43 protein-coding genes are annotated in these 53,467 nt (G+C 64.5%); 25 read left to right on the top strand and 18 right to left on the bottom strand.

The annotated features are described in order from the left end of the window. Positions 1-566 precede the first annotated feature (566 nt). The 6 genes from AAHM38_RS19045 to AAHM38_RS19020 all read left to right on the top strand — a co-directional run bounded on the left by AAHM38_RS19045 (position 567) and on the right by AAHM38_RS19020 (position 9,023). Positions 567-2,678 (top strand): glycosyl transferase family protein, encoded by a 2,112-nt coding sequence (locus tag AAHM38_RS19045; protein ID WP_116576940.1) that lies wholly within the window; start codon positions 567-569, stop codon positions 2,676-2,678. Continuing rightward, complete coding sequence (locus AAHM38_RS19040; protein ID WP_009239929.1) at positions 2,675-4,408, top strand: bacteriophage N4 adsorption protein A; 1,734 nt, start codon at positions 2,675-2,677, stop codon at positions 4,406-4,408. The genes AAHM38_RS19045 and AAHM38_RS19040 overlap by 4 nt, the downstream gene beginning before the upstream one ends. Positions 4,409-4,669: 261 nt before the next feature. Further along, complete coding sequence (wecB, locus tag AAHM38_RS19035; RefSeq protein ID WP_103518804.1) at positions 4,670-5,929, top strand: non-hydrolyzing UDP-N-acetylglucosamine 2-epimerase; 1,260 nt, start codon at positions 4,670-4,672, stop codon at positions 5,927-5,929. Positions 5,930-5,938: 9 nt separating this feature from the next. Continuing rightward, positions 5,939-6,391, top strand: a complete 453-nt coding sequence (locus AAHM38_RS19030; protein ID WP_116576941.1) for a hypothetical protein — start codon at positions 5,939-5,941, stop codon at positions 6,389-6,391. A gap of 23 nt (positions 6,392-6,414) precedes the next feature. Beyond that, complete coding sequence (locus AAHM38_RS19025) at positions 6,415-8,133, top strand: DUF2334 domain-containing protein (RefSeq protein WP_009239926.1); 1,719 nt, start codon at positions 6,415-6,417, stop codon at positions 8,131-8,133. Between the two features lie 44 nt (positions 8,134-8,177). Continuing rightward, entirely contained in the window at positions 8,178-9,023 is an 846-nt protein-coding gene (locus tag AAHM38_RS19020; protein WP_259394736.1) for a hypothetical protein, read from the top strand. Here the strand turns inward: AAHM38_RS19020 and AAHM38_RS19015 are convergent. The 3 genes from AAHM38_RS19015 to AAHM38_RS19005 form a co-directional block, all read right to left on the bottom strand. Then, on the bottom strand, positions 9,013-10,143 hold the full coding sequence (locus AAHM38_RS19015) for a mechanosensitive ion channel family protein (protein ID WP_116576943.1): 1,131 nt from the start codon (positions 10,141-10,143) through the stop codon (positions 9,013-9,015). The genes AAHM38_RS19020 and AAHM38_RS19015 overlap by 11 nt on opposite strands. Before the next feature lie 52 nt (positions 10,144-10,195). Next, entirely contained in the window at positions 10,196-11,296 is a 1,101-nt protein-coding gene (locus tag AAHM38_RS19010; RefSeq protein ID WP_179817637.1) for a GGDEF domain-containing protein, read from the bottom strand. Between the two features lie 142 nt (positions 11,297-11,438). Then, complete coding sequence (locus AAHM38_RS19005) at positions 11,439-12,758, bottom strand: Nramp family divalent metal transporter (RefSeq protein WP_116576944.1); 1,320 nt, start codon at positions 12,756-12,758, stop codon at positions 11,439-11,441. Between the two features lie 233 nt (positions 12,759-12,991). Between AAHM38_RS19005 and AAHM38_RS19000 the strand changes: the two genes are divergently transcribed. Continuing rightward, a complete protein-coding gene (locus AAHM38_RS19000; protein WP_027679979.1) occupies positions 12,992-13,669 on the top strand; it encodes a response regulator in 678 nt (225 codons plus the stop codon). After that, complete coding sequence (locus tag AAHM38_RS18995; protein ID WP_116576945.1) at positions 13,666-15,153, top strand: ATP-binding protein; 1,488 nt, start codon at positions 13,666-13,668, stop codon at positions 15,151-15,153. The genes AAHM38_RS19000 and AAHM38_RS18995 overlap by 4 nt, the downstream gene beginning before the upstream one ends. A 35-nt stretch (positions 15,154-15,188) precedes the next feature. Here AAHM38_RS18995 and AAHM38_RS18990 read toward each other — a convergent pair whose 3' ends face one another. The 4 genes from AAHM38_RS18990 to AAHM38_RS18975 form a co-directional block, all read right to left on the bottom strand. Beyond that, complete coding sequence (locus AAHM38_RS18990) at positions 15,189-15,800, bottom strand: NAD(P)-dependent oxidoreductase (protein WP_116576946.1); 612 nt, start codon at positions 15,798-15,800, stop codon at positions 15,189-15,191. 97 nt (positions 15,801-15,897) lie between these two features. Then, positions 15,898-16,335, bottom strand: a complete 438-nt coding sequence (locus AAHM38_RS18985) for an Rrf2 family transcriptional regulator (RefSeq protein ID WP_102065315.1) — start codon at positions 16,333-16,335, stop codon at positions 15,898-15,900. A 74-nt stretch (positions 16,336-16,409) separates the two neighbouring features. Beyond that, complete coding sequence (locus AAHM38_RS18980; RefSeq protein WP_116576947.1) at positions 16,410-17,054, bottom strand: FMN-dependent NADH-azoreductase; 645 nt, start codon at positions 17,052-17,054, stop codon at positions 16,410-16,412. 19 nt (positions 17,055-17,073) lie between these two features. Further along, complete coding sequence (locus AAHM38_RS18975) at positions 17,074-17,403, bottom strand: DMT family transporter (protein ID WP_024541774.1); 330 nt, start codon at positions 17,401-17,403, stop codon at positions 17,074-17,076. Between the two features lie 283 nt (positions 17,404-17,686). On the opposite strand from AAHM38_RS18975, the gene AAHM38_RS18970 reads away from it, so the two are divergent. From AAHM38_RS18970 to AAHM38_RS18940, 7 genes are all read left to right on the top strand, one after another. Further along, positions 17,687-18,775, top strand: coding sequence for a tartrate dehydrogenase (locus tag AAHM38_RS18970; protein ID WP_116576948.1), 1,089 nt, complete (start codon positions 17,687-17,689; stop codon positions 18,773-18,775). Between the two features lie 167 nt (positions 18,776-18,942). Further along, the gene (locus tag AAHM38_RS18965; protein ID WP_116576949.1) at positions 18,943-19,344 is read left to right on the top strand and encodes a winged helix-turn-helix transcriptional regulator; all 402 of its coding nucleotides are present in this window, start codon (positions 18,943-18,945) and stop codon (positions 19,342-19,344) included. Positions 19,345-19,408: 64 nt separating this feature from the next. Further along, the gene (locus AAHM38_RS18960; RefSeq protein WP_116576950.1) at positions 19,409-19,936 is read left to right on the top strand and encodes a hypothetical protein; all 528 of its coding nucleotides are present in this window, start codon (positions 19,409-19,411) and stop codon (positions 19,934-19,936) included. 113 nt (positions 19,937-20,049) lie between these two features. Next, positions 20,050-21,396, top strand: a complete 1,347-nt coding sequence (locus AAHM38_RS18955; protein ID WP_116576951.1) for a TolC family protein — start codon at positions 20,050-20,052, stop codon at positions 21,394-21,396. Beyond that, entirely contained in the window at positions 21,393-22,613 is a 1,221-nt protein-coding gene (locus AAHM38_RS18950) for an efflux RND transporter periplasmic adaptor subunit (protein WP_116576952.1), read from the top strand. Before AAHM38_RS18955 ends, AAHM38_RS18950 begins: the two co-directional genes overlap by 4 nt. Continuing rightward, positions 22,610-25,759: an efflux RND transporter permease subunit gene (locus AAHM38_RS18945; RefSeq protein WP_116576953.1), complete on the top strand. Its 3,150-nt coding sequence runs from the start codon at positions 22,610-22,612 to the stop codon at positions 25,757-25,759. Before AAHM38_RS18950 ends, AAHM38_RS18945 begins: the two co-directional genes overlap by 4 nt. Next, on the top strand, positions 25,756-26,079 hold the full coding sequence (locus tag AAHM38_RS18940) for a P-II family nitrogen regulator (RefSeq protein ID WP_116576954.1): 324 nt from the start codon (positions 25,756-25,758) through the stop codon (positions 26,077-26,079). Before AAHM38_RS18945 ends, AAHM38_RS18940 begins: the two co-directional genes overlap by 4 nt. A 107-nt stretch (positions 26,080-26,186) precedes the next feature. On the opposite strand, the gene AAHM38_RS18935 is transcribed toward AAHM38_RS18940, so the two are convergent. Together AAHM38_RS18935 and AAHM38_RS18930 are read right to left on the bottom strand one after the other, a co-directional pair. Then, positions 26,187-28,427 (bottom strand): M1 family metallopeptidase, encoded by a 2,241-nt coding sequence (locus tag AAHM38_RS18935; protein WP_116576955.1) that lies wholly within the window; start codon positions 28,425-28,427, stop codon positions 26,187-26,189. A 176-nt stretch (positions 28,428-28,603) separates the two neighbouring features. Next, the gene (locus AAHM38_RS18930; RefSeq protein WP_165835812.1) at positions 28,604-28,741 is read right to left on the bottom strand and encodes a hypothetical protein; all 138 of its coding nucleotides are present in this window, start codon (positions 28,739-28,741) and stop codon (positions 28,604-28,606) included. A gap of 252 nt (positions 28,742-28,993) precedes the next feature. On the opposite strand from AAHM38_RS18930, the gene AAHM38_RS18925 reads away from it, so the two are divergent. After that, positions 28,994-30,466 (top strand): sensor domain-containing diguanylate cyclase, encoded by a 1,473-nt coding sequence (locus AAHM38_RS18925; protein ID WP_116576956.1) that lies wholly within the window; start codon positions 28,994-28,996, stop codon positions 30,464-30,466. Between the two features lie 44 nt (positions 30,467-30,510). Here AAHM38_RS18925 and AAHM38_RS18920 read toward each other — a convergent pair whose 3' ends face one another. Beyond that, on the bottom strand, positions 30,511-31,353 hold the full coding sequence (locus tag AAHM38_RS18920) for a class I SAM-dependent methyltransferase (protein ID WP_116576957.1): 843 nt from the start codon (positions 31,351-31,353) through the stop codon (positions 30,511-30,513). Positions 31,354-31,572: 219 nt separating this feature from the next. On the opposite strand from AAHM38_RS18920, the gene AAHM38_RS18915 reads away from it, so the two are divergent. Then, entirely contained in the window at positions 31,573-32,835 is a 1,263-nt protein-coding gene (locus AAHM38_RS18915) for a TIGR03862 family flavoprotein (RefSeq protein WP_103518819.1), read from the top strand. Between the two features lie 9 nt (positions 32,836-32,844). On the opposite strand, the gene AAHM38_RS18910 is transcribed toward AAHM38_RS18915, so the two are convergent. Then, positions 32,845-33,999: a methyltransferase gene (locus AAHM38_RS18910; RefSeq protein ID WP_103518820.1), complete on the bottom strand. Its 1,155-nt coding sequence runs from the start codon at positions 33,997-33,999 to the stop codon at positions 32,845-32,847. 299 nt (positions 34,000-34,298) lie between these two features. Here AAHM38_RS18910 and AAHM38_RS18905 point away from each other — a divergent pair, with 299 nt between their 5' ends. The 4 genes from AAHM38_RS18905 to AAHM38_RS18890 are packed head-to-tail and all read left to right on the top strand — an operon-like array spanning position 34,299 to position 38,627. Further along, complete coding sequence (locus AAHM38_RS18905; RefSeq protein WP_103518821.1) at positions 34,299-35,033, top strand: DUF3348 domain-containing protein; 735 nt, start codon at positions 34,299-34,301, stop codon at positions 35,031-35,033. A gap of 18 nt (positions 35,034-35,051) precedes the next feature. After that, a complete protein-coding gene (locus AAHM38_RS18900; protein WP_103518822.1) occupies positions 35,052-37,358 on the top strand; it encodes a DUF802 domain-containing protein in 2,307 nt (768 codons plus the stop codon). Continuing rightward, positions 37,355-38,008, top strand: coding sequence for an OmpA family protein (locus AAHM38_RS18895; RefSeq protein WP_009239900.1), 654 nt, complete (start codon positions 37,355-37,357; stop codon positions 38,006-38,008). The genes AAHM38_RS18900 and AAHM38_RS18895 overlap by 4 nt, the downstream gene beginning before the upstream one ends. Next, complete coding sequence (locus AAHM38_RS18890) at positions 37,986-38,627, top strand: DUF2894 domain-containing protein (RefSeq protein ID WP_405127773.1); 642 nt, start codon at positions 37,986-37,988, stop codon at positions 38,625-38,627. The genes AAHM38_RS18895 and AAHM38_RS18890 overlap by 23 nt, the downstream gene beginning before the upstream one ends. Positions 38,628-38,741: 114 nt before the next feature. Here the strand turns inward: AAHM38_RS18890 and AAHM38_RS18885 are convergent, their stop codons facing one another. After that, positions 38,742-39,167, bottom strand: a complete 426-nt coding sequence (locus AAHM38_RS18885; protein WP_065855658.1) for an HU family DNA-binding protein — start codon at positions 39,165-39,167, stop codon at positions 38,742-38,744. A gap of 192 nt (positions 39,168-39,359) precedes the next feature. Here AAHM38_RS18885 and AAHM38_RS18880 point away from each other — a divergent pair, with 192 nt between their 5' ends. Then, positions 39,360-40,562 carry a DUF2252 family protein gene (locus AAHM38_RS18880; RefSeq protein ID WP_116576958.1) on the top strand — a complete coding sequence of 401 codons (1,203 nt, stop codon included), beginning with the start codon at positions 39,360-39,362 and terminating at the stop codon, positions 40,560-40,562. 306 nt (positions 40,563-40,868) lie between these two features. Here AAHM38_RS18880 and AAHM38_RS18875 read toward each other — a convergent pair whose 3' ends face one another. Further along, positions 40,869-42,164, bottom strand: coding sequence for an Nramp family divalent metal transporter (locus AAHM38_RS18875; protein ID WP_116576959.1), 1,296 nt, complete (start codon positions 42,162-42,164; stop codon positions 40,869-40,871). 148 nt (positions 42,165-42,312) lie between these two features. Here AAHM38_RS18875 and AAHM38_RS18870 point away from each other — a divergent pair, with 148 nt between their 5' ends. Beyond that, positions 42,313-43,182 carry a manganese catalase family protein gene (locus tag AAHM38_RS18870; protein WP_116576960.1) on the top strand — a complete coding sequence of 290 codons (870 nt, stop codon included), beginning with the start codon at positions 42,313-42,315 and terminating at the stop codon, positions 43,180-43,182. Positions 43,183-43,447: 265 nt separating this feature from the next. Here AAHM38_RS18870 and pdeM read toward each other — a convergent pair whose 3' ends face one another. Genes pdeM through AAHM38_RS18850 form a run of 4 tightly spaced genes read right to left on the bottom strand, consistent with a single transcriptional unit; the run spans position 43,448 to position 49,423 of the window. Next, on the bottom strand, positions 43,448-44,107 hold the full coding sequence (pdeM, locus tag AAHM38_RS18865) for a ligase-associated DNA damage response endonuclease PdeM (protein ID WP_116576961.1): 660 nt from the start codon (positions 44,105-44,107) through the stop codon (positions 43,448-43,450). Beyond that, complete coding sequence (locus AAHM38_RS18860) at positions 44,104-46,719, bottom strand: ligase-associated DNA damage response DEXH box helicase (protein WP_116576962.1); 2,616 nt, start codon at positions 46,717-46,719, stop codon at positions 44,104-44,106. The genes pdeM and AAHM38_RS18860 overlap by 4 nt, the downstream gene beginning before the upstream one ends. Further along, entirely contained in the window at positions 46,716-48,362 is a 1,647-nt protein-coding gene (locus tag AAHM38_RS18855) for an ATP-dependent DNA ligase (RefSeq protein ID WP_103518827.1), read from the bottom strand. Before AAHM38_RS18855 ends, AAHM38_RS18860 begins: the two co-directional genes overlap by 4 nt. Next, a complete protein-coding gene (locus tag AAHM38_RS18850) occupies positions 48,359-49,423 on the bottom strand; it encodes a ligase-associated DNA damage response exonuclease (RefSeq protein WP_103518828.1) in 1,065 nt (354 codons plus the stop codon). Before AAHM38_RS18850 ends, AAHM38_RS18855 begins: the two co-directional genes overlap by 4 nt. A 711-nt stretch (positions 49,424-50,134) precedes the next feature. On the opposite strand from AAHM38_RS18850, the gene AAHM38_RS18845 reads away from it, so the two are divergent. Together AAHM38_RS18845 and AAHM38_RS18840 are read left to right on the top strand one after the other, a co-directional pair. Continuing rightward, positions 50,135-50,587, top strand: coding sequence for a hypothetical protein (locus AAHM38_RS18845; RefSeq protein ID WP_009239887.1), 453 nt, complete (start codon positions 50,135-50,137; stop codon positions 50,585-50,587). 156 nt (positions 50,588-50,743) lie between these two features. Then, complete coding sequence (locus AAHM38_RS18840; RefSeq protein WP_009239886.1) at positions 50,744-51,130, top strand: hypothetical protein; 387 nt, start codon at positions 50,744-50,746, stop codon at positions 51,128-51,130. A gap of 480 nt (positions 51,131-51,610) precedes the next feature. On the opposite strand, the gene AAHM38_RS18835 is transcribed toward AAHM38_RS18840, so the two are convergent. Next, the gene (locus AAHM38_RS18835) at positions 51,611-52,864 is read right to left on the bottom strand and encodes a GGDEF domain-containing protein (protein WP_310735642.1); all 1,254 of its coding nucleotides are present in this window, start codon (positions 52,862-52,864) and stop codon (positions 51,611-51,613) included. Between the last annotated feature and the right edge of the window lie 603 nt (positions 52,865-53,467).

Raw genomic sequence — 53,467 nt, 5'->3', positions numbered from 1 at the left:
CGCGATTCATCGGGCAGAGCCTTTGCGCATAAGACTTTGCAACCTGCGCCCAGTTGCGCGCATTAGTTCATTCGGTAACACGCGCCCACGCCGGTCAGGGGTGCTCCCCGCTCGCCTAAGCCAAACCGCCTGCATTTGATCGGTCAGCGCCTCCGTCGTTTGTAGGGAGGCCTTGTTGGCTGACGGTCGAATGTCCCCCCATATCAGATGGCGTTGTATGCCGTGGCGTTGATCCCGCTACCGCCACCGCCCGTTTCTTGCGTTCACGCATGCAACAACCCGGGCTATCCGGCACGTGTCTGAAGGCGCATTTGATGTGCTGCACCGCATAACTGTGCGCCTCGGCGGGCGTTGGTATGGTCCTCGCGTTCCCCTTCTCGAGAAGCAGGCCAGAGGGCGACGCGTCAACCCGATCGGCGGTGGCAGATTGGGTCGGATGCCATGGCGCAAAGCGGTTGCGTCGCACGTCGAAAAGACCTTGGGGGAAGCATGAGCGCCACTGCGCAAGGCGGGGGGTACGCCGGACACTCGCAACGCGCCCGCAAGGCCGGGGCAGGGGAGCAGCCGTGAGCGATTTGCCATGGGAGCTTTACCTGGCGTTGCTCAACACCTTGACGGTAGCGACCACGCTCGTCATCTTCATCAGCACCGCCGACGACTTCTTCCTGGACGCCTTCTACTGGGTGCGGGAGCTGTGGCTCTGGCCGCAGCGTGGCCGCACGCCGGTCACGATTTCGGCGCAATCGTTGCGCGAGCGCGAAGAGCAGTGGCTCGCCATCATGGTGCCGGCCTGGAAGGAGTACGACGTCATCGCCAAGATGGTTGAGAACACCCTAGCGACGATGGAGTACACGCGCTTCATCATCTTTGCCGGCGCGTACCGCAACGATGCGGAAACCACCACCGAAGTCGAACGCATGGTGCGCCGCTACCCGGGCCGCGTGGTGCGCGCAGCGGTCACGCACGATGGCCCGACATGCAAGGCCGACTGCCTGAACACCATCATCCAGACCATCATCCGGCACGAGGCTGGGCACGGTATCCGCTTTGCGGGCGTGATCATGCACGACTGTGAAGACGTGATCCACCCGCTGGAGCTGAAGTACTTCAACTACTTCATCCTTGATCAGGATCTGGTGCAACTTCCGGTGCTATCGCTTGAGCGCAAGTGGTATGAGTGGGTGGCCGGCACGTACATGGATGATTTTTCCGAGACGCACCAGAAAGACCTGGTGGCGCGCCAGGCGCTGACCGGCACGGTGCCCGGTGCTGGCGTCGCGCTCTGTTACAGCCGCCGTGCCATCGAAGCTGTGATGAAGGTGCGCGGCGATTCGCCCTTCAACACCAGCACGCTCACGGAAGACTATGACTTCAGTTTTCGCCTGCGCGAACTGGGCATGCGCGAAGCGTTCGTGCATTTCCCGATCTGCGAGAACGCAGAACCAACCGCGGATGCCGAGGGCAAGACGCGCACACGCTGGCGCTTTGGGCGGCGCAAGGGAACCCGCCCGCAACTGCTGGCCACGCGTGAGTACTTTCCGAGCACCTTCCGCACGGCCTACCGCCAGCGTGCGCGCTGGGTGCTCGGCATCGCGTTCCAGGGCTGGTTGCAGATGGGCTGGAGGGGCAACCTCATCACGCGCTACATGTTCTTCCGGGACCGCAAGGGCGTGCTCACGGCGCTGTTCTCGATCCTGGCCTACGTACTGTCGCTGAACTATCTGGCGCTGGGCGCGCTGATGTTCAAAGGCGTGATCACGATCCCCGATGGCACGTTCGTGGTCGGCAGCATCTGGATGCAGGATCTGCTTGCCGTCAACGCAGCGTTGCTCTTCAACCGGCTGGCGCAGCGCGTGTACTTCGTCGGACGGCTCAACGGCCCGTTGCAGGGCGTGTTGTGCCTGCCCAGGCTGGTGGTGAACAACTTCATCAACTTCTTCTCGGTGTGCCGGGCGTGGAAGATCTTCCTGATCTACTGCCTGACAGGTAAGCCCATCGCCTGGGACAAGACGCAGCACACCTATCTGTCGAACGACGCGCTGGGCCGTACGCGCTGCAAGCTTGGCGAGACGCTCGTCAAGTGGGAAGTGCTCACGCAGGCGCAGTTGGATGCAGCACTCGCCATTCAGAGCCAGACCGGGCGCCGGCTTGGGCAAGTGCTGGTCGAGCAGGGGCTGGTCACGCCCGACACGCTGGCCGATGCGCTGGCCGAGCAGGTCGACCTGCCGCGCGTGAGCCTGACCAACGTCGTGCTTGGCGCGCTGGCGGATTGCCTGCCGCGTGACCTGGCTGTGCGGCATCACGTGGTGCCGTTCTCGATTGGCGAAGACGGGTCGCTCAACATCGCCGTGTCGGAGTTGCCCGAGGGCGAAGTGCTGGAAGAGCTGGCCCGCGCTGCGGGCCGCAAGGTCGCCTGCTTCATGGCGTGCGACCACGAGATGTCGGCCGAGCTGGCGCAGATGGCCGACCCTAACCGCCGTGCCACGGTCGTATTCGGACCGTCGGCGCATTCGGCCATGTTGGCCGTCGAATCCATGACGGGCGCCGGCCCAGGCATTGCAGCCGGCACGGCACCCGCATCCGAGGCTTCCACCATCCCCCCGATTCCTGTGCCGCCGGATCTGCCCCCCGGATCAGAGCCGCGGCCCAACCCATCTGTTGCGGGAGGTGTGGCATGACACACGAGAGAGCCATCCGTCTAACCCTGCGCCGTTTGCGCTGGCCGATTGCCGCGGCAGTGTGGGCGCTCTGTCATGGCGTATCTCTGGCAGAGCCGCCCGCGCCGTTGCAGCCTGACGCCTATTTTCGCGCCGACCGCGCCTATCGCGCCATCGACGCCAACAAGCTCGACGATGCGGAAGCCGCCACGCGTGCGGCACTGGCCGCGCAGCCAGACAGCCTGCAACTGAACCTGCTGCTGCTCGATGTGCTGACGCGCAAGGGCCAGTTGGATGCGGCGCGCGCGCAGGCCGATGCGCTGCTGCGGAAGTATCCCGACGAGCCCCGTGTCTTTGCACAGCACGGGTTCCTCGCGCAGAAAGCGAACGATCCTGCCGTGGCCGAACAGGACTTTGCACACGCCGTGCAAGGCACCGACTGGACGCCGCAGGAGCAGCGCAATCTGCATCTGGCCTGGTCGGACAGCGCATATTCCGCCAAGCATCCGCAGGCTGCCATCGATGCGCTGAGCGGCATGAAGGACGAACCCGATGCCGACGTGCAACTGCGTCTCGCGCAATCTCGCCTGCAATTGGGCGACCGTGATGGTGCGTCTCAGGCTGCCACGCTGGCAGCCGAACACGCGACGGACCCGGCGCGCCAGCGCTACGCCAAGGCGCTGCTTGCCCAGGCGATGGCACCTGAAGCGCAGGGCGAAACCACGTCCGCCAATGACCCGCGCGTGGTCGGCCAGCGTGAGTTGAACGATGCCTACAGTCACCTGCGCGCGCGTGACGATCGTGCCGCGCTGGCAGCGTTCCAGCGCGGCTTTGCCACGGGCCAAGGCAAGTGGACGCACTACGCCGATGCCGCCTACGCGGCCAAGCGCCTGGGCGACAACCCGACCGCCATCAAGCTCTTCCGGCAAAGCCTTGACCATGCCGATGCCGATGCCAAGAGCGACAGCGGCGGCAATGGCGACGACCGCCTTCCAGCAGACCGTCGCTTCGGCTACCGGCGCGAAGTCGAGCAGATGCAGCGTAACTTCGGCATGGTCGTCTCGGGCGCATATCAAACCTCGGCGTTCGGTTTGCCCAACACCGTGAGCGTGGGCCAAGCGGGCGCGGAGGTGTACTGGCAGCCGCCCGGCGTCGGGTATCGGGACGGCAGCGTCTTCCAGCTCTTTGCGCGCGGCTATGACAACGTGTACGACCGCAATGGCCACACAGGCCTCCCGACCGCGCAGGGCTCGGTGGGCGCGCGCTACAAGCCGATCAAGGACATCAACCTGGTGTTCACCGCCGAGCGCCTTTTCCGCATTGGGCAACTGACCACCAACGACACGCTGCTGCGCATCGGGTTCTCGACCGACCAGGGGCTCGACCTGCAGGTCACCAAGCCGCGCTGGCAGACCTGGCAGGTGTATGGCGAGGGCGCCTATTTCCTCAACCAGGGCCGGATGATCATCAGCACGGAAATGCGCTACGGACACACGTGGCTACTGAACTCCATCAGCGATCGGCTTACGGTCTACCCGCACATCGTGCTGGCGGGCGATCACGACAACAAGGCGATCGACCACCAGCTTGCGCTGGGTGTCGGCCCAGGCATCAACTTCCGCTATTGGTTTCGCGAGTCGCACTACGCGGCGCCGGCCAGTTGGCTGGACTTGACCGTGCAATACCGCTTGCCGTTGACGCACGCGGATCGAGCAAAGGGGGTGGTCGCGCGAGCCATTCTTTGGTTCTAAGGCAACCCTGGATGCAAGCAGACCCCCAGTCAGGGGTGTCGCAGATGAAACGTTTTTGACCGCCGAGGGAAACGGGTAACAAAGAGACGCGGCAGCGGCGTCCACAGGATGGCGTCGCAACGCCATGGTGGGTCAAAGCAGGATGCATGGCACGGCCTTCGCTCAGTAGCGAGGTCTGCCCGGCGTCAGAAGCGACACGCGCGTCTTCGCGCCCGTCGTGCTTTGCAGGCGCGCCGGAGCAGACGACAGGGGAGTGCAGTGATGATGGGGAAGATCTTGACCGTGTTCGGCACGCGCCCAGAGGCCATCAAGATGGCGCCGCTGGTGCAGGCATTGCAGGCCGAGGCAGGCTTTGCGTCGGCAGTGTGCGTGAGCGCGCAGCACCGGCAGATGCTGGATCAAGTGCTGGAGCTCTTCGGCATCGTGCCGGAGTTTGACCTCAACCTGATGCGGCCTGGGCAGACGCTGTCCGATATCACATCCAACGTATTGAGCGGCATCGACGGCGTGCTAGACGCCTACAAGCCCGATGCCGTGCTGGTCCACGGCGATACGACGACCACGCTGGCGGCGAGCCTCGCAGCGTTCTACCGGCGCATTCCGGTCGGGCATGTGGAAGCGGGTTTGCGTACCGGCAACATCTGGTCGCCATGGCCGGAAGAGTTGAACCGGCGCGTGACCGATTCCGTGACCACCTGGCACTTCGCGCCCACGGCCGAATCACGTCAGAACCTGCTGGACGAGGGCATCGACCCCGAGCAGGTCACGCTGACCGGCAACACCGTCATCGATGCGTTGCTGGCCGTGAAGCAACGGCTGGACAGCGATGCCGCGCTGTCAGCGCAGTTGGCGGCGCGCTATCCGTTCCTGGCGGCTGGGCGTCGGATGATCCTGGTGACAGGCCATCGCCGCGAGAACTTCGGCGAGCCGTTCGAGAACTTCTGCGTGGCGCTGCGCCTGCTGGCGGCGCGGCATCCGGATGTGCAGGTTGTGTATCCGGTGCACCTGAACCCGAACGTGCAGCAGCCGGTCAGCGCCATCCTTTCCGGCCACGGCAACGTTCATCTGATTGCGCCGCAGGACTACCTGCCATTCGTCTACCTGATGGACCGCGCCTACCTGATCGTCACCGATTCCGGTGGCATTCAGGAAGAGGCGCCCGCTCTTGGCAAACCGGTACTGGTAACGCGCGACACGACCGAGCGACCAGAGGCTGTGGCATCGGGCACCGCACGGCTGGTCGGCACCGATACGCAACGCATCGTCGACGAGGCAGAAACGCTGCTTAACAACGCCGCCGAATACGAGCGAATGGCGCAGGCCCACAACCCTTATGGCGACGGCCAGGCCTGCCGGCGCATTGTCGATGCGTTGAAGCAGGCCTTCACCACGCAGCCGCAGAAGGTGGCGCGCGGCCCGCAACTCATTCGCAAACCGGCCACCGAGGCCGAAATCTTCGATCTGGAAGCGGCGCGTGCCACCGCGCAAGGGTCGTCAACACAGCACCGCCTGAACGGTTAGGAGGCTTTGATGAAAGCAAAACGAATCGGTGGCGGCGTGTTGGTTGCCTCCGCACTTGTTGCCGGGTGGCTGATCGTCGCGCCGCCGTGGGCTGGCGATGGGGGCGTACCCGCCATCGTGACCGGCGCGACGAACCCGGGCAGCCCCGGTGCCGATACACGCAAGAAAGGCCCACCGCCCGCGTTTTCCAAGGCGGCAGCCACGGCTGCGCAACCCGTGCAGCCCACCGTCGTGGCCGCAGCAACACCCAGGCCTGTGACGGGAGGCGCGCGCGCCTACGGCTACGGCGTCATGGATGAGAACGGACAGGTCGTCCCGCCGCCACGTCCGGCGGTCATGACCGAAGTCCGCCCCGGCATGCCGGAAAACGAGACGACAGGTACCGAACGTGGCCACGATCGTGGCCCCAACTTCAACCTCGGGCTCTACCGCCAAGCGGATGGCTCGATTTATCGCCCATGATCGCCATGAGTCGGAGAGTCATCATGAAGACATTGCTACGAAAGTTTCTGTGCGCGCTCGTCTTTGCGGGCGGCATGCTCGGGGTCTCGCTGACAGCGCCAGTGCAGGCCGCCACCTGCACAATTGGGCTCGGGCCCATCTGCGTGACCATTGGTGGATCTGCATCGGCCCAGACCGCGCCGGCCCCGATGCTCGTGCTGTACGACGCCCCGCCAAACGACCAGTACACCAACCTCGGCAAGGCGTACGCGATCATGCTGTACAACCTGCTCGCGCACTTCAACGCCACCATCACGCTGCTGCCCGTGCAGAACTACACGGCCGGCATGACCGAGCAGTACACTGCCACGTTCTACATGGGGAGTTATTACAACAACCCCATACCGGCGGCGTTCCTGTCGGATGTGACCACCACACAGAAGACCGTGGTCTGGTTCAAGTACAACCTGTGGGAACTTGCCTGGAATACGGCCTATCCGTTCACGACGCGATACGGCATTACGTTCTCCAGCCTGGCGGGCATGAATGCGGCACCGTCAGCCAGCGCGCCGAATCCTGGTTTCTTTGACACGATTACGTACAAGAACCAGACGATGACGAAGTACTACGCCTTCAATGCCACGACCGGTGCGATTTCCGCAGACCCTGATATTGGTCTGACGGCGGTGGCCGATGCCACCAAGGCGACGAGCCTGGTGACGATCACCAATTCGGTCACCAAGGCGACTGCACCGTATGTGATTCGGTCCGGCAACTTCTGGTACTTCGCCGATATGCCGTTTTCGTACATCGGGCCGCGCGACCGCTATCTGGTGGTGTGCGACATGCTGCATGACATCCTTGGCACCAATGCGCCCACGCTGCACCGTGCTCTGGTGCGGCTGGAAGACGTGAACGCTACGACCACGGTTTCGTCCATGCAGACGCTGACGGACTACATGTACGGCCAGAAGATTCCGTTTTCGATCGCGACCATCCCCGTGTATACGGATCCGAACGGGGTCTACAACGGCGGTGTGGCGCAGACCATCCACATGGTCAACGCAACAGGCCTGAAGCAGGCGCTGAACTACGCCAGGGCGCGCGGCGGACATGTCCTGATGCACGGCTACACGCACCAGTACAGCAACGTCCCGAACGTGATCAACGCGGTCAGCGCGAACGACTATGAGTTCTGGTTCGCCACCCAGAATCGCCCGGTGAATGAAGACTCGACGCAATGGGCTGCCGGTCGTCTTTCGGCGGGGTTGCTGGAACTGCAGTTCAACGGCTACTTCCCGTTTGCGTGGGAGGCGCCGCACTACCAGTCGTCGCCATTGGCCATCAAGGCCGTACCGACGTACTTCAAGAACACCTACCAGCGCGTGGTGTACTACACGTCGGACAACCCGCAGACGCTTGCTGCCACCACGCCGGGCCATGATTTCTCGGTGGGGCAGTTCTTCCCCTACATCATTCAGAAGGACTACTATGGCCAACGCGTGATTCCGGAGAACCTGGGCAACGTTGAATACAACATCTGCTCGATCGATCCGTCGTCTTGCCTGACTTACAACGTCACGGACATCCTGACCAACGCGAACTATGCGCTGGTCGTGCGCGATGGCTTTGCCTCGTTCTTCTTCCATCCGTTCTGGCTGGAGCCGGGGCTGGTCGCCACGGGGTTCCCCGACTTCCAGCAGATCATTACTGGCATCACCGCGCTCGGCTATACCTGGGCGGATGCCAGCACAGTGCAGTAGCCGTGCAGCGGATGCGCTGGATACTGGCGGCAGCCATGCTGGTAATGAGCGCATCCAACGAGGCCGCGGGGCTGGTGGGCGCGATGCCTTCCGGCCCTGTGCCGTTGTATGGCGTGACCGTCGATGCGGTGGACAATGTGCCCGCCGTGGTCGACGCACTGTCGCACCTCTCGCGCACGCCCACGGTGCGCGTCGTCTTTGATGAAGGCATGGACGCGCCGCATTACGTCGGGCCCGTAGTCGCCATCCGGGACGTGGCCTACGTGATGGGCGAGCTGGCCGATTCCTCCACGCTCAAGCAGTACACGACCCTGCAACTGCGCCAGCGTGCTGCGGCTTACCTGCACACGCTCGGCAGCAACGTCGATGTCTGGGAAATCGGCAATGAGATCAACGGCGAGTGGACAGGCCCCACACGCGACGTGATCGACAAGACCATGGCAGCCTATGAGGTCATCAAAGCCGGCGGCGGCCGCACGGCGCTCACGCTGTACTACAACGAGGGCTGCGCAGAGCAGCCATCACGCGCCATGTTTGATTGGACGCAGCGCAATGTGCCGCTACGCCTGCGCGATGGGCTCGACTACGTGTTCATCAGCTTCTATGAAGACGACTGCAAGATCGCGCCGCCCGATTGGAACGCCGTATTCACCCGCCTGGGAGAACTGTTTCCGCACGCCGTGCTGGGTTTTGGCGAAGTCGGGACGCGGCATGCCATGCGCAAGGCCGCGCTCGTGGCGCACTACTACGGGCTTGCGATCGCGCATCCGCGGTTTGTCGGCGGGTACTTCTGGTGGTACTTCCGGCAAGACATGGTGCCGCGCTCAAGGCCCCTGTGGCGCAGCCTCGATGCGGCGTTTCTCAGCATGCCCGCAGTGGTCAACCGCTAGCCCGCGCGCTCACACGCTGAGTGCTGGCGGGTGAGCAGTCAGCGAGGTCTTCCGGGCCAACAGGTTCGCCGTCACGGCGCACGAGCTGGATCGTACGCGTGGGCAGGGCGAACGAGGTGCCCAGATTTTCCAGCCCTTCCAGGATTGTCAGGTTGATGCGTTGCTGGATATCCATGTACAGATTGAAGTCCGGATCGGTCACGAAATACACGACCTCGAAGTTCAGCGCGTTCTCGCCAAACTCCTTGAAGTGCGCACGATCGAAGCGCGTGTTGCCGGCGGCTTCCACCGCACGGCGCACGATGTCCGGAATCTTCTTCAGTTGCGCGGCGCGCGCATCGTAGGTCACCCCAAAGGTGAAGACGATGCGTCGTTCCGACATCCGTTTGTAATTGTGAATCGTGCTTTTGAGCAGCGCCGTGTTGGATGCGACGATCTCTTCGCCCGAAAGGCTGCGGATACGCGTGGTCTTGAGGCCCACGTGCTGCACCGTGCCGGCGATCGATTCGAAGACGATGAAGTCTCCGATCTCGAACGGCTTGTCCAGCCCGATGGCAAGGGAGGCAAACAGGTCGCTCAGGATGCTCTGCACCGCCAGCGCCACCGCCACACCGCCCACACCCAGGCTGGCGACGAAGGCCGTGATGTTCACGCCCACGTTGGCCAGGATGGCCAGCAGCAGCATCGACCACAGCGCAAACCGCAGCACCCACGCGGTCATCGACGTGATCACCGGGTTACGCGTGGCGTGAGTCTGGGTCGACAGCCGATCGCGCGCCCACAGCTTCACGCCGCGGTTGAGCCACAGGGCAATCTGGAAGCCGATGATGACGAACCAAATGTGGTCGAGCTTGTTGGCAATGCGCGTGGGCAGATCGATGAAGTACGAACCTGCAAGCAACGCGGCCAGCGCGATGAACAGTGGGTGCGTATCCCGCAGCACCGCGGTGACGAGAATGTCGAAGCGATAGCCGGTCCGGCGCGCACGTGCGTCAAACCGGTTGCAGATCAGGTGCAACACGCTGGACAGTACCGCATACGCAGCAATCACAGTCAACGCGGCGGCGGCCCAATCGCGGGCCGGCACGCGCAGGAAGGTGTGGGTGTTGAGCCACTCCATTGGCATCTCCGTGCAAGAACACGGATGCTGCGCCGCACAGAGCGTGCCTGCCTTACTGCCGCAGATTTGCCGGCGGCTGCACATCGGTCGGTACGCACACGCGGTTGCGGCCCTGGCGCTTGGCCTCCATCAGGCCGAGATCGGCATCGGCCAGCAAGCGTGCCAGGTCTTGCCCGGGGCGCAGCGGTGCGGCTCCTACGCTTACCGTCAGCGGCCCCACGGGCGTTTGCGTGCCGGCCACCGCAGTCTTGAGCCGTTCCACCACGGCGAGCGCACCCGTCAGACCACAGCCCGGCAGCAGCACGGCGAATTCGTCACCGCCCAGACGGCCAAACAGATCGGCCGGGCGCAGCACGTCCGCCAGCGCATCGGACAGCGCGACGAGCGCTTCGTCACCGGCGGCATGTCCCCACGTATCGTTGATCGACTTGAAGTGATCGACGTCGAGGTACAACGCGCATAACGGTTCAGCATGATGCTGCGCGCGTTCGACCGCAAAGCTGCCGAGTTCGAAGAAGCGCTGCCGCGCCAGCATGCCGGTCAGGTGGTCGGTGTTGGCGCGATCGGCCAGGCTGCGTTCGGCCGCAAAGTGCCGGGCCATGGCGCGCAGCAGGTAGTGGTGAATGACGGCGGCCGCGGCAATGCAGATGGGCAGATAGAGCACCAGCCCCAGCCAGCCGTGGTGGATTGCTGCGGCGGGTTCCGGCGCGATGAGCAGCGCAACGACGGGCCCGGCCGTGCAGAGCGCCATGGCAATGCAGAAATCGCGCCGTGTGAGCCACGCGGGGCTGGTGGCAAGCGGCATCAGGTAGAACGCCGGCAGCACCCATTGCAGACCTGCCTGATGGCCGAACGCGATGATCGCCACTTCCTCCGCCAGCAGGTGAGTGAGCGCCAGCAGGCCCCACATGCCGGTATGCCGATAGCGCTGGGCCGTCACTACGATCGCCACCAGAACCAGGAGCAGCGCGAGTAGCGGTTCGGGCCGATGCAGCAGCCCGACCGACCAGCCCAGCATGACCGCGAAGGCGTAACCGAGCACGCCGCATTTGCTCAGCGCGAGGATCATCGGCACGAAATGGCGCGCCTGATAGTCGAGCGAGGGCGTGCGGGCGTCGGGCAGGTCGGAAGCGGTAGGCAGGTTCGCGCTCAAGGCAGGACAATGGAGGCCTGCTGACGCGACGGGATGATGCGGGCGCGGGCGTGGCCGGATTGCGCAACAAAGCGCGCATTCTAACGGCGGCAGGCGGCGCCGTGCGCGGATTTTTAGTGGGGGAAATCCCGCAATGGGCGTATCAGCCCGCCAGTACCTGCCATACCAGCCACCCATTGGCGACGCCGATGACGACGAACAGGCTCCACGCCAGCCACGACGTGAATCGGCTATTAGCAAAGACGCCCATCAGGGTGCGATCGCCCGTCATGCGGATCAGCGGAAACATCGCAAATGGCAACTGCAGGCCGAGCACCACCTGGCTGATGACCAGCAGCTTGCCGATGGCATGGTCGCCCAGCATTGCTACGCCGATGAACGCGGGAATCAACGCCAGGGCCCGCGTGATCAACCGCCGCTGCCAGCAGGGGATGCGCAAATCGAGGAAGCCCTCCATGAGGATTTGCCCCGCGATGGTGCCGGTAAAAGTCGAACTTTGCCCCGCCGCCAGCAGCGCGATACCGAACAGCAGCCCCGCCAGCGCCGTTCCGACGATGGGCTCCAGCAGGTGATAGGCATCCTGGATGTCGGCCACGTTCTGATGGCCGTGCGCGTTGAACGCCGCTGCCGCCAGGATCAGGATCGCGCCGTTCACCAGCAGCGCCAGCCCCAGCGACACGATGGTGTCAAGCCGCGACAGGCCGATAGCCTCGTGCTTGGCCGCCTCGGTGTTGGCCGTCATGCGCGTCTGCACGATGGACGAATGCAGATAGAGGTTGTGGGGCATCACCGTGGCGCCGAGGATGCCGATGGCCAGATACAGCGGCTCGCGCTGGCTCAGGGCCTGCCACGACGGCATCAGCCCTGCAGCCACCGAGGGCCAGTGCGGCTTGATGAGCACGAGTTCAACGAAGTAGCACAGCCCGATCGTGAGAATGAGCCCCAGCACGATGGCTTCCAGCTGGCGGAAGTTCTTGCCCTTCAGGCCCAGCACGATCAGCGTGTCCAGCGCGGTGAGCGCCACGCCCCAAAGGATCGGCACGCCCAGCAGCAGGTGGAAGGCCAGCGCGCAACCAAGCACCTCGGCCAGGTCGCAGGCAATGATGGACAGCTCTGCCAGCAGCCACTGCACGCGCAACGCACCGGGTTGATAGCGATTGCGCGATGCACGCGCCAGATCCATGCCCGTGACGATGCCCAACCGCGCCGACAGACACTGCAGCACCATCGCCGCCAGACTGGAGAGCACCACCACGAACAGCAGCGTATAGCCGTAACGCGAACCGGCTTCAATGTCGGTTGCCCAGTTGCCCGGGTCCATGTAACCGACCGACACCAGCAGCCCCGGCCCCGCAAAGCGCAGCAGCTTCTTCCACAGGGGCAGGCCGGGCGGGACAGCAACGGTGCGGCGCACCTCGGACGGGCAGAACGGCGCGGTGGCGGTGGTGGGCAGGCGGAACATGCTCGGGGGCTTAAGGAAAATACAATCGGAATTTCGGAATGATAGCTAAACGCCACGTTGTATGCCCGAGCCCGCGTCCGGTATGTATTGGCGAGGCGACTTCTTCGTCACGTGTCTCCACACATTTAAGGTAAAGCTCAGTCCGTTGCGGTAGATTTCGACCTTCGCCGGCGCCTGTTTTCCAGGTGCCGGTTGTCCGTTTACTGTCATTACCGCCGCCGAGATTCCCGCGCATGAACGCCATCCTCCTCATCGAAGACGATTTGCCGTTGGGCACGGCGCTGGCCCGCGCGCTGCGTCAGGCCGGCTACAACGCGACCTGGGTGCGCCGCCTGGTCGACGCGCAGAAATGGATCACCACCAACACGTTCGAAGCCATCGTGCTCGATCTCGGGTTGCCCGATGGTGAAGGCCATACGTTCCTGGAAGAACTGCGTGCCGCGCACAGCGACGTGCCCGTCATCATCGCCAGCGCGCGCGACGCGCTGTCGGAACGGCTCAAGGGCCTGGATTCCGGCGCGGATGATTTTCTCGTCAAGCCGTTCCCCGTGGACGAACTCATCGCCCGTCTGCGCGCCGTGCTGCGCCGCCATGCGGGACAGAGCACCAATCAGTGGAACGTCGGCAACCTGGTGGTGGAGCCCTCGCAGAAGCGCGTGACGCAAGAGGGCCAGATCATCGAACTCACGCCGCGCGAATATCAGCTGTTGCTCGAACTTGTGCGCCGCGCCCACCGCTGGGTGCCGCGCGAAACGCTGATGGACGCGCTCTATCGTGAGGGTGACAGCGTCAGCGCCAACGCGCTGGAGGTCGTCATCCACCACCTGCGCCGCAAGCTCGGCAACGAAACCATCCAGACCATTCGCGGTGTCGGCTACATGATCGGTGGCAACCGCGGGGCCGCCCAATGAAGTTGGCGGTTCCAGCCATCCTGCGGATTCGCTCGCTGTCGTTCCGCCTGTATGTGCTGATCCTGCTGGCGCTGGTGTTGATGCTGCTGGTGCAGCTCGTCATCGCGCATCTGGAAATCTCGCGCACCAACAGCCGCCAGGTGGTGAGCGATCTGCGCATGTCGGCGCAGGCCTATGCGGACCTCACCACGCTCAACATGGATGACGTGCCGCGCCGCGAAGAATTCCTGCGCCGCCTTACCGATATCAAGCTGGGCCTGTCGCTGCCCAACATCCTGCCTGGCGAATTCCGCTACGTGCTGTGCGATCGCGCCGGCAACGTCATCACCGCCTTCCCCGGTGCGCCCACCATGCCATGCGGCAAGGCGCACGGCACCGTCGTCGAGATCATGCTGGAGGGCAAGCCGTGGCGCAGCTACACGGTCGACAGCGTTGACGGCAAGATATCGGCCACCGTGGCCCAGCCCCTGGCCGCCTACGAACGCGCCATTCGCGATCTCTTCCAGGAAGTGGCGGTGGCGCTGGCCATCCTGGCGAGCGCGCTGATGGTCATGGTCGGTTGGGCCGCGCACCAGGGCCTCAAGCCGCTGCGCACGCTCACGCGTCAGGTTGAGGCGCGCGATTCTGCCGATCTTGACCCCGTGCAGAGCGTCGAACACGCCGAGTTGAAACCGCTAGTCGAAGCCCTGAACGGCCTGTTCGCGCGGGTGCGTCGCGGTATCGAGGCGGACCGCCGTTTCTTCGCCGATGCCGCGCACGAACTGCGCACGCCGCTGGCCGCCATTCAGGCGCAGGCATATGTCGTGTCGCATTCCGACAGCGAAGACGACCGTTCCACCGCCCTGCGCGAGTTCGATCGCGGGATTTCACGCGCGACGCAGTCGCTGGCCAAGCTGCTCGCCATTGCCCGGCTGGACGCGCGCCGGGTGGAGGCGCAGCTCGCGCAGGGTGCGCTCTCCGACCTGGCCGGCTGTGCGCGCAGCGGCGTGATTCAGCAAGCCTCGCGCGCCGAGCGTCGCAACATCACGCTGTCGTATGACGGCGCCAACCAGGCGTGGGTATCGGTGTCGCATGAAGACGCCGCGACGCTGGTCGAAAACGTGCTCGACAACGCCGTGCGCGAAACACCCAATGGCGGCGAGGTGCGCGTGGCCGTCAAGCGCATCGAGCAGGCGGGCGTGCCCATGGTCGAACTGCGCATTGAAGATTCCGGCCCCGGTATCCCGCCCGACGAGCGCGATCGCGTATTCGAGCGGTTCTACCGCCCGCGCACCAGTCAGTCGCAAGGCAGCGGCCTGGGCTTGGCGATCGTGCGCCGCATCGTTGAATTGGGCAACGGCTCGGTGGCCATCGAAGACGGCCTGGCGCATGCGGAAGGCAGAGGGTGCGCGATCGTGATCCGCCTGCCGGCGCTGGAATCCGCGCCCGAGCCGATCGAGCCCGATGATGCGCCGCCGGGCATGGCAGACACGCGCGGTCATTGATTGGCGCGCACCCCCGTGCCCCCATCCGCCGCTGATCAGTAACCGACCGTGAAACGCTGGCGCGGGTGTGCCGGCTTTTCCGTTTCGTCGAGGAAGGCGATGGCGTAGTCTTCCATCGAAATCCAGGGCTTGCCGTTCGCATCCACCAGCAGTGAATCCTTGCCGACGCGGAAGCGCCCCGTGCGCTCGCCCGGCTCGAAGATGGCCGACGGCGACACGAATGTCCAGTTCAACTCGGTTTCCTTGCGCAGCGCGTTGAGGAAATCGCGGCCGGCCGATGCTTCTTCAAAGTACTCCTTGGGGAACTGCGGCGTGTCGATCAACGCCACGCCCGGAGCCACTTCCAGGCTGCCGGCACCACCCACCACCAGCAGGCGTGGCACGGCCGCTTTCTTCACCCCACCAACGATCTGGTCGGCGCTTGCCTGCAGAAAGCGCACGGTGCTGTAGACCACATCGTTGCCGGCAAGCGCTGCCACGAGCCCCGCCTCGTCGGCAACGTCGACATCCTTGTTGGTGAGCCCGGCACGTGCGGGCAGCTTCGATGCGGTGCGCGCAATGGCCGTCACCTGATGGCCGCGCCGCAGCGCTTCGTCGATCAGGCGGGTGCCCACGCGCCCCGTGGCGCCAATGATTGCGATCTTCATGGTCAATTCCTTGTGGTTGGTCTGGGTGGTTGAAACGCTATATGTAATTAATGCAGTTACACATAGGGGTAAAAAAAGAGGCCGATATGCGGCCCGGCTAGGCCCGACGGCGGCGGCGTTGCGCGTGCCCCACCTCGCTGAGGATGCTGGCGATGGTCTGCGCAGCCAGCTCGGCTTCCAGCGCGGCCTGCGCGCGTTCCGTCACGCGTTCGAGCACGCCGGTGATCTCACGACCGACTTCGCACGCCGGGTTGGGCGCGTTGGGCGGCAGCGCAATCAGCACCGGAGATTCCACCACACGAAAGACGTCGAGCAGCGTGATGCGATCTGCCGGTCGCGCCAGCGTGGCACCACCGGTTGCGCCCATCTGCGAGGTCACAAAACCGGCATCCGCCAATTGCGCCACCAGACGCCGGATCAGCGCCGGGTTGGTCCCCACGCTGCCAGCAATGAGCGAAGACGGCACCGGCCCCTCCGCACTGGCAAGCAGGGTCAGGATGTGCACGGCGACGGCGAAGCGGCTGCTGGTAGACATGGAGTTACCTACAAAAGTGTAACCATGTTAGATACACTTTGGTTCGCGGTCAACCCCGTCGGCAGACGTGCATTTCAGAAGGCTGCGCCCAACGCCGCCGCTCGCGCTTTGGCATCGGCCTTGGTCGCCGCGAGCAGATCGGCCGCGGTGAGCGTGGGCGCGGCGCTGATCTCCGTCACATCTTCAATGCCGAGAAAACGCAGCCAGCGGCGCAGATAGGGCTTCTGGAAATCATCCGGCGATTCGCTGGCACCCTCGGTGTGTGCGGCGTACGCCCCGGCGCTGGGGTAGACGAGCGCCGCCTTCTTGCCCGAGAGCAGCGCCTGATAACCCGTGGCGGGCGACCAGTTCCAGTTCTGCTCCGGCAGCGTCACCACATCAATGAAATGCTTGAGCCGATACGGCACCCCGAAATTCCACATCGGTACGGAAAAGAGGTAATGGTCGGCCGCGTTGAACCGCTGCGCCAGCGCCACGGCGCGCTGCCATTGCGCACGCTGCTGCGGCTTGGCGGTCTGGGTGCGCAAGACGGCAAACTTGACGCCTATCATGTCGGCGTCGAACTCGGGCAGGTCGATGTCCCGGCTCCACAAGTCGATCGTATCCATCTCGTGGCCGGGGTGCGCGGTGCGGTACGCGTCGAGAAACTGCTTGGCCACGTCGATCGAGTGGGACAGCGTTTTCATGGGTGAGGCTTCGATATAAAGCAGGCGGGTCATGCCGGGCTCCTGATACGTTTTACGCAGCGTTGAAGAAGTTGAGGCCGACGGTGCCGGCAATCACCAGCCCGATGCAGGCCAGGCGCGCGGGCTGCATGCTCTCGCCAAAGAGCACGATGCCGAGCACGGTTACCCCCACCGAACCGATGCCCGTCCAGATGGCGTAGGCCGTGCCGGCAGGCAGGCCGCGCATGGCATGCGTGAGCAGGAAGACGCTCGCAAGCGCCGTCACGATGCCGAGCACGCTGGGGATCGGGCGCGTCCACCCTTGCGCAAATTTGAGTGAGACCGCCATGGCGATCTCCACAGCCCCGGCTGCCAGCAGCCAGAGCCAGGCGGTTTGAAGCATGGAACCCCCGAGGTGTCCGCTGCCGGGCCGGCAAGCGGATGCGTTGCGATGCACTCAGAGTAAGGACGGTGCGGTGCGGGAACAAGTACGCACCTGAAGGTAACCACCATGGGCGGCGTGGGTATGGGCGTCCGATTTTGATCGTGGTGGCCCGCATCGTCCATACTGCGAGCAACTAGCCAACTCGGTGCCCGAACTGCGCCCGGCCTGGCTTGACGAGCGGGACCGCACGGTGACCCATTCCGCGGCGGTCTCCATCTAACAGAGAAGCAAAAGGAACGACATGATTCCCGCATTCCGCATCGCGATCATTCCAGGAGACGGCATCGGCCGCGAGGTCATGCCAGAAGGCCTGCGCGTCATCCAGGCGGCGGCCGAGCGCTTTGGCTTCGAGCTTGAGTGCCACACCATCGATTGGGCCAGCTGCGACTACTACCAGCAGCACGGCCAGATGATGCCCGACGACTGGAAGGCGCAGCTCAAGGGCATGGACGCGATTTTCTTTGGCGCGGTCGGCTGGCCCGCCACGGTGCCCGATCACGTTTCGCTGTGGGGCTCGCTGCTCAAGTTCCGCCGCGAGTTCGACCAGTACATCAACCTGCGCCCCGTGCGCCTGTTTGAAGGCGTGCCGTGCCCGCTCGCCAATCGCAAGCCCGGCGACATTGATTACTACGTCGTGCGTGAGAACACCGAAGGCGAATACACGTCGCTCGGCGGCATCATGTTCGAAGGCACCGACCGTGAGATCGTCATCCAGGAATCGGTCTACTCGCGCAAGGGTGCAGAGCGGCTGCTCAAGTTCGCGTTCGACCTTGCACAAAGCCGCCCGCGCAAGCACGTGACGCTCGCCACCAAGAGCAACGGCATCGCCATCAGCATGCCGTGGTGGGACAAGCGCGCGGAGGAAGTCGCGCAACACTATCCCGACGTCACGCTCGACAAGCAGCACATCGACATCCTGACCGCGCGCTTCGTGCTGCAGCCGGGCCGCTTCGACGTGGTGGCTGCCACTAATTTATTCGGCGACATCCTGTCCGATCTTGGCCCCGCCACCACCGGCACGATCGGCCTGGCCCCTTCCGCCAACCTGAACCCCGATCGCACGTTCCCGTCGCTGTTCGAGCCCGTGCACGGCTCGGCGCCGGACATCTACGGCAAGAACATCGCCAACCCGATTGCAATGATCTGGTCGGGCGCCTTGATGCTGGATTTCCTGACGCAAGGGCAGGGCGCGGGGCGTGCGGCGCACGACGCCATCGTCGCGGCCATCGAAGCGGTGCTCAAGGACGGCCCGCGCACGCCTGACCTGGGCGGCACCGCCAATACCACGCAGGTGGGCGAGGCGATTGCCGCGCACGTTGCTGCTCACTGATCTTCATCGACTGGATCGTTCACGCGGACAAGGTATGCGCTCTTGCGTGGACGATTAGCTCGACAGCAAGTACGTCTGCCAGGGCCAGCTCGACTGACGGGCTGCATTGCAGGGTCGCACGATTGGCGGTACGGTGACGCGTATCCCAATCGTGTTCCGGAGGCCCCATGGCCGACAACCTGGCCCCGTCCTCTTCGTCCACGCCGGGAAGTCCCGCTGAAGGCACCGTGGACGCCTGCCCGTCCATGCGCGCGCTCGAGCTGATCGCTGGCAAATGGGCGCTGCGCATCTTTCCGGCGCTGGAAAACGGCCCCGTGCGCAACAACGAACTCCTGCGCCGCGTGGGCAACGGCATCTCGCAAAAAATGCTCACGCAGACGCTGCGCGAGCTGGAAGCCAACGGCCTTATCCTGCGCACCATCTACGACAGCGTCCCCCCGCACGTCGAATATCGTCTTAGCCCGCTCGGTGAATCGCTCAACCGCACGCTCGTCGGCCTGGACGATTGGGTGCGTGCGCATTGGCCTGAAATGGAACGGATTCGCAAAAGTCAGGTCGATTCCGATTGATATCCGGGCGATCTGCCTGACGTTGTGTGTAGATGCAGCATTTTTCCGATAGTATTCGGAGCCCATGTTTGTGACGAATCTTTCCTCCGCCTTGCCGACGTTGTCTCGCGCCACCGCGCGGGGCGTCCTGTCGCGTGCGCGCGGCGTACGGTGGGTCGTCACGATCTGGTGTCTGTTGTTTACGGTGTCGGTGTTTTCGGCCACACACTTTCCCGATGGCCAGGCTGCGGACGACGCGCTTGAAGCCATCGAAGCCGTGGTTGACGACGTGCCGGGTGAAGCGCTGCCCGCTGCCAAGCCCAGCAAGGGCTTTGAGCGTGCCATCAAGGTCGCGCTTGGCAAGACGGTCAAGCAGCCCGGCCAGTGCTTCAGCGTCGAACACTGGGTTGCGCACGCTCCCGATGCGCCCGATGCGCCCACCACCAGCGCCGCCGCCCCCGATCACCCCAGCGACGCGCCAGAACTCTGGCCGCCGCCGCCGCCCATGGTGTTGACGCCCGGCCTGCGTGTTGCGCGTGTCCGTGTTTCGCTTCCTCCGTTCCAGGCTGGTCCCACGCCGGCCCCGATGCTGCGTCCGCCCGCACGCGTCTGATCTCCGGCATTCGCCGGAAACCATCCCCTTGAGTTGCTAGTGCTGCGCCAACCGGCCCGTTGACCGGCTGGGCGTTCGCACTTGCCTGTTCTTCTTTTTCAGGATGATTTCGGATGTTGTCCAATCAGGATGCGGCCAGCCCGCGCCCCGCAGCAGGCGCGCGCGCGTCGCGACGTGCTGTTCTTTCCGCTGTGCTGACCGCGATGGCTGTCCATGCCAATGCAGCGCCCCCGACACCGTCGCCACGTAGTGCCCAGACCGCCACCGCCCGTGCCGACGAGGCGCTCCCGCAGCCGCGCTACACCTTGCGGCAGTTGCTGGAACTGGCCCGCGCCAACCACCCGGCACTCGCCGCTTCACAGGCGCAGGTGCAGGCTGCGCAGGCGGGCATCGCCACCGCACGCGCCTGGCCCAACCCCGAGGTGGAAGCCATGGCCGGCCGCCAGCGTGCCCGCATGTCGGGTGCGGCGGAAGGCCGCACAAATAGCGTGTCGATCACGCAAAAGCTCGATTTGCCGTGGCAGCGCGCCGCCCGTACGCAAGCCGCCGACGCCGCGTACGAAGCGTCGCAAGCGACCGCCCGGTCGCAGGCGCGGGACGTGGAAGCCGATCTCAAGCTGCGCTTTTACGACGTGGTGCGCCGCGAGGCCGAGCAGCGCAACGCGCGCGAAGACGTGACGCTGGTCGAGCAGATCCGCCGTGGCGTGGCCGTGCGGGTGGAAACCGGCGAAGCCCCGCGCTACGAACTCATCCGTGGCGACGCGGAGTTGCTCAACGCGCAGCGCAACGAGCAGGCCGCCGCACTGCGTGTGCAGCAGGCGCTGGCTGAACTGCGCCGCGCCGTGGGTGCCGATCTGCCGCAGACGTTCGATGTCGATGCCGGTGCGGAAACGCCTCCGGTCGCGCATCTGCCGCCGCTGGCCGATCTGGTTAGCACGGTGCTCGCCACGCATCCAGAGCTGGAAGCCGACCGCGCCGCCGTGCGCGAGGCCGAAGCGCGTCTTGCGCACGAGCGCAGCCAGCGTTGGCCGTCGCTGGCGCTGCGCGGGTCGGTCGACCGTCAGCCCGATCTGCAGGACAGCCGCGTGGGCTTGGTGATGTCGATTCCGCTGTTCGACCGCCGCGATGGTCCCGTCGGTGAAGCCGTGGCCGCCCGCGAACGCGCCCGCGCCCTGTTGCGCGACCGGGAGTTGCGCACGCGCCAAGCAGTGGAATCGGCCTATCGCCAATACGAGATTGCGGAGTCGCAAGTCAGCGCGCTCGAATCCGGCGTCATCAAGCAGGCCGAATCGGCGCTGCGCGTGGCCGAAGCCGCATACCGCCACGGCGAGCGCGGGATTCTCGACTACCTCGATGCCCAGCGCGTCTTCCGCCAGGCACGCAATGACCTGATTGCCGCACGCGCAGACCTGCGCACCGCCGCCGTTGAACTCGACCGCCTGCGCCCGGAGGCCCCATGAAAAGCCCCAGCCATCGCGTTGCCTCCCGAACTCACGAATCCAACCAGACCATGACCGTACCTTCTTGTTTCTCTTCTTCGATCCGGCTGGTCGGCGTTGCCCTGGCGGCGATGCTGTTGCTGGGCGCCTGCGGCAAAGATGCCGCCAACGATGCCAAGGCCGCACAACAGGCCGTTGACCCGAACCTCGTGGTTGCACAGCCCACGCTGGTGCAGCGCCTGAAAGTGGCGCCGGTGGGCAAGCAGCCGATTGCCGAGCACCTGCGCGTGCCGGGACAGATAGCATTTGACGAACAGCGCGTGGCGCGCATCGGTGCCACCGTCACAGGGCGTGTGACCGAGCTGGTCGCCACGCCGGGGCAGAGCGTGAAGGCAGGCGACATCCTCGCGCAACTGCACAGCACGGAGCTTGGCGCCGCGCAGCTCGCCTATCAGAAGGCTGCAGCGCAGCGCGACCTGCAGGCGCGTGCGCTGGAACGCGCCAAGCTGCTGCTGGCTGCCGACGTGATCGGCTCGGCCGAACTCCAGAAGCGACAGAGCGAACTGGCGATGGCCGATGCCGAAGTGCGCGCGGCCGTCGACCAATTGCGCGTGATGGGCGTGTCGCCCGGCACGCTGGCGAAGATGCGCACGAGCGGCATGTCGTCGATCTCGCCCGTGGTGGCGAGCATCGGCGGCACGGTGGTGGAGCGCAAGGTAACGCGCGGCCAAGTGGTGCAGCCGGCCGATGAGCTGTTCACCGTGGCCGATCTGTCGCGCGTGTGGGTGGTGGGTGAAGTGCCCGAAAACGCCGCTGCGGGCGTGCGCGCAGGCCAGGCCGTGGAGATCGATACCGGCGCGGGCGACCGCATTGTCGGCAAGCTGATCTGGGTGTCGGACATTGTTGACCCGCAGACGCGTACGGTCACGGTGCGCACCGAAGTGGACAACGCAGAGCGCACGCTCAAGCCGTCGATGCTGGCCACGCTGATCATCCAGTCGCGCCCGGAAGAACGCGTGGTGGTGCCGACTTCCGCCGTGGTGCGTGAGGACAACCGCGACTACGTGTTCGTGCGCGCCAGCGAGACGAACTACCAGCTCACGCCGGTCAAGCTGGGCGATGAATCGAACGGCGTGCGCCCGGTGGTTTCCGGCGTGCAGGCCGGGCAGCCCATCGTCGTTGAAGGCGGCTTCCATCTGAACAACGAGCGCAAGCGCGCCGAGATGGAGGGCGCATGATCGACGCATTGATTCGCGGCGCGCTCAAGCAACGGCTCGTGGTGGCGGTGATTGCCGCCGTGCTGCTGTTTTTCGGGTTGGATGCCGCACGCAAGTTGTCGCTTGACGCGTTTCCGGACGTGACCAATGTGCAGGTGCAGATCGCTACGGAAGCGCCGGGGCGCTCGCCGGAGGAGGTCGAACGCTTTGTGACCGTGCCGGTGGAAATGGCGATGACCGGCCTGCCGGCGCTGACCGAGATGCGCTCGCTCAACAAGCCGGGCCTGTCGCTCATCACGCTCGTCTTTACCGACGAGACCGATGTGTACTTCGCGCGCCAGCTCGTGATGGAGCGGTTGATCGAGGTGCAGTCGCGCATGCCGACGGGCGTGACGCCGGTGCTCGGCCCCGTATCGACGGGCCTGGGCGAGGTGTATCAGTACACGCTCGACAAACCGGATGATGGCGACAAGGCGCTTTCAGTGGAGGAACTCACCCAGCGGCGCATTGCGCAGGACTGGGTGGTGCGGCCGCTGCTGCGCTCCATTCCGGGCGTGGCCGAGATCAACTCGCAGGGCGGCTACGAGAAGCAGTACCAGGTGCTCGTCAATCCGGAGCGCCTGCGCCATCACAACGTGACGGTCAAGCAGGTGTTCGAGGCGCTGGCCGCCAACAACGCCAACTCGGGCGGCGGGGTGCTCCCGCACTTTGCGGAGCAGTACCTGATCCGCGGCGTGGGTTTGGTGCGCGACACCAACGACATTGGCGCCATCGTGCTCAAGGAGGTCAATGGCACACCGCTCACGATTCGCGACGTGGCCGAGGTAAAGATCGGCACGGCGGTGCGCGCGGGGGCGGTGGTCAAGAACGGCGTGACGGAATCCGTCGGCGGCGTCGTGATGATGATGCGCGGCGGCAACGCGAAGGAAGTGGTCGCCCGCATCCAGGATCGCGTGAAGGCCATCAACAACGACGGCATGCTGCCCGACGGCCTGAAGATCGTGCCGTACTACGAGCGTTCGGAGCTGGTGGATTCGGCCTTGCAGACCGTCATCAAGGTGCTGGCCGAAGGCGTGGTGCTGGTGGTGATCGTGCTGTTGCTGTTCCTGGGCGACATCCGTTCATCGCTCATCGTGGTCGGCACGCTGATCCTTACGCCGCTGTTGACGTTCATGGCGATGAACAAGCTCGGCATCTCGGCCAATCTGATGTCATTGGGCGGATTGGCGATCGCCATCGGCTTGATGGTCGATGGCTCGGTGGTCGTGGTGGAAAACGCGTTCGCGCACCTCGCTAAGCCGCGCGACCCGAGCGAGAGTCGCGCGCGCATCATCCTCCATGCCGTGACGGAAGTGGCGACGCCCGTGATCTTTGGCGTGGGCATCATCATCCTGGTGTTCCTGCCGCTGATGACGCTGGAGGGCATGGAAGGCAAGATGTTTGCGCCGCTGGCCTTCACGATTGCGATTGCGCTGTTTTTCTCGCTGGTGCTGTCGCTCACGCTGACGCCGGTGTTGTCGTCGTATCTGCTCAAGCCCAAGGTGCACAAGCACGTGGAAGGTGAGCACAGCGAAGACCCCCACGCCGAGCACGACGCGCATGACACGTGGCTGATCCGCAAGATGAAGAAGCCGTATCTGCGCTTGCTGGAGTTGAGCCTGAACAACGGCCGCAAGACCGTCATCGTGGCCGTGGCCGTGTTCCTGGCCACGGGCGCGCTGATTCCGTTTCTGGGCACGGCGTTCATTCCGGAGATGAAGGAGGGCTCGGTGGTGCCAGGCATCAACCGCGCGCCGAACATCTCGCTGGAAGAGTCGATCCGCATGGAGATGGAAGCCATGCGCCTGGTGATGCAGGTGCCGGGCGTGAAGTCGGCCGTCTCCGGCGTGGGCCGCGGCGAGTCTCCGGCCGACCCGCAGGGCCAGAACGAGTCGACGCCGATCGTCTCACTCAAGCCGCGCGATGAATGGCCCAAGGGCTGGAACCAGGACGACATTGCCGAGGCGATGCGCAAGGCGCTGCAGGTGCTGCCCGGCGTGCAGATCGTCATGGCACAGCCGATTTCCGATCGCGTGGACGAGATGGTGACCGGCGTGCGTTCCGATGTCGCCATCAAGGTGTTCGGCGATGACCTCAACACACTGCGCGAGAAGGCCGAGGCGATTGCCAAGGTGGCACAGGGCATCCAGGGCGCGCAGGACATGCGAGTGGAACGCATTACCGGTCAGCAATACCTGCAGATCGCGATCGACCGCCAGGCCATTGCACGCTACGGCCTGAATGCGGCCGACGTGCACAACGTGATCGAGACCGCCATCGGCGGCAAGGAAGCCACGGAAATCTTCGAGGGCGAGCGCCGCTTCAGCGCGGTGGTGCGCTTGCCGGACGCGTATCGCGGCAGCGTAGAGGCCATCCGCAACCTGATCGTGGCCGCCCCCAATGGCGCACAGGTGCCGATGGAAAGCATCGCCCGCATCGATGTGACCGACGGCCCCGCGCAGATCAGCCGTGAGCTGGGCAAGCGCCGCGTGGTGGTGGGCGTGAATGTGCGCGACCGCGACTTGGGCGGCTTCGTAGCCGAGCTGCAGGCGGCCGTCGCGCAGAAGGTCAAGCTGCCCGAGGGCTACTACCTGGAGTGCGGCGGCCAGTTCCAGAACATGGAACGCGCCATGGGCCACCTGAAGGTGATCGTGCCGATCACGGTGGCGGCCATCTTCTTCCTGCTCTTCCTGCTGTTCAACTCCGTGCGCTATGCCACGCTGATCATTCTGGTGCTGCCGTTTGCCTCGGTGGGCGGGATCATCGGCCTGTTCGTCACGGGTGAGTACCTCTCCGTGCCGGCATCGGTGGGGTTTGTGGCGCTATGGGGTATCGCGGTGCTCAACGGCGTGGTGCTCGTCAGCACGATCCGCAGTCTGCGCGAGCAAGGCATGTCGGTGGAGGAATCCGTGCGGCTGGGCTCGCGCATGCGTTTCCGCCCCGTGATGATGACGGCCACGGTAGCCATGCTGGGCCTGATCCCGTTCTTGTTTGCCACAGGGCCGGGCTCGGAAGTGCAACGGCCGCTGGCCATCGTGGTGATCGGCGGTCTGCTGACCTGCACGCTGCTGACGCTGGTGATGCTGCCCACGCTGTACAAATGGTTTGATGAGGAGTCGAAGGCATGAAGGAAATCCGCATCGTAGTGCGCCCGCAACTGCTGGAACGCATGCATGAAGCGCTGCGCGTTTGCCCCGGTTTCCCGGGCATGACGGTGGCCGAGGTGAATGCCTATCCGCCAACGGCTTCACAGGCCGGCGCGCATTCCATCAAGGAAGACCTGACGGAGTTCGTGCCGCGCGTGCGCATCGAGATCGTGGCTTCCGATGCGCTGGCCAGCGTGCTGTTCGAAAGCGCCGTCAAGGTGCTGGAGCACGGCCAGACCGGCGACAGCGCCATCTGGATGACCGACGTGATCCAGGCCACCTTCCTGCATCGCACCGGTTGAGAATCGTCTGACGCGCGCATGAAAAACGGCGGACCGTGTCCGCCGGAAATCAGGAGCCACCCTTGCAGCGGGCCGCATCGTAAGACGCGGCCCGCTTGCTTTGGTGCTTACCGCTTGATGTCGGTCAGATGCTTCATGAGACCTTCGTAGCGGAACGTGTGGATCGGGCGATCCATCGACTGCATTTCCTGCAACTGCACCGCTTGCGGTTGCAGCGAGCCGGTCGGCTTCACAGACTGGGCGGCCAGTGTTGCCACCGCAGGCTGGAAGTTCTTGATACCGACGATCTGGTCGTACTGCGCCTTGGTGATGAGCTGCGCGTTATACAACTGCGTGGCATCGCCTGCGATGTTGGTCTTGGTCGCATCGCTGCTGATGGCGCCGGCCTGCGCCAGCAGGTTGCTCCACAGCGTCGGGCTGTAGTTGGTCACGTAGTAGTCCAGGCCCGAGGGGTTGGCCAGCACGGCCGAGCACGTCGGCAGCGTGACCTGCGCGGTCTGCTGGTCGAGCACGATGGTCTGCGACTGACCAAAATTGTCGCCGTAGGCCAACGTGAGCGGCACGTTCCACTGGTAGCCCGAATAGACGTTCTTGTTCGGGAAGGCCTTCTGCGTGATCGTCAGCACGTTCTGGTTGGTGACCGGATTGCACTGCGCATCGATGGTGACGAGCGGCAGGCCGGTCTGGCGCACGAAGCTGTCGCCCACCTTGCCCACCGGCTTGCCGCTGGCCGCTTCCAGTTCTGCCCACAGGCGCGGCGGCGTACCGTTACCGAACTTGTACTTGTTCAGGTAGCTCTGCAGACCCTTGCGCATGGCGTCCTTGCCGATGTAGTTCTCGAGCATCTGCAGGACATGGCCGCCCTTGTTGTAGGCAAAGCGGTCGAGGAAGTCCATCGAGCCGGCATCGCTCAGGTTGTGCTGTACCGGTACGGCGGTAGGCTGCAGGTCCAACGTGTAGACGCGCTGCTTGACAGCTGCATAGTCGGCCCATGTGTTGCCTTGGAACTCGGGGTGCAGCGCGATCTTGGTGACGTTCTCGAACCAGTTGGCGAAGGACTCGTTCAGCCAGATATCGTCCCACCAGTCCAGCGTGACGAGGTCGCCAAACCATTGGTGCGCCAGTTCATGCGACACCACGACGAACGAGCGCGCCTTGCCCATCGAGTGGACCGTTGTCGGTGCGCCATCGGGCGGCACCAGCACCTGGTCGGCAAACTCGAAGATGGCGCCCCAGTTCTCCATGCCGCCAAAGCCGGCATTCTTGTTGTTGTAGCTGTCGTTGGCGACGATGGTGTCCATCTTGTCGAACGGCAGCGGGATCTGGAAGTAGTTGTAGTAGTGGTTCAGCGCTTCCTTGGTGAACTGCATGCCGGAGACCGCCGAGTGCGCCTCGCCGGGCGGCACCCACCAGCGCAGGCGCATGCTGCTGCCGTCGAGCGGGTTGGTGAACTGGTCTTCCAGGATGTCGAACTTGCCGCCGCCGAAGAACAGCAGGTACGCCGGCATCGACGGTGTCTTGGCAAACGACACCTGCTGATAGCCATCCGGCAGCTTGGTGGCGCCCGTCTGTCTCCCGTTGGCCACGGCCTTCCAGTCGCCCGGAATTTCCGCCGTCACCTCGAAGGTGTTGCGGAAGGCCGGCTCATCCCAGCTCGGGAACCACTCGCGCGCGAAGTTCGACTCGCCTTGCGTGACGATGGCGTCCGAGCTCTCACCCGTTGCCGCCTGCAGGCCCAGCTTGAAGATGCCCTCGGCCTTGGTGAAGTTGATCGTGCCCGTCCACTCCATGTGCAGCACGTAGTTGCCGGGCTTGATGTCTCCGGTCGGGTCGCGCAGGTCATAGAAGGCCCCTTGCGATTGCGGAATCGGCACGAGCACACGCGCCGCGCCGTTGCCCGAGGTGGGCGTGAGCGTCAGGCGCGAGCCGTCGAGCTTCAGGTCGCGCACGGCCAGCGTCACGGCACCGGTTTGCTTGGTGACCTTGATCTCCACATCGGCGCGGCCCGAGAAGCTGTTCAGGTCTGCGCTCGGGCGGAACCACAGCTTGTAGTTGACCGGCCTGATGTAGTCCGGCAGTTCAACCGGCGGCACCGTTGCGTCGACTGCCGGCGCTGGTGCATTCGTGTTGCCGGTGTTGGTATTGCCCTGCTGCTGCGAGCCGTTTGCGTCCAGCTTGCCGCCGGCCGGCGTGAGCGCGTCATCTCCGCCGCCGCCGCACGCGGCCAGAATCAGCGCGGCCGCAGCCTGTGCCACGAGTGCCAGCTTGAACGAGCGACGTGTCCGGGCGTTGGAGGCGCGCCCGGTATGTGTCGTGGCCGTACGACGGTGGGTTGTCGAATCCCGCATTGCATTTCTCCTGAGTTGGAAAACGAATCCGCGGCCCAGGGCTCAAGAGAAAATCGGGGGGCAGGCCGCAGAATCGGGACAAGGAATTACCCGCTTCTTGCGCGGTGCAAATCACAGCCCGCGCACGGGATGCACGGATTCTGGAGGAAACGGCCTGCGAATCGAGACGAAGTTTTTTAAATCACGTGCGAGAGAATCTGCTGCGGAATTTGCAGTTTTTGGTATGTGCATTTACGAAGCGGCAGGCGCATCTCGGAACGATCGGCGATTTCTGCAACGCGCATTGAAAAAATGAAAGGCGCGACGCGCTTCATGAAAATATCTTAAAAATAGCAGCGGCTTTTTTTACAACGCCAGATAAAGCAAAACTAAATACGGAGTAGCTTCGCAAAATCCGTTTGGGGAACTTTCTGGATATTCGGCAAGGTATTGCGCTGCAGCAGCTGACAGCGCATCGCCTGCATGGGGGTAATCCTTCCGGATGAGCGAGGCGCTGTGCGCGGTGTTACACAAAACCAGTACGCTCGCAAGGTTTGCGAAGTGTTCTTGTTCCCGTAGAGCGATTCATGCAATCCGCGTCCGATAGCGTCAGCAGCCCGGCGGCTGTGGGTGTCAACCTGATCGATTTCTTCGATGTCACCCCCACGTCATTGTGGCTGGAGGACTACAGTGATCTGCACCGCCTCTTTGCCCAATGGCGGGCGGCCGGCGTGACCGACCTGCAGCGCTTTCTGGAAGAGGACGTATCACGCGTGGCGGCCTGTTCGGCCTGCATCAAGGTGCTGCGCGTGAACCGGCGCACGTTGTCCATGTACGCCGCCCCGGACGCCGAAACCCTGACTGCGCGGCTGGCCGACGTCCTGCGCGACGACATGCTCGAGGCCCACGTGGGCGAACTCGTGCAGCTCTGGTCTGGCGAACCGTCGTTCGAGAGCCGCAGCGTCAACTACACGCTTGACGGCCGCCGCCTCGACATCCTGCTCAAGGGCGTTGTCCTGCCTGACCACGATCAGCCGTGGGACCGCGTGCTGGTGGCCGTGGACGACATCACCGAACTCGAAGACGCCCGCCGCCGAGCCGCCGCCAGCCAGCTTTACGCGCGCGGCGTGTTCGAGCACGCACCGGTGTCGCTGTGGGTGGAGAACTTCAGCACCATCAAGATGCTGCTGGACGAAGTGCGCATGCAGGGCATCACCGATTTCCGCACGTTTACCGATGTGCATCCGGAGTTTGTCGAGCGCTGCATGCAGGAGATCCAGGTGCTCGACGTGAACGGCTTCACGCTGGAGATGTTCAAGGCGCGCAACCGCAACGACTTGCTTGGCCGCTTGCCGGAAATCTTTCGCGACGACATGCGCCCGCACTTTCGCGAGCAGTTGATCGACCTGTGGGATGGCAAGCTCTTCCAGCAGCGCGAGGTCGTCAATTACGGGCTGGATGGCAACACGCTGAACATCCACCTGCAGTTTTCGGTGTTCCCCGGCCGCGAGAAGGATTGGGACATGGTGCTGCTGGCGCTGACCGACATCACCGCGCGCAAGAAAGCCGAGTCGTACCTGGAATATCTGGGCAAGCACGACGTGCTCACCAAGCTGAAGAACCGCTCGTTCTACGTAGACGAGATCAACCGGCTGGAGCGCAAGGGCCCGTTCCCGGTCACGGTCATCATGATCGACCTGAACGACTTGAAGCGCGTGAATGACCAGCTCGGCCACGCCGCAGGCGACGCGCTGCTGCGTCGCGCCGGCGAGGTGCTCAGCAAGGCCATCGACAAACCTGCACACGCTGCGCGCATTGGCGGCGACGAGTTTGCCGTGTTGCTGCCCGGCGCCGACGCACACGCCGGTGCGGCCTTGGTGGAAAGCCTGCGCAAGTTGGTCGAACTCAACAACCAGTTCTATCCGGGCGCGGAGCTTGGGTTTTCCATGGGCTGCGCCACCTGCCACGAAGGCGGGCGTCTGGAAGAAACGCTGCGCGAGGCCGATGTCGCGATGTACGAAGACAAGCGGGTGCAGCACGAAGGCAGGCGTCTGGCATAACGGCGGAGATCTGTGCGTCGGGTGCGCTACTGCTTCTTCTCTCTTCAGGAGCCGGCCGGTGCAAAGAACCGCTCGTGCAGCTCTTCCAGGCCCAGCGTGCTGATCACCTCGTTCAGCCGCTCGGTCGGGCGGCGACGCGGCAGATCTTTGTAGTGCGCGATGATCAGTTCGTTTTTCATCGAGTGTTCCCACCCCACGAGTTCCGTCACGCTGACCTGATAGCCGTGCGCTTCGAGCTGCAGGCAGCGCAGCACGTTGGTGACCTGGCTGCCGAATTCGCGCGTGTGCAGCGGGTGGCGCCAGATTTCCGTAAGCGCATTGCCGAGCGACTTGCCCTTGTTCTTGCGCAGAACGCCGGCCACTTCCGCCTGGCAGCACGGCACGAGCACGATGTATTGGGCATGCTTTTCGAGCGCGAAGCGAATCGCGTCGTCCGTGGCGGTGTTGCACGCATGCAGTGCGGTCACGATGTCGATCGTGCCGGGCAGCTTGTCAGACGTGATCGATTCCGCCACCGACAGGTTCAGGAACGACATCCCCTTGAAGCCGAGCCGCGCGGCAAGCTCGGTCGACTTGGCGACCAGCTCTTCGCGAGTCTCAATGCCGTAGATATGTGAGGTGCCGTCGCCCGGTTGCTCTTTGCAGAACAGGTCGTACAGGATGAAGCCGAGGTAAGACTTGCCCGCGCCGTGGTCGACCAGCGTGACGTGCCCCTTGGCTTGCTGCACGTCGGCCATCAACGGCTCGATGAACTGGAACAGGTGATAGACCTGCTTGAGCTTGCGGCGGCTGTCCTGGTTCATCTTGCCGTCGCGCGTCAGGATGTGCAGTTCCTTGAGCAGTTCGATCGACTGGTTGGGGCGGATTTCGTGGGTCTTGTTGGACATCGTCAGGACAGCCTGGGCGACATGTCGCACGGAATGGGACCGGTGCGCCGGCGCGGAGAAAAACGGAAAGAGGGCGCCAGTTTACCGAAAAGCAGGGTGGGCGACGGCCAGCGCACCCCAAGGGGCGTCATGCGCCGCCTGGTTTGCCCGCGTTCGGGCGGGATGTGACAATAGCGCCCCGCTTGTCCGCCCCGCGCGATTCGATCCGTTCCTCCCCGCATGTCCGAAACATCCAACGCCCCTCTCGTTGCCGTCATCGGCGCCGGCCCCGCCGGGCTCATGGCCGCTGAAGTCCTGTCGCGCAACGGCGTGCGTGTGGAGGTGTTCGACGCCATGCCGTCGGCCGGGCGCAAATTCCTGCTGGCGGGTATTGGCGGGATGAACATCACGCATTCGGAGCCGCTCGACGCGTTTCTCGGGCGTTATCGCACGCGGCGTGAGGCACTGGCGCCGCTCATCGGCCGCTTCAGCCCTGACGCCCTGCGCGCTTGGATTCATGGGCTGGGCATCGACACATTTGTCGGCAGTTCGGGGCGTGTCTTTCCGACTGAGATGAAAGCCGCGCCCTTGCTGCGCGCATGGCTGCACCGGCTGCGCGAGGCGGGCGTGCAGCTGCACATGCGGCATCGCTGGGTGGGCTGGGCAGAACCGTCGGACCACGCGCAGGTGCTGCGCTTTGAAACCGCCGGCGTTGAACGGCTGGTGCAAGCCGATGCCGTGGTACTGGCCATGGGCGGCGGCAGCTGGCCCCGCCTGGGCTCCGACGGCGCCTGGGTGCCGTTGCTGGAAGCGCGCGGCGTGCGGGTGCAGCCATTGCAGCCCGCCAACTGCGGGTTCGACGCCGATTGGAGCGCGTATTTCCAGGAGCGTTTTGCGGGGCAGCCCGTCAAGTCCGTCGCCATCGGTTTGCGCTCGAGCCATGACGGTGCGCTGCAATTCCGCCAGGGCGAGTTCGTCGTCACGCAGACGGGCATTGAAGGCAGTCTCGTCTATGCGTTGTCGGCGCCCATTCGCGACGCGCTTGCCGCAGAGGGCAGCGCGACGATCTGGCTTGACCTTGCGCCAGGCTGGAGTGCCCAACGTGTGACGGATGAACTGATGCGCCCGCGCGGTGCGCGTTCGATGTCGAGCCATCTGCAAAGCAAGCTGAATATCACGGGCGTGAAGCTCGGCTTGCTGCGCGAGTGCCTGAGCAAGGACGCGTTTGCCGATCTGACCCAGCTGGCGAAGGCTATCAAGGCATTGCCGTTGCGGCTCACACGTACAAGGCCCATCGACGAGGCGATCAGCACTGCAGGCGGCGTTGCATTTGAAGCGCTGGATGCAAAGCTGATGATCAAGTGTCTGCCGGGCGTGTTCTGCGCGGGCGAGATGCTCGATTGGGAAGCGCCGACAGGCGGCTATCTGCTGACGGCGTGTTTTGCGAGCGGCGCCGCTGCGGGGCAGGGCGCGCTCGACTATCTGGCGACGATGGCGCGCTGATTCACTGGCTTACTGGCGGGCCTTCAGGCGCCACAGCGACGTCACCTCGGCAACCCGGGCCCGATAGAGCGGGTCGTTTTCATCGGACGCCTTCGGGTGCTTCGGCTTGATGTCTTCCCGGCCCACCACCTGCAGGCCGGCCGCATCGATCATCGCCAGCAGGGCATCGCGCGTGCGCAGCCCAAGATGCTCGGCAAAGTCCGACAGGATCAACCAGCCCTCGCCATTCGGCTCCAGATGGGCGGCGAGGCCGTCCAGGAAGCCGCGCAGCATGCGACTGTCCGGGTCGTAGACGGCGCGCTCGATGGGCGAGCTGGGCCGTGCCGGCAGCCACGGCGGGTTGCATACGATCAGTGGCGCACGGCCTTCTGGAAACAGATCCGCTTCCACGATGTCGACCTGCGCTTGCAGACCGAGGCGCTCCACATTCTCGCGGGCGCAGGCCAGGGCACGCGAGTCCTGATCCGTGCCGATGACGCGCTTGACGCCGCGTTTGGCGAGCACCGCTGCCAGCACGCCGGTGCCCGTGCCGATATCGAACGCCAGCGTTTTCGAGGGCAGCGGCGCCTTCGCCACCAGATCGATGTATTCGCCGCGCACGGGCGAGAACACGCCGTAGTGCGGGTGAATGCGCTCACCACCGAGCGCGGGAATCTCCACACCCTTCTTGCGCCACTCATGCGCGCCGATCAAACCAAGCAGTTCACGCAGCGAGACGACGGACGCGGCGTGGCTCGTGCCGTAAGCCTCCGTGCAGGCGTCGCGCATGTCGGGGGCTCGGCGCAGCGGGATCGTGTAATCCGCATCCAGTGGAATCAGCAGCATGCCGAGCGTGCGGGCGCGCTGCGATTGCGCCTGCCGGTGCAGGTTGAACGCATCGATGGGCGAGGCGGGTTCCTTGCGCGCCTTGCCGGGTTTGCGATCCGTGCGGCGGGACATGGCTTGCAGCAGTTGGCGCGCGTTCTGGAAGTCGCCTTGCCAGAGCAATGCCGTGCCTTCGCAGGCGAGGCGATAGGCCGCATCAGCGGTGGTGCGATCATCCGCGATGACCACGCGCTTGGGCGGCGGGTTGCCGGCTTCGGAGCGCCAGACGGCGGTATGGACGGCGTCGCTGCTGGCTTCAGGGCGGTCGTCGGTCCAGGTGAGGGTGGGGTGTTCGGTCACGGGGGAAAAGGGGCGGGAAAGCGGGAGGGTGCGGTAGTGGGCGACACGATACCGCTGTCGGCCTGATCGCACAAATGTAGGCGGGCGACCCGGGCGCCGCTGCACTGCCGCGGTTTCGCTGGGGCGCCGTGTCATGGAGGGCCGATGCTGCGCTATGCGGTAAAGGACGTCGCCCCGTCTCGCCCGCGAGCCGATCGACTGCAGCGATTCTCCTGGCGAAGTGATTCTGCTGCCACTCGAAGACGTCGGTCCGACCCGGCGGGCAGTGTAAACTCCAGCCTTTTTTCGGCACTCGTAGCATGGCGCACGCCCAGCAACGCAGGGCGCTCAGCGGCCCCGCGCTGATCCGCATTCTTGCTCGCCTGACGGACGTCGACGTTTCCGCATCTGCGCAGCCCCTTTCTGGTCGGTTGAGCCAATGGCTCAGCTGGACGGATGCCATCACGCTCTTGTCGGCATTGAGCGCGGCACCGCCCGCCAGTGCCTCCAGCACGCGGCCCGTCGGCCCGGACGCCGAAACCATCGGTGGCCGCGTCCGCGCGGCGTTGACGAAGTCCATCGCGTCCAGCTGTGCGCCTGATGCCAGGCCTGGGCCACGCGCGCCGATCCAGAACCCGTCGGTGCCGGTGGTGGTCGACTACGCCGATTTCCGGCAGCGCTACGTGCTGATGCAGCAGACCATGGAACTGGAGATCAGCGACCTGCGTGGCCGCCTGCGGCGCCTGCTGGCTGCCAGGACGCCCGACCTCGCGCGCCTTGCGGTGCTGGACGCCAGCATGGAGCAGGCGCTCGCAGGCCGCGAGCGTTCGTTGCTGGGGGCCATTCCAGCGATGCTGGGGCCGTACTTCGAGCGCCTGCGCGCGGCCGAGCAGCAGCGGCAGGCCCAGTTGCCCGCAGAGGGCCAGGCCACCCCATCCACATCCCGCGCCTGGCTGGATGCGTTCCGCAAGGATATGCAGAGCGTGCTCCAGGCCGAGCTTGATGTTCGTTTTCAACCGATCGACGGGTTGCTCGCAGCCCTTCGCTCCCGCTAAGCGGGACAGACACCTTTCATGTCCAGACTTCACCTGAATCTCATCGTTTTCTTTGTCGGGCTGGCGGCCTTGGGGTGGATTGCCGGCGGTTACGTCGTCGGCGGGAACCTGCTGGCACTGGCCGTCACGCTTGTGATCGGTGCCGCTTATATGGCGGGCGCGCTGGAGCTGCGCCGTTATCGGCAAGCCACGGGCACGGTCGCCCAGGCCGTGGCAGGGTTGTCCGAGACGCCGCCCACTCTGGCGGCATGGCTGGAGCAACTGCACCCGAGCTTGCGCCATGCCGTGCGCCTGCGTGTGGAAGGCGAGCGCGTTGCGCTGCCCGCGCCCGCATTGACGCCGTATCTGGTGGGCCTGCTGGTGCTGCTTGGCATGCTCGGTACGCTGCTCGGCATGGTGGTGACGCTCAAGGGCACGGGCGCAGCGCTGGAAAGCGCGACGGATTTGCAGGCGATCCGCGCATCGCTGGCCGCCCCGATCAAGGGGTTGGGATTCTCGTTCGGCACCTCGATTGCCGGTGTGGCAACGTCGGCCATGCTGGGGTTGCTCTCGGCGCTGTGTCGGCGCGAGCGGCTGCAGGCCGTGCAGGCGCTCGACGCAAAGATCGCGACCACGCTGCGCATCTACTCGCACGCACATCAGCGTGAAGAAACGTTCAAGCTTCTGCAGCGGCAATCCGATGTGATGCCCGCGCTGGTTGATCGGCTGCAGGCGATGATGACGTCGCTGGAGCAGCAGGGCGCGGCCAGCAGCGAGCGACAGATCGCCGCCCAGCAGGCATTTCTCGACAAGGCGCAGACCGCTTACAGCCAGCTTGCGTCGTCGGTCGGTCAGTCCTTGAAGGACAGCGCAGCGGAGAGCGCACGCGTTGCCACCGCCGCGCTGCAGCCGGTGGTGGAAACGACGATGGCGGGCCTTGCCCGGGAATCGGCCGCGCTGCAGGAGACGGTCGCGCACGCGGTGCAGCGTCAGCTGGACGGCCTGTCGACGCGCTTTGAAGCGACGGCCGAGGCGGTTTCCGGCATCTGGAACCACGCCCTGTCGGCGCATCAACGCTCCAGCGAAGCCCTGCTTGGCCAGGTTGGCACGTCGCTGGACCGATTTGCCGAGGCATTCGAGCAACGCTCGGCGCGGTTGCTCGATGGCGTTGCCAAGCGTCTGGATGCCACCGCTGGCGGCCTGTCCGCTGCCTGGCGCGATGCGTTGGCCCGCCAGGAACACACCCACGCCGAACTGGCCGCGCAGAACCAGCGCGCGCTGGAGGCGGCCGCTGCCACGTTTGAGCAGCACGCCGTATCGTTGCAAGACGCGTCGCGCCAGTCGCATACGGCGCTGCAAGCCGCACTGGAAGCACGAGACGCGCAACGTCTCGCGGCCTGGACCGAGGCGCTCAGCGCAACGGGCGAGAAGCTCGGCCAGGCGTGGGAGAAAACCGGCGCCGATACGGCGAATCGTCAGCAAGATATCTGCGATGCGTTGGCGCAGACAGCGCGCGATATCGCCGCGCAGCAGGACGCATCGCGTCAGTCGCGAGCCGCGCTGCAAGCTGCGCTGGAAGCGAGAGACGCGCAACGTCTGGCGGCCTGGACCGATGCCCTTGGCGCCATGGGCGCCAAGCTGAGCGAGGCGTGGGAAAAGGCTGGCGCCGATACGGCAAGCCGTCAGCAACAGATTTGCGACGCACTGGCCCAGACCGCACGCGACATTTCCGCGCAAACGCAGGCACACGCCAACGACACGATCGGCGAGATTTCGCGCCTGGTCCAAGCCGCTTCGGAAGCGCCCAGGGCCGCGGCCGAAGTGGTGGCCGAGCTGCGCCAGAAGCTGTCCGACAGCATGGTGCGCGATACCGCGATGCTGGACGAGCGTGCGCGCCTGCTGGGCACGCTGGAAACATTGCTCGACGCCGTCAACCATGCATCGACCGAGCAACGCACGGCGGTGGACGCCCTGGTGGCAACGTCGGCGGATTTGCTGGAGCGAGTGGGTAAGCGGTTCACCGATCGCGTGGAAGCTGAGACCGGCAAGCTTGGCGCGGTGGCTGCGCAGGTGACCGGCAGCGCGGTCGAGGTGGCGAGCCTGGGCGAGGCGTTTGGCGTGGCCGTGCAGCTGTTTGGCGAGTCGAACGACAAGCTTGCGGCCCAGCTGCAGCGTATCGAAGCCGCGCTCGAGAAGTCGCTCACCCGCAGCGACGAACAGCTCGCCTACTACGTGGCGCAGGCGCGTGAGGTGATCGACCTGAGCATGCTGTCCCAAAAGCAGATCCTCGAAGACCTGCAACGGCTGGGCGACCAGCGCGCGCTGGCCGGGACCGAAGCGGCATGAACGACGAGATCGACGGTGGCATCGAGGCCACGGCGCCGGTCTGGGCCGCGTTCGGCGACCTGATGTCGGTGCTGCTGGGCGCGTTTGTGCTGATTCTGGTCGGCGTGATCGGCGTGCAGCTGGAGCTGTCCTCCAAGCTGGAAAACGAGGTCAAGCAGCGCGAGGCCGAGGCACAGCGCCGCAAGACACTGGAGCAGGCGCTGGCCGGCCCGCTGGCGGCCGGGCGCGTGACGCTCGTCAACGGGCGCATCGGCATCAACGGCAACGTGCTCTTCGCGATCAACTCTGATCAATTGCAGCCCGAGGGCCGCGCGCTGATGAAGAGCCTGGCGGGGCCGCTGGCCGCGTATCTCACTTCGCGTGAAGAGATCCTGATGGTGAGCGGGTTTTCCGACGATCAGCAGGTGCGTGCCGGCAACCGACTGTTTGCCGATAACTGGGAGCTGTCCGCCAAGCGCGCCTTGACCGTGACGCGTGCGTTGATTGATGAGGGCATTCCCGCGTCCAGCGTGTTTGCAGCAGCGTTTGGCTCGCAGCAGCCCGTGAGTTCCAACGCCGACGACGTTGGCCGTGCGAAGAACCGGCGCGTGGAGATTGCGCCGGTTCCAAGGCAGGCCGCTTCCAACGGTGGGCGCCGTGAGCCGCATTGATGTGTCGACGCAGGCCGCGCTCGACAGCTGGCGCGCAAGCGGCGCGGACCGGCTGGACCGCCTGCGCTTCTGCTTCATCGAGGCATTGCATCGGCGTGCGGCCGGACAAACCGGCGAGGCACGGCGCCTTCTCGATGCGCGGTTGGGTGAGCTGGTGGCGGCCTATGCAAAAGACGTCGATCGCGCGACAACCTTGTCCGATGCGACCGGCCCACGGGTGTCCGCCGGCAGCGCGTTGTCCGAACTGCTGCGTGACATTGCCAGCCGTGAGCGCACGGATGTCTTGAGCGCAGCAGACGGCGGCTCGGGGCGTCCTCTGCACGCATTGCCGGAACTCAGGATTCTCGAAGACGTGCGGGATACCTGGTCTCGCGTCAGCGCCGAGAAGCAGCTGCGTGACGCCTTGAACAAGGTGCCGGTCAATGCCGGGCCGCTGAACTCGAGCAGTCTCGTGCATCGGTCGCTGCTGTTGATGCGCGAGGTGTCGCCCGATTACCTGCGGCAGTTCCTGTCGTATGTGGACGCGCTTTCGTGGCTGGAGCGCATGAGCGGGGACAGCAACGTCGGTGGCCAGGAAGCTGCCCGCAGCGGCGGAAAGGCGGCGCGCAAGGCGCGCTAGGCATCACAGCACAGCGGCTTCCGGCCAGGCAGATTGGTCTGCGCCTGCTGCGTATTCCGACCGGCAAGCACGCAAAAAAGGGAGCCGAGGCTCCCTTTTTCTTTGCGCTGACGATCAGCTGTTGATCGCTGCGTCCTTGACCTTTTTCAAGGCGCGGACCTTGACGCGCACGGTAGCCGGTTTGGCTTCAAACCACTGCTCCAGGCCGGTAAACGGGTTTTTGCCGAAGCGGCGCTTGGTTGCCGGCACCTTGACCGAGGTCACCTTGAACAGGCCCGGCAGGGTGAATTCGCCGGCGCCCTTCTTGTGCAGCGAAGCCACGATGGTGTTCTCCAGATGGAGCAGCACCGCCTTCACCGCCTTGGCGTCGACGGCAGCTTGTTCCGCCAGATGGCTCACCAGGCTCGCCTTGGTGAACGTGTCCTTCAAGGGCTTGAGGGTCGGCGTCGTTGCAGCAGGCTTCTTTGCTGGCGCGGCCTTCTTTGCCGGCGAGGCCTTCTTTGCAGCGGTCTTGGCAGCGGTCTTGGTTTTGGTGGCCATAGTGAAAATAGATGGTTGGGTAAAGTTGACCATTCAATGGAAGCGACGCCTGTGCAGCGCGCTTCGAGCAAGCATAGCAAAGGTTGAGCGCCGTGGAGGCGTTATCTAAGCTGTTTTAGGGGGTGGGGAACACTTATTGCATACGGTTCGCCGTCCATCACTTTGTTCAAGCATCCCAGGTTCAGCACACACATGTCCCAACGAAAATCGTCGCACAGCGCGGTGAGCCCCAAAAACCGTGCACCCATACTTGCCCGGCTGCGCCAATCGAAGATGACGCGTTCCACCCATGCGTACGTTCGCGGCAGCACCGTGAAGTTCTACGAGTGGCTGAGCGAGGTGCAGCCGCACACGTTTCCCGAAGGGCCGACCATCTGGATCTGCGGCGATTGCCATGTCGGCAACCTCGGCCCGATCGGCCATACTTCCGGCGCCGCGCGCATACAGATCCGGGATCTGGACCAGACGGTGCTGGGCAATCCAGCGCACGACTTGATCCGGCTTGGCGTCTCGTTGGCGACCGCCGCACGCGGTTCGGACCTCCCTGGCGTCGTGACCGCACGCATGGTGGAGGCGCTGATGGCGGGGTACCTGCACGGTATCGACCCCGATGCAGCGTTGCGCTTGCCGCCGCGCCCTGCTTCCGTTCGCACAGCCATGAAAGCGGCAACTGCACGTACCTGGAAAGAACTGGCCAAGGAGCGGCTGAGCGACACGTCTCCAACCATTCCGCTAGGGCGCCATTTCTGGCCGCTCTCACGAGAAGAGCGGCGCGAACTGAAACATCTTGTGAGCCAGCACGAGGTGCTTGCACTGGTGGCGCGTCTTTACGAAATGCCGGGCGAAGCCTCCGTCAGCATCGTGGATGCGGCGTACTGGGTCAAAGGATGCAGCTCGCTCGGGCAGCGGCGTTATGCCGTCTTGCTGGCTGTCGATCAGGACCGCGGGCCGCGGTACCGGCTGATCGACATCAAGGAGGCGGGCAAGGCCGCGGCGCCCAGCACCGCTGCAGGCGAGATGCCCCGGATCAACGGGGAACGTGTAGTCACCGGCGCGCGGCGTCTTTCTCCTGACCTGGGCGATCGAATGGCATGGGGGCGCATGCTTGGCGGTAGTTTTTTCATGCGCGAGCTGCAGCCGCAAGACCTGAAGCTGTCGGTCGACAAGCTGGAGCACAAGGACGCCACCGTCCTGGCCGCTTACCTCGGCAACGTCGTCGGCCTCGCCCATGGCAGCCAGATGGCCCGGGATGTGGCGATGTCGTGGCACCGTGAACTGCGTGCGCGTCACGGGCGCTCCATCGACGCGCCGTTCTGGCTCTGGTCCTCGATTGTCGATCTGCTTGGACGGCACGAGCGCCAGTATCTCGAGTACTGCCGCGCCTGGGCTGGCTGATCCGCTGCGCTGCAGCTTTCCACGGGCACAAACGCTGCTATCGAGCCTTCGGAGCCATCGTGAGGCGATGATGAAGGATGGCGCTCGGCTGCCGAAGTGCGCAGCCAAGACAGCGGCAAGGAGGCGCGATGTACGTGGCGATGGGCGCGCCTATGCAAAGATGACCGCCGTGACCTTGGACAAGGATTTCGACAAACCGGCGGACGTCGTGCTGGACCATGTTTCGCTGGCCGACTTCATTGCGGCAGCGTGGGTATGCGCGGCGCACGCCTGACGGGGCCAGGGCGGCAGCGTCATCCCGCATCGCTATGCGACGAGATGGACGAGCAGCGCGCCGTTCAACCCAGCCACCAGGGCGGCCCCAGCCGTCGCAAGTAGAACCAGGCCGCGCCCGGCGGCATGCTGCCCCATCAGGTCCGGCCGGCGTGCCAGCCAGATCAGCGCCGCCATGGGAAACGGCACCACCATGCTCAGAATCACCTGACTGAGCACCAGTGCCCGCGTGACATCCATGCCCGCGCCGATGACGATGAACGCCGGCACCATGGTGATCAGTCGGCGCATCCATACGGGCAGGCGTACACGCAGGAAGCCTTGCAACACCATCTGGCCCGCCATCGTGCCGACCACGGAGCTTGAGAGCCCCGATGCGATCAACCCGACCAGAAACACCAGCCCAGCCGATGCCCCGAACAACGGCGCCAGGGTGACATAGGCATCCTCAATGCCGGCCACCTCCGCATGTGCGCCGTGAAACCCGCCTGCTGATACCACCACCATGGCGAGGTTGATGCAGCCGGCGGCGGCCAGCGCTGCCACCACCTCGCGGTTGGAATAGCGCAGCAGTTGTGATGTCTCCGATGCACTCTGTGGACGCACACGCGTATTGACCAGTCCCGAATGGAGGAAGAGCGCGTGTGGCATGACCGTGGCTCCGACAATGCCGGCCGCCAACATGAACGCGTCGGGCGGCAATGCCGTGGGGATGAAGGTTTGCCGCAGCGCCGCCGCCCACGAAACAGGCAAGATCCACACTTGGATGATGTAAGAGATACCGATGACGGCCACCAGCGTGCCAATCATCAGTTCAACAGAGCGGAAGCCCCGCGCCTGCAGCATCAGCAAAAGATAAGTCAGCACACCGGCGACGACCATGGCTTGCAGCAGAGGCATCCCGGTCAGGAGCGCGATGCCCAGAGCGGCCCCTACGAACTCGGCAAGGTCGGTCGCCATGGCGGCAAGCTCGCTGATGAACCACATGCCAAGACCGGCAGGCGCAGGCAGGTGCGTGCGGCAGAGTTGCGCCAGGTTTTGGCCCGTCACAATGCCCACGCGTGCAGAGAGCATCTGGAACAGCATCGCCACCAGGCTCGATGCCAGCACGACCCAGAGCAACTGATATCCGTAGCGGGCACCGGCCTCGATGCCCGTGGCGATGTTGCCCGGATCGGTATACGCCACCGATACCACCACGGCCGGGCCAACGAACGGCGTGAACGTGCGCCAGCCGCGTCGCCGGCCTTCCAGCGCTTCGCGCGCGTGGGCGACAACGCTTCTCGATGCAGAAGAACTGTCGCGTTCAAGCGCGAGGGTGTCGTCCATGGGTGCTCCGGGAGATAGGCAGGCGGCGCAAGGCCCTTCGCAACGCGCGTACCCGACAGCGCCACGCGAGGCGTGCGGTACGCGATGGAACGGGTGTTGCGGAAAGGGTTGCGCCATGAAGGCATCCATCCATTCCTGGAGAACCCCCATGTTCATGCACAACAAGCGATTGCAGTACACCGTTCGCGTCAGCGAAACCGATCCTGGATTGGCCAATCTGCTGCTGGAGCAGTTCGGTGGCCCCCAAGGCGAGCTTGCGGCAGCGATGCGCTACTTCACGCAAGCCGTTGCAGAAGAGGATGCAGGCCGCAAGGACATGCTGTACGACATCGCGACGGAGGAGCTGAGCCACCTTGAGATCATCGGCACCATCGTCGCCATGTTGAATCGCGGTGCCAAGGGGGAACTGGCGGAAGCGGTGGACGAGCAGGCGGAGTTGTATCGCAAGCTCAATGGCGCCGGTAACGATAGCCATGTGACGCAGGTGCTTTATGGTGGGGGGCCATCGTTGACCAACTCAGCAGGCGCTCCGTGGACGGCCGCCTACATTGACTCGATCGGTGAGCCGACGGCGGATCTGCGCTCGAACATTGCGGCCGAAGCCCGCGCCAAGATCATCTATGAACGGTTGATCAACGTGAGCGCCGACCCCGGTGTGCGCGATGCGCTGGGCTTTCTCATGACGCGCGAGGTGGCGCACCAGAAGTCGTTCGAGAAGGCGCTCTACGCCATCAACGGCAACTTCCCCCCGGGCAAGCTGCCGCCGGTGCCGGAGTTCAGCGATGCGTATTTCAAGATGTCGCGTGGTGGTCCCATCGTGCAGGCACCGTGGAATAGCGGTACGGGTCTTGAGCTGGTCGCAGACCCCCCGATGCCTGCGGACGGCGGAGACGGCAACGCGTCGGTCAACCTGACCGATGCCGAACTGGCTGCGCTGGAGGCCATGAAGACGCGTCTGGCTTCGGACCCGGCTGTCGATCCGACCACCGGTGCGGAGCTTGGTGAAGCGAAGGCGTGATAACCGCATCCAGGCCCGGGTGCAGCGTCACTCGGGCCTGGACATTGCGTCTGCGTCAGACACCGCGCGTTTCAAGCCCGAACAAACATGGAGACGCTCATGGATATGCGAGTACCGTTTGCGATCGCGGCGCTACCCTTGCCATGATTGCCATGTACTCGCTCGACCGCGGCGTGCCCGCTGGTGTGTTCGGGGCAGGCGCACAACAACACGCGCCGATTCACGCGAGAGTCGATTCCCTGCACGAACAATGAGAAGTTGCGCCTTAGCTGGGCAGTGGCCAGACGCAGTCGTCGGCGACAGCAAAGAGCGCTTCTCCGGGTGCAGCCGGTGCCGTCCACAAGCCGGTGAACTCGCCAAATGCGGGCAGCAGGGCGCCGGTCGCTCCAAACCTGAAACACGGCAGCCGGAGGCGGTCCCGAGCCGGTCCGCTGATGACGACGCCCGGGTGCACATGTCCGGCGATGACGTAGCGATCGGGCACCCGCTGCGGTTCATGGCACAGCGCGAAGGGCCCGATCGCCCACGGCTCTTCCACCACGTTAAAGCGCAGGTCCGCAGGTGGGTCTCCGGCATGGCGGTCGTGGTTGCCGCGGACCAACGTGCAAGCGACCTCGGCGTGGCGTGCGCGCCAGACGGCGAGCGCATCGAGTGCTGCGTGCGCCTCACGTGCGTGCAGGAGATCGCCCAGCCACGCGATATGCGCCACCGGCAGCCGGGCGAGCATGGCATCCAAGCGCGCGACCGCCTGGCTCGTGCTCCCAGCCGGCACCGGCACGCCACGCGCCCGGAACGTGGCCGCCTTGCCGAAATGCGCATCCGCCACCATCAGCATGCGTTGCGCAGGCCACCATAGCGCGCGCTCGGGCAGCAGCCATACGGTCTCGCCCGCGCATTGGATGGCGTAGTCTTTGGCGACCGTCATAGCAATGGTAGTGGTTTCGATGTCTTACGCGGCCGGCGCGTGCGGCGGCTGGACTTGCCCGCGGTGTAGGGCGATTCGGTCAGGCGCAGCGCGGCATGTACGTCGGTCTCGATCTCCGGCCTGGCCGCAGCATCCGGATCGGTGGGTTCGGGGCCGGCGGCGCGCTCGGCTTCGGCCAGCATGCGTGCGATCCGATCGGCGAGTTTCTCCGTCGAGAGCTGCTCGCGAAACCGCTCCACCATCAACGGAAAACTGAACGGCGACGGACGTTTCAGTGCGCAGAGCTGCAGCTGCAAACCGCGCATGCGGACGAGGGCGGCTTCGATACGGTCGAGATCCAGTTCCTGGCGCAGCACTTCGGTTTCTGCCTGCGAGAGCAGCAGGTTGCCGGGGTCGTGGCGCCGGAAGACTTCATAGAACAAGCCAGAAGACGCCTGCAACTGGCGCGCGCTCTTGTGTGCGCCGGGGTAGCCCTGAAACACCAGCCCCGAGACGCGTGCAATCTCGCGAAAGCGGCGTTGCGCCAGTTCTCCGGCGTTCAGGCTGGCCAGCACGTCCGGCATGAGGGTGTGCGTGGCAAAGAGTTCGCCGCTGGCGAGCAGCGCCGGCCAGTCGATGGGTGTGGCCGATAGCAGTTCGAGGCCGTAGTCGTTGAACGCCAGTGAGAAGGTCGCCGGCGTGCGATTGGCCGCACGCCAGCCGAGGAGGCTCGCAAGCCCGAGGTGCGCATGCCGCCCGGCAAACGGGTACAGAAATAGATGCCAGCCCTCGCGCGAGTGCAGCGTCTCGGCCACCAGCGTTGCCGTGGTGGGCAGCGCAGACCAGCGCGCCTGCAACTCCAGCAGCGGGCGCGCGGCTTGCATTTCGGGGCTGTCGAAGCGGGCATGTGCCGCCGCATCGAGTTGCGCCACCACCGCGTGCGAAAGCTCGTTGGATAGCGGCATACGGCCGCCGTTCCAGCGCGGCACCGCAGCGCGTTTGCCGGTGGCGCGCCGCACATAGGCGGTCATGTCCTGCACGCGCACCAGTTCCAGCAGGCGGCCGGCAAACAGGAAGTTGTCGCCGGGGCGCAGCCGCGCAATGAAGCCTTCTTCAATCGACCCCAGTGCGCCGCCACCGGACGCGTGCCACCAGCGCACGGTCATCGTTGCATCGCTGACGATGGTGCCGATGCTCATGCGGTGTCGCCGCGCGAGCCGCGCATCGGGCACGCGCCAGATGCCGTGTTCATCGGGCATGACGCGGCGGTAGTCGGGATACGCCGTGAGCGAGTGGCCGCCCTGTCGCACGAAATCGAGCGCCCATTGCCACTCGTCGTCGTGCAGATCCCGGTAGGCCCAGGCGCGGCGCACTTCCTGCAGCAGCGCGTCAGGCACAAAGCCGCCGCCCAGGGCGACCGTCACCAGATGCTGAACCAATACATCCAGCGGCTTGTGTGGCGAGGTGCGGGCCTCCACCTGTCCTGACATGGCCGCAGCGCGGGCCGCAGCGCCTTCCACGAGTTCAAGGCTATGCGTGGGCACCACCGTCACGCGAGAGGGCCGGCCAGGTGCGTGGCCAGATCGCCCCGCACGCTGCAACAGCCGCGCCACACCCTTGGGCGAGCCGATCTGCAGCACGCGTTCCACCGGCAGAAAATCCACGCCCAAATCCAGGCTTGACGTGCAGAACACCGCCTTGAGCTTGCCTTGCTTGAGCCCGGTCTCGACCCAGTCGCGCGTTGCGCGGTCCAGCGAGCCGTGATGCAACGCAATCAGCCCGGCCCATTCCGGCCGCGCATTGATGACTGCCTGATACCACAGTTCCGCCTGCGAGCGCGTATTGAGAAACACCAGCGCGGTGCTGGCGCTTTCCAGCTCTTCCAACACATGCGGCAGCATCGCCATGCCCAGATGCCCGGCCCACGGAAAACGGCCCACGCCATCGGGCAGCAGCGTATCGATTTCCATGCGCTTGGGCAGGTGGCCTTGCACCAGTGTGCCGGGGGTGGTGGTTGCTGCATCGCCGAGCGCGTCCATGGCTTCCGACAGATTGCCCAGCGTCGCGGAAAGTCCCCACACGATCAGTTCCGGCGACCACGTGCGCAGCCGGGCGAGCGCCAACTGGACTTGCACGCCCCGCTTGTTGCCAACGAGTTCGTGCCATTCATCCACGACCACCACACGCACCGAGCTCAGGGCCTCGCGCGCATCGGCGCGTGCAAGCAGCAACGACAGGCTTTCGGGTGTGGTCACAAGGGCGGTCGGCAGGCGGCGTGATTGCGCGGCGCGCTCGGCGCTGCCGGTGTCGCCGGTTCGCAAGCCGAGCGTCCAGTGCGGTGCCAAATCCAGTGCGGCCTCGGTCAATGCGCGTGTTGTGTCGGCCGCCAGTGCGCGCATGGGTGTGAGCCATAGCACCGATAACGGTGGTGCGCCGCTGCGGCTGCGTACTTGCGCCAACCGCTGCAGCGCTCCCAGCCAGACCGCATAGGTTTTCCCCGCGCCCGTGGTGGCATGCAGCAGGCCCGATTCGCCGCGCGCCATGGCCGACCACACAGTGCGCTGGAACGGCATGGGCGTCCAGCCACGCGCATCAAACCACGTATCAAGATCGGGCAGTGCAGGTTCGTTCATGACGGCGGCAGCAGGCTCTCCAGCGTCTGCAGGGTATCGGCTTCAGCAGCGGGCTTGTCGTGCCGCCAGCGTAGCATGCGCGGAAACCGCACTGCGATGCCGCTCTTGTGCCGAGGGCTGCGCGCAATGCCCTCGAAGCCCAGTTCGAACACCAGCGTCGGCGCTACGCTGCGCACGGGGCCGAAGCTCTCCACCGTCGTCTTGCGGATGAGCGCGTCGACCTGGCGGATCTCTGCGTCGCTCAGGCCGGAGTACGCCTTGGCAAACGGCACGAGCTTGCGCTCGGGCACCTCGGGCGGTGCATCCCATACGGCGAAGGTGTAATCGGTGTACAGGCTCGCGCGCCGGCCGTGGCCACGCTGCGCGTAGATGAGGACCGCATCCACCGAGAACGGATCGACCTTCCACTTCCACCACACCCCCACGTCCTTGGTGCGGCCCACGCCGTAGCGGGCGTCGCGCCGCTTGAGCATCAGCCCTTCCACGCCAAGCTCGCGGGATGCCTCACGCTGCCGCGCAAGATGCAGCCAGTCGTCGCCTTGCAGCAGCGGTGACAGCTCCAGCGCCGGATGGACGTATTCGGCAATCACACGTTCTAGCTGCGCGCGGCGCTCGCTCTGCGCGCGCTCGCGCAGATCCTGCCCCTGCCATTCCAGCAGGTCATACGCCAGCAGCACGGCCGGCGCCTCGCGCAGCACGCGCGCGTTCAGGGTCTTGCGGCCGATGCGTTGCTGAAGCAGGGCAAACGGCTGCACGCGACCGTCTTGCCAGACCACGATCTCGCCATCGAGCACGGTGCCCGGCGGGAGCGCCTCCGCCATTGCGGACAGTTCGGGAAAGCGTTCGGTGATGAGTTCCTCGCCGCGCGACCACAGCCATGCGCTGTCGGCGCGCCGCACGAGTTGCGCGCGGATGCCATCCCACTTCCATTCGATTTGCCATTCAGTGGGCGCGCCGAGCAGGGTGTCGAAGGCGTCCAGTTCCGCCTGCAGCGGGTGCGCGAGAAAGAATGGATACGGGTGCCCGGTATCGAGCGCGTGGCCGTCGACGCTGGCATCGGCCAGCAGCGCCCGATAACGCTCGGCGGTGGGCGCCTGTCCGATGTCGGTATAGCCCATCAGCCGTTGCGCGACGTGCTTGGGGTCGGTGCCGCCCACCTCAGCCAGCGCGCGCGTGACCAGCAGTTTCGACACCCCCACGCGAAACGCCCCCGTGATCAGCTTCATCAACACGAGCCGGGCATGCAGCGGTAGACCCCGGCACAGTTCAGCCAAGCGCGGCAGTACCAGCTCGGGGGGCTGCCCGCGCAACGGCAGCAGACGTGCCTCCATCCACTCGGCCAGGCTGGCGTTGTCTGCGCGATCCGCATCCGGCAGGACCAGCGCGATCGTCTCGGCCAGGTCGCCCACGGCCTGGTAGCACTCGTCAAACAGCCATTCGGGCAAGCCGGACGTGGTCTGCGCAAAGCTGGCGAGCACGCGCACGGGCACCAGCTGGCGAGGTTTGCCGCCAGCCAGGAAGTAGACCGCCCAGGCGGCGTCGGCATCGGGCGCGGTGCGCAGATAGGCCACCAGTGCGGCCAGCTTGCCGTTGCTCGATGTGGTGGCGTCGAGCTGCGCGTACAGATCGGCAAAGGCTTTCATGACGCGGGCGTGTCCTCTGGCTCGCCTGCGGTGGGCGTATCACCTGCTCCGGCGGCTTCGCTTTCTTCGGCCTCGTCGCCATACTCGGTGGCGAAGGCGCGCGCATCCAGGCCGCGTTCGGACAGCCACCGCACCATGGGCGCAACCTGGCCGTGCGTGACATAGACACGCGTGGCGCCCGTGGCGTCGATGGCCTGCAGCAAGCCGGGCCAGTCGGCATGATCGGACAGCACGATGCCGCGATCGACGCCGCGCCGCCGACGTGCGCCGCGCAGCTGCATCCAGCCGCTGGCAAACGCATCGGCGTAGTCGCCAAACCGCCGCATCCACGCCGTGCGTTGTGCGGAGGGCGGTGCCAGCACGAGGGCACGCCGCAAGTCCGCGCGTGGCACGTCGGTCGCGAGTTGCGTGGGCGGCAGCGCCACGCCTGCGTGCCGATAGGCGGCATCCAGTTGCAGCATGGCGCCGTGCGAAACGATGGGCCCAATGTCGGTATCGAGCCCAGAAAGAATGCGCTGCGCCTTGCCGAACGCGTAGCAGAACACGATGCTTGCGCGCCCCGCCTCGGCATTGCCGCGCCACCATGCATTGAGCTGGGCGAAGATCTCGGCCTGCGGCCGCCAGTGGTAAATCGGCAGGCCGAAGGTGGATTCGGTAATGAAGGTATTGCACCGCACCGGTTCGAACGGCGTGCAGGTGCTGTCAGCCTCCACCTTGTAGTCGCCGGACACGACCCACACGTCGCCGCCGTATTCCAGCCGCACCTGCGCAGAGCCCAGTACGTGCCCCGCCGGATGAAAGCTCAGCCGCACCCCGTGATGGACGATGGACTCGCCGTACGGCAGGGTTTGCAGGGGGATGTCGGCTCCCAGGCGTGCGCGCAGCACGCCTGCTCCCGGGGCTGCGGCCAGGTAATGCTGGTGCCCTATACGGGCGTGGTCACTGTGGGCATGTGTGATGACGGCGCGATCTACCGGCCGCCATGGGTCAACGTAGAAGTCGCCTGCCGGACAATACAGGCCGCTGGGCGTGGTTACGATCAGGTCCGCTGCGCTGGTCATCGATTGCTCTCATTAGATGCCCCTTCATCCGACACCCGCAACAGCCGCCCGCGACAGCGTCAGCGCAATGGCTGCTTGCTTACGGGCTCGGCACGCATGTCGGCCGGGCCCCCGGGCCCTGCGGCGGCGGCACCTGGGCCGGCCGAATCACCACCAGGCTGACGCGTTCCCGCGGAAGTGTCCGCGGGCTGCGTGGCGGGCGACTTCGGTGCAGAGGCCGGCATGGTGTCCGGATACCGCGGCAAGGAGTGGTTTGCCGTCTTGGGTTGAACCGCCGGAGCGGCGTCTGGCGATGGCGGGTGCGGCTCAGCCGGCTGTGCAAGCGAAAGCCCGCTGCCGGTCGTCGATACCAGAAAGAATAACCAACCTGCGGCTGCTTGTTTTGCTGCGCGTAATTCCTGATGCACGCATGGGCTCCGTTGCGCTCCCGTGGAGGAAGCAGCCGGCATGCCAGGCGTGCTGGCGGGCGATTGCAGAGCGGTTGTGGAGCGGACGGGCGTCGCGGCTGAGGAGGCGGGTGGCCATTTCTTCAAGGGTGGGAAAAATGACAGTCAGCGGCCCTGGACCTCCGAAAACCGGTGAGCGCGACTTCTCAGCTGCTGAGCGACCCATCCAGAATTTGATCTGTATCAGCCAGCGAAGGCCAGCATCGACGTACCGTGGGGTTCTATTAGAAAGAGCCATCCAATAGGCCAAAAACGGGGGAGCATCATGCTTGAGCATCAACCAGACGAGGTGGTCGCCGCCGCTCTTTGGGAACTGGAGTCCTCGGTGTGCCGTGCATTACCCAGAGGAGCGCTCGTCAGTTCGGCCCGTGCTTACTGCGGTGGCTATGACGTGGCGGCGAAGTGGTCAATGTCGACCGTCCGCGGCAATCGCCAGGAATGCACGTTAGCTGTTCATTTCAGCCTGGCAGAGGCCAAAGCGTACTGTCGATCGAACCACCCAAGACGGGAGGAGATCTGTCGGCGCGTGAGCGAATGGCTATGCGTTCAGTTGGAATTTCAGCGCGTAGAGCTGTGCGCAGACACAGGTTACGACCTGGTGCTCACCGCGCCAAACGCCTTCTTTCTCGATGAACGAGACGCCATTCAAGTGGGCCGCGAAGACCGGGAACACGATTTTTCGCTCTATCGTGGCGCGTCATTGCCGCCACTGAGGTGAGCGGAAGTTCTGTCCGACAGCGGCTGGGTTCTGTCCTTTCCGCTGCTTGACTCTCTACACGCAGGTTCGTTGTGCGCCGTCAACGCACGGGGTTACGCAGCAGCTACCTTCGAATGGCGGCCCGTCAATGTGGGCACGCGCAAATGCGGAGGCCTTATGCGCGAGTGGATCAGCGAAGCCGAGAAGACTTGTCTGCGTGAACTCCAAGATGCGCTAACTGAGACGCTGCCCCGTCGCGCCGTCCTGCGCCTCGAAGGCGATGAGCTAGACGGAATAGGTGCACACGCGTGGTGGATAGTAGAGGGCCCGCAAGGCGCGAAGCAGGTCAACTCGTTTTCCTTTCACCTGACGGAGTTGATGTTGCAGGCCTACTTTCACCAGTCGATCGACGCTCGTGCAAGTACGTGCGGGCGATTGAAGGATTGGGCGCACTGGGCGCTCGAAGGCGCAGAAGAGTCCGACGACAACGAGATGGGCTTCGATATCTGTGCGGTGGTCCCTGGAAGCATCTTTCACCCAAGCGGTCATTTACAGCGGCCGTGACAGCTCGGTCGCAGGACAGATAGCGGCTTTGCGTCGTTGTTCACATTGGGTGGCGGGCAGTGGGCGTAACTTGCAGCTGGGATGGGCGGCGCAGCCTTTGGGGCTTTTCTAGCTAGCATCGATCAACGACGCCTCCTGATGAGGGTAGGACGTTGAGCGTGTCATATGGGTCAAACGTTTGCTTCTGATAGAAAAAAAAGCGCCCCTGCACACGACTCGGGCGCGGACGCCTTTATCCCTCCGGAAGAGCGTCAGAAAACGCAGAGCACGCAACAGTAGGGACCGTTGGATATTCTGCATTTTTTCATTATCAGTGGATTGAAAAGAAACTTAACCACCCATTAGAGGGGAGAAGCGTACTCTCCGTTGAAAGCCACCTAGCTGAACTGGTTTCGAGTCGGGAAGTTATGCGATGGTCATCGTAAAACCACAGTCCGGCCATCGTGGATTCAGTAGATTGGATTTCAAAGTGGCTGCGGTTCAATGCGTTTCAACGTCGCGCTCTTCGACTTCTGGCGCCGTGACGACTCGATTGCGCCCTGTGGCTTTTGCCAGATACAGTGCCGCGTCCGCCCGCGCCAAGGCAACCTCCAGCGTATCTCCGGGCATGACGCATTCGACCCCTGCGCTGAAGGTGCAGCGGACGCCTTCTATTGGCGATCCTTCGACGGCAAGCCGCAGTTCGTCTATCAACACCGCTGCGTCTGCCTTTTGTGCTTCCACGCAAATAATCGCGAATTCCTCCCCGCCTAGACGCCCGAAAAGGTCGCTCGACCGCAGTCGTGCGGTCACAACAGTTGCGACGTGTCTAAGGGTCCGATCTCCGACCGCATGGCCAAAAGCGTCGTTGACGGCTTTGAATTCGTCGATGTCCAGAATGGCGATCGATACCGGCTTGCCCTTTGCAACCGTTTCGCGAAGCACGGTGTTCGCCTTTTCGATGAAGGCACGTCGCATGAGTGCACCGGTCAGTTCGTCGATACTCGCGAGCTGTTCCATTCTTCGCGCGAGCTGATCATGTGCAAGCATCACCATCCCGGTTGACATGCACGGCAATGTGACAATTGCGAGTCCGAGAAACAGAACGTTCCAGGGCGAGGGATCCAGAAGAGCCATTTGCGGCAAACCGAAGCCTCCGGCGACGGCCCGCGCGATATGGAATAACGCGCCCAGATAGGCGGCCGCCGCAACGAATCGATATGGGTAGCGCGCACCGTCACGCGGCGCGTGACGCAGCGCCAACGTACCCACAGCGATTCGTGAATAAGCGAGCAAAATGGAGACGAGCGCGATCTTCGCACCCAAGTTCGGCGACGCGTAAGTAAAGTACACCAACGCTGCGAAGGCGATGGCGAATGCCGCAGTTTCGTCGTGCCGTACGTAACTCATGCCGAAGAACTGCCGCATTCCCTGCACGAGCAACAGCATGGCCGTCACCGCAATCAACGCAGCCCCAATGGTCGTGAACTGTCCTGGCTGAGTACCGGCGACCAACATCCACACCAAAGCAGTGGCCAACAGTGCGTGAGCTAAGCACCAGCGACCTATACCCATCACCCCAGTCCGAAGCAGCGAACCAAGGATGGCCACGCTCATCAGGCAAGACATGATCACAATACCTACCAGAATGAGGGGGCTGAGCATGAGATCGGGGTGGTGACAAAAAATTGGCGAAACAAGAGGAGCGAAACCGTATTCGACAACTGAGCGCAGAACGAACGAATCCGCTGGCACGCGATTCTGTTGCTAGATTTTGCGAATAGCAGTTGCGTGGCTCTCAAGCGGCCACCGCACCGTGCTGTTCCCGAGCTTGAAGATTGCCCGCGCGACACAGTGCATCGGCCTGCTCGGCCATTGTATGAGCGGCGGCCTAACGCTCTTCTACCAGTTCTGCATTCCGCTCTGTGACCTCCTCAATCGGACCGACGGCCGTGCTGACTTGCTCGACAGGTACATGGCATGGTGTTGGGTAAGGCGATGACAGCCGGGCAGGGTCTTGGCCTCTACGTCCTCTTATCGACCAATTTGCGTGCCACTTAATACTGTTTTCAGCAATGCAAAGCGCCATGACGGACCAAGAAAAGAGTGCCGTCTATCAGCGTGTCGGTTTAATACGCTGCTACGGCATTGGGTGGAGCGTCGTGGGTCGATGGCGTATGCCTTGTGTTAACGGTTGGCCGGGGTTGGCACAGAGAGGTTTCGTCCCGGCCTGAAAGTAATGTTCACGAGACACCCACGCTCCAGACCGAGCGGACGATCCTCGCCCCCATTGAGCTGGGAATCTTCCGTCGTCACGTCTTGACCGCTCGAAACGACGGCAGCCCTGCCGGGATAGGT

This window comes from Ralstonia sp. OTU4908 (assembly GCF_038440115.1).
GTDB lineage: Bacteria > Pseudomonadota > Gammaproteobacteria > Burkholderiales > Burkholderiaceae > Ralstonia > Ralstonia pickettii.
The sequence above is the reverse complement of the archived record's forward strand: the minus strand, read 5'-3'. Positions and strand labels throughout refer to the sequence as shown.

Coding starts and splice junctions, on each gene's coding strand:
- AAHM38_RS19040 (WP_009239929.1), top strand. CDS start 2,675: ATGACACACGAGAGAGCCATCCGTCTAACCCTGCGCCGTTTGCGCTGG.
- AAHM38_RS19005 (WP_116576944.1), bottom strand. CDS start 12,758: ATGTTCCGCCTGCCCACCACCGCCACCGCGCCGTTCTGCCCGTCCGAG.
- AAHM38_RS18960 (WP_116576950.1), top strand. CDS start 19,409: ATGTTTGTGACGAATCTTTCCTCCGCCTTGCCGACGTTGTCTCGCGCC.
- AAHM38_RS18875 (WP_116576959.1), bottom strand. CDS start 42,164: ATGGACGACACCCTCGCGCTTGAACGCGACAGTTCTTCTGCATCGAGA.
- AAHM38_RS18880 (WP_116576958.1), top strand. CDS start 39,360: ATGTCCCAACGAAAATCGTCGCACAGCGCGGTGAGCCCCAAAAACCGT.
- AAHM38_RS18970 (WP_116576948.1), top strand. CDS start 17,687: ATGATTCCCGCATTCCGCATCGCGATCATTCCAGGAGACGGCATCGGC.
- AAHM38_RS18940 (WP_116576954.1), top strand. CDS start 25,756: ATGAAGGAAATCCGCATCGTAGTGCGCCCGCAACTGCTGGAACGCATG.
- AAHM38_RS18985 (WP_102065315.1), bottom strand. CDS start 16,335: ATGTCTACCAGCAGCCGCTTCGCCGTCGCCGTGCACATCCTGACCCTG.
- AAHM38_RS18855 (WP_103518827.1), bottom strand. CDS start 48,362: ATGAAAGCCTTTGCCGATCTGTACGCGCAGCTCGACGCCACCACATCG.
- AAHM38_RS18995 (WP_116576945.1), top strand. CDS start 13,666: ATGAAGTTGGCGGTTCCAGCCATCCTGCGGATTCGCTCGCTGTCGTTC.
- AAHM38_RS18860 (WP_116576962.1), bottom strand. CDS start 46,719: ATGAACGAACCTGCACTGCCCGATCTTGATACGTGGTTTGATGCGCGT.
- AAHM38_RS19020 (WP_259394736.1), top strand. CDS start 8,178: ATGAGCGCATCCAACGAGGCCGCGGGGCTGGTGGGCGCGATGCCTTCC.
- AAHM38_RS18950 (WP_116576952.1), top strand. CDS start 21,393: ATGAAAAGCCCCAGCCATCGCGTTGCCTCCCGAACTCACGAATCCAAC.
- AAHM38_RS18980 (WP_116576947.1), bottom strand. CDS start 17,054: ATGACCCGCCTGCTTTATATCGAAGCCTCACCCATGAAAACGCTGTCC.
- AAHM38_RS18845 (WP_009239887.1), top strand. CDS start 50,135: ATGCTTGAGCATCAACCAGACGAGGTGGTCGCCGCCGCTCTTTGGGAA.
- AAHM38_RS18990 (WP_116576946.1), bottom strand. CDS start 15,800: ATGAAGATCGCAATCATTGGCGCCACGGGGCGCGTGGGCACCCGCCTG.
- AAHM38_RS18945 (WP_116576953.1), top strand. CDS start 22,610: ATGATCGACGCATTGATTCGCGGCGCGCTCAAGCAACGGCTCGTGGTG.
- AAHM38_RS18895 (WP_009239900.1), top strand. CDS start 37,355: ATGAACGACGAGATCGACGGTGGCATCGAGGCCACGGCGCCGGTCTGG.
- AAHM38_RS18955 (WP_116576951.1), top strand. CDS start 20,050: ATGTTGTCCAATCAGGATGCGGCCAGCCCGCGCCCCGCAGCAGGCGCG.
- AAHM38_RS18920 (WP_116576957.1), bottom strand. CDS start 31,353: ATGTCCAACAAGACCCACGAAATCCGCCCCAACCAGTCGATCGAACTG.
- AAHM38_RS19015 (WP_116576943.1), bottom strand. CDS start 10,143: ATGGAGTGGCTCAACACCCACACCTTCCTGCGCGTGCCGGCCCGCGAT.
- AAHM38_RS18965 (WP_116576949.1), top strand. CDS start 18,943: ATGGCCGACAACCTGGCCCCGTCCTCTTCGTCCACGCCGGGAAGTCCC.
- AAHM38_RS18905 (WP_103518821.1), top strand. CDS start 34,299: ATGGCGCACGCCCAGCAACGCAGGGCGCTCAGCGGCCCCGCGCTGATC.
- AAHM38_RS18840 (WP_009239886.1), top strand. CDS start 50,744: ATGCGCGAGTGGATCAGCGAAGCCGAGAAGACTTGTCTGCGTGAACTC.
- AAHM38_RS18850 (WP_103518828.1), bottom strand. CDS start 49,423: ATGACCAGCGCAGCGGACCTGATCGTAACCACGCCCAGCGGCCTGTAT.
- AAHM38_RS18885 (WP_065855658.1), bottom strand. CDS start 39,167: ATGGCCACCAAAACCAAGACCGCTGCCAAGACCGCTGCAAAGAAGGCC.
- pdeM (WP_116576961.1), bottom strand. CDS start 44,107: ATGACGGTCGCCAAAGACTACGCCATCCAATGCGCGGGCGAGACCGTA.
- AAHM38_RS18870 (WP_116576960.1), top strand. CDS start 42,313: ATGTTCATGCACAACAAGCGATTGCAGTACACCGTTCGCGTCAGCGAA.
- AAHM38_RS18930 (WP_165835812.1), bottom strand. CDS start 28,741: ATGAAGCGCGTCGCGCCTTTCATTTTTTCAATGCGCGTTGCAGAAATC.
- AAHM38_RS18935 (WP_116576955.1), bottom strand. CDS start 28,427: ATGCGGGATTCGACAACCCACCGTCGTACGGCCACGACACATACCGGG.
- wecB (WP_103518804.1), top strand. CDS start 4,670: ATGATGGGGAAGATCTTGACCGTGTTCGGCACGCGCCCAGAGGCCATC.
- AAHM38_RS19025 (WP_009239926.1), top strand. CDS start 6,415: ATGAAGACATTGCTACGAAAGTTTCTGTGCGCGCTCGTCTTTGCGGGC.
- AAHM38_RS18915 (WP_103518819.1), top strand. CDS start 31,573: ATGTCCGAAACATCCAACGCCCCTCTCGTTGCCGTCATCGGCGCCGGC.
- AAHM38_RS18900 (WP_103518822.1), top strand. CDS start 35,052: ATGTCCAGACTTCACCTGAATCTCATCGTTTTCTTTGTCGGGCTGGCG.
- AAHM38_RS18925 (WP_116576956.1), top strand. CDS start 28,994: ATGCAATCCGCGTCCGATAGCGTCAGCAGCCCGGCGGCTGTGGGTGTC.
- AAHM38_RS18975 (WP_024541774.1), bottom strand. CDS start 17,403: ATGCTTCAAACCGCCTGGCTCTGGCTGCTGGCAGCCGGGGCTGTGGAG.
- AAHM38_RS19030 (WP_116576941.1), top strand. CDS start 5,939: ATGAAAGCAAAACGAATCGGTGGCGGCGTGTTGGTTGCCTCCGCACTT.
- AAHM38_RS19000 (WP_027679979.1), top strand. CDS start 12,992: ATGAACGCCATCCTCCTCATCGAAGACGATTTGCCGTTGGGCACGGCG.